Here is a 55904-nt window from a genome sequence, read left to right as displayed (position 1 = left end):
ACCACCCACCCTCTCGATGCGTTTCCGGCGCCGCGTCCTGGCTCGAGCCGTAGCCGCTCACCTGAGGAAGGCGCCGATGGCCAGCGAGAAGACGGGTCGCGTCGCACTCGCGCTCCAACGGGCGCAGGCAGCCGTCGCCGCCGCGGAGGCGACGAGGGAGCGCAGCGAACAGATCAAGCTCGAGATGCAGCTGCGGCGGCGACGGTCCGAGCCGGCTGTCATCACGCCCGGGACCGAGGCCGCGCTGCGCGCACGACTCGCCGGCCCCTGACGGCAATCCGGCCGCAGTGCATCCGACAGGCGGACTCCCGGCGGGTTTTGTCCACCGAGCGCACGGGAAGTCCGCCCGACGAAGCTTGCCGGTGATTCGCCGGGGAGAGCCGACACCGCACCTCGCCCTGTGGACCCGCAGGACGGAGGAATCGGGACCTGATGGATACCAGCCACGACCTGACCACCGCACTGCGCCGCGCGGCGCATGACCTGACCGCCAAGCGCAGCATCCGCGACCTGGACCAGACGCTCAGCAACATCGTCGCAGCGGCCGTGAGCACGGTGCCGGCCGCCGACGCGGGCGGGATCTCCATGACCGACAGCGGCCAGGTCGTCTCCCGCAACCCCACCAGCGACGCGGTCACCAAGCTCGACCAGCTGCAGGGCGAGCTCCAGGAGGGGCCCTGCGTCACCGCGATCGTGGATCCGCCGGAGGACGGCAGCGTGCTGGTGCGCGATCTCGCCGGCGAGGACGCGGCGCGCTGGCCCCGGTTCGCCCCGCACGCCACGGAGTCCGGCTACCGCTCGATGCTCTCCAGCGAGCTGCACACCGGCGGCGGGATGCGCGCCGCGCTCAACCTGTACGCCGCCGGGCCCGATGCCTTCGACGCCGAGTCGCGGCTGACCGCCGGGCTGTTCGCCCTGCAGGCCGCGATGCTCCTCTACGGCAGCGAACAGACGCAGTCGCTGCAGCGTGCGGTCGACAGCCGGGATCTGATCGGGCAGGCCAAGGGCATCCTCATGGAGCGTTTCCGGGTCGACGACGACGCCGCGTTCCAGATGTTGGTCAGATCCTCGCAGGAGACGAACATGAAGCTCGCCGAGGTGGCGCGGTGGGTCCACGACGAGACAGTGCGGCGAAGTGGCGGGCACGTGGTCGACGACGCGGACATCCCGGGCATCGGCCGTTGACTACTTCTTGGCATACCACATCACTGTACGTAGAGCGCAAGATATATCCGCTGAGCGCTAGGAATGCTCCGGATCGGGGGATATGCTCATCCGGTCTGCTGGACGAGCGGTCGGCTGTTCCGCAGTCATTCGCCAATGTTGCGGGGACGGTCCGACGGCGGCCGCTGAGACCCGCTGGGAGAGCAACGCTCCCGGGCGCCATGTGTGCGCCCCCGAGTCCCGGGTGTGCGCCGCGGCCTCCAATCCCCCTGTGGTGTCGCGACACTGCGTGCCCCGGCCCGGGTGCCCCCGCTCCCGCGGCCCCCCAGCGGGAGCGGGGACACCCTCAGCCTCTTCCGATCGGACGTCACATGCCAGCCCCGTGGGAACCCTTCAACCCGACCGTCTGCCAGGCCGAGGGAGTGCTCAGCGCGCGTTTCGAGGTGCCGATACACCTCGCGCCGATGCTGTTGGCCCGGCACGCCCAGCACGCGGGACTGAGCGTGGCGGCGATGGCCGAGCAGATCGTGAGCGAGGTGAACGGACGCGCGGACCCGGAGACCGCCGCGGCGCGGCCGGACGGACCCCGCTCCACGTCCTGCGCCTCACCCCGTCGGCTCGCCGCCCGCCGGTGGCGCTGACCCCGCCGACACACCCGACGGCGAGAAGCCCGGAGATTGCTCCGGGTCGGCTCGACCGGTCCTACGGAGAACCCATGACACCCGGCACCGACCTGAGCGTCCTCGACGACCCGCCGCTCACGGACACCACGCTGTCCGACTGGCTCCGTGACCACGACGTCACCGCGCTCGCGGAGGTGGCCCGCAGCGCGCGCCTGGCCGGCGGGTCCTTCGGGCGGCATCTCCGTGCGCTCGCCTGAGGTCTGAGCTGACCGAGGCGGTGCCCGGGAGGCGGCCGAGCCCGACCGGTACCGTCGTCAACGATCCGGGGGGACAGCCGTTTGCCGTGCCGCGTGGCCTGGCACCCACGCCGATCTCGATCGGAGCCCCGATGGTCGATCCACCGGAACCCGTCCTCGCCAACGAGGCGCGGGTCGCCGCCGCGGCGGGTGTGGTGATGGACGCGCTCGGACTGCCCGCGGGCCGGGCGTTCGAGTGGATCATGGACGGGTCCAGCCTGACCGGTATCCCGGTGCTCGAGCTGGCTGACCTGGTCGTCCTCGAGGCCGGGCGGACCGGGGCCTGAGAGCACCCTGCGCGTCGGCTCTCACCGGACTGCGAGCCTCGCTCCGAGGGTGGATCCCGGCGCCCGGCCGGAGGACCATCCCGGTGAGCAGTGACGGCCCGGACCCTGTCGTCGCTTCGCCCGAGAAGCGCGAGAGGCCGGACCCGGGAGGTCCGATGGCCGAGGGACTGAACCCGCGCGACTGGCGCGACATCCAGATCCTGCGCGCCCAGGGGGTGCTCGCCGAGGTCCTCACCGTGGACGTCGGCGAGGCCGACCGGGGGCTGCGCACCTACGCCGCCATGACCGGCACCGCGCTGCACGAGGTCGCTCAGCAGGTCATCTACGGCGAGCTCTCGCTGACCCGCGAGCTGTGCGTGACCGAGGAACTGTCCCGGCTCCCGGGCCGACGCGTCCTCGGGCGCGATCGGGCGGAGGGCTGCTGACGTCGTTTCCGGCCGCCGTGACGCAGATCGCGTCCGGAGCGGGGATTCTTCGTCCCGAGTTCATCGTCTCCAGCCGTCCGCGCGTCCACCCTGGATGCGGTGAGCCTCCAGCACCCGGGCGTGACGCCGAACCAGATGGTGAACCTGCGCGACGTCGGCGCGCCGGGCTCCGCGATGAGCCGCTGGGTCCGCCCGGGCGTGCTGTGGCGATCGGACGCTCCGCACCCGGGCGACGCGGAGGAGCCCGTCGTCGAGACCCTCGGTGACGGCAGCTGGCCGCCGCGGGTCGTCATCGACCTCCGGGACCCGAAGGAGCTCCGCGACCAGCCCCACCCGTTGACGGGGCGCGGGGTGGAGATCGTGGCGCTCCCGCTGGCCGGTTCGCTCGCCCCCGCGGAGCAGCTGCGGATGCGGGAGGGTCGGACCAGCCTCGGCGAGCTCTACCTGCAGCTGTTGGGGACGGCCCCGAGGTGGCTGCCGGTCCTCGTCGCCCGCGCCGCGCAGGCCGACGGGCCCACGCTGGTGCACTGCGCCGCGGGTAAGGACCGCACCGGCGTTGCCGTCGCGCTGTTGCTCACCCTGGCCGGCGTGCCGCGGTCGGAGATCGTCGCCGACTACCTCGCCACCCGCGACGCCCTGCCGAACCTGCGGCCGAGGCTCGGGCTCGACGGGACCGACCTGGCCGCGATCGAGCATCTGCTCGATGTGTCCATCCCGGCGATGACGGCCGTGCTCGACCACGTCGGGCCGGACCCGGTGGCCTTCCACCGCGAGAACGGCGTCGCGCCGGAGGACATCGAGCGCTGGCAGCAGCGCCTGCGCCGCTGACCCGTCGTCGCCGAGCGCGGCCCGCGCCCGCCGGGGATCGTGGCCGGGTGCCGACCCCACGCTTCCCCGAGCCCGACGTTCCCGCCGGCGCCACCTCGCTCCCGGCCCGGCTGCGGGCGCTCGCGCAGGCCGCACCCGACGCCCCCGCGGTGTCCGACGGCGACGTCGTCCTGACCCGCGCCGAGATGGACGCCCGCACCGACCGGCTCGCGCGGGCGTTCGCGGCGCGCGGGGTCGGGCGCGGCGACCTGGTGTCGATCGCGCTGCCGAACGTCGTCGAGCACGTCGCGTGCTCGGTGGCCGCGTGGAAGCTCGGAGCCGTCCCGCAGCCGCTCTCGGCCCGGCTGCCCGACGGCGAGCTCGAGGCGGTCCTCGCCGTCGCCGAGCCCGCTCTGACGGTGGGCCTGCGGCCCGCCGACCGGCCGTGGCTCGACCTCGCGGACCTGCAACTCCCCGAGGCCGACGACGACGGCGGCCCGTTGCCGGACGTCGTCGGGCCGTCGTGGAAGGCGCCGACGTCCGGAGGCAGCACCGGCCGGCCGAAGGTGATCGTCGCCGGGCAGGCGGCGTGCACCGAGCACGTGCTGGCGCGCGCCGACGGCCTCCGGATCGACCGGGACGGCGTCTTCCTGGCGACCGCGCCGCTGCACCACAACGCGCCGTACATGTTCTCGCTGATGGCGTTGCTACAGGGACACCACGTGGTGCTGATGCAGCGGTTCGACGCGGCCCGCGCGCTGGCGCTGGTGGGGGAGTGCGGCGTCACCTGGCTCTACCTGGTGCCGACGATGATGGGCCGGATGCTGCGCCTGCCCCAGGAGGCGTGGCGCGACGCGGACCTGTCGAGCCTGCGCACCGCCCTGCACGTCGGCGCCCCGTGCCCGCCCGAGGTCAAGCGCGGCTGGCTCGAGCGGCTGCCCGCGCCGGAGGTCCTCGTCGAGCTGTACGCCGGGACCGAGTCGCAGGCGAGCGCCATGATCGACGGGCGGGAGTGGCTGGCCCATCCCGGGTCGGTCGGGCGGGTCACCCGCGGGCTGATGTCGGTCCGGGACGACGACGGCGGCGAGTGCCCGCCCGGCGTCGTCGGGGAGATCTGGATGCGGCCCGAGGCCTCGCCGACCTACCACTACCTGGGGGCGCGGGCGCGCGCCGTCGACGGATGGGAGTCGCTGGGCGACATGGGCTCGTTCGACGACGAGGGCTACCTGTATCTCGCCGACCGTCGCGCGGACATGATCCTCGTCGGCGGCGCGAACGTGTACCCGGCGGAGGTGGAGGCGGCGCTCCTCGCGCATCCCGAGGTGGCCGACGCCGTCGTCGTGGGCGTGCCGGACCCCGACCTCGGGCGGGTGGTGCACGCCGTCGTGCAGCCGGCACCGGACGCTGGGCCTGACCTGGCCGAGCGGCTGCCGACCGACCTCGCGGGGCGGCTCGCCCGGCACAAGATCCCGCGCGCGGTGGAGCTGGTCGACCACCCGCTGCGCGACGACGCGGGGAAGGTGCGCCGAGGTGCGCTACGCGCTCGTGAGCAGTAAGTGATGCCCTGGCGTCACTTACTGCTCACGAGCGCGGAAGCGCACCGACTTACCGCATCCGGCCGTAGCTCGCGTCGCCGAAGATGTTGCCGAGCTTGACCGACTGGCCGGGCTCCGGCGCGGTCCAGATCTTGTTGTTCCCGGCGTAGATCGCGACGTGGTAGATGTCGCCCGGGCTCCCGATGAACACCAGGTCGCCGGGCTGCGCCTGGCTCTTGCTGATGTGGTCCGCGGCGTCGTACTGCTGCTGCGCGGTACGCGGGAGGCTGATGCCCATCTTCTTGAACACGTACTGGGTGAACCCGGAGCAGTCGAACGAGTCCGGCCCGGTGGCGCCCCAGACGTAGGGCGTGCCGGCGAACCCGGAGGCGGTGTTGACGATCCGGTCGCCCATCGCGCCGAGGCTCGCCGCGGCCGACGCCTGCTTCGCGCTGGCGGCCTTCTGGGCGGCGGCCTTCTGCGCGGCGGCCTTGGCCGCGGAGGCCTGGTCGGCGGCGGCCTTCTTCGCGGTCTCGGCCGCGGGCGAGGTGTGCTTGACGGCGGGGGCCGCGGACGGCGCGCTGGCGGCGATCGGGGTCACCGAAGCGTGCTGCGTCGGCAGCGAGGTGTGCGCCGCCGCGGGGGCGTACGACATGTTCGTCGCGGCATGCGAGACGTCGGCGTTGCCGACCGCGGCGAAGGCCCCGGTGGAGCCGGCGACGGCCGCGGCGCTCGCGGTGACGAGGGCGGCGGCGATCCCGGCCCGGGTCAGCGTGCCGTCGGTGAGGGAGCTGGGGAGGGACACCGGCAGCGACGCTGGACCAGCGGCGGCGACATGACGTCCGGGCATGGCGGCACTTTCTCGGTCGTCCACGGCGCCTCGGGGTGACGCCGCTCCCGTCCTCGACCGCGCAACTCGCACGTGGCCCGGTCCGCACCCTGGGGAGCGGGTCGCCGGACGGGCACGGCGACCCGGGTACAGGAACCGGGTCGGCCCACCGGGAGGCGAGCCGGTCGAGACCGTACCGAGACCTTTTCGTGACCGACAGGACGTGCTCCGGGGCGTGGGACGGCGGACGGTCGCCTGGCCCGCGCCGTCCTATGGGACCGCCCGTCGTGGTGTGTCCCGCGCCGATCGCGGTGAACGCCCTGCTGTACGGCCTGACGGAGCAGTGATCGTCCGCCAGGGGCAGGGCCACGCGCCGCGGAGCGTGGGCGATTCGTCCAGGTTCGACCCGCCGATCGTCGCGATGGCCGCGCGGTGAGCCGTCCGTGTGACGCGGTGGGCGGTTGTCCGTGTCGGGACGGCCCGCCGTTCCGACCGAAGGGCCCCGTCGGTCGGTCTACCCGGCCGGGGGCGCCCTTCGCCGGAATCCCGGGCCGACCACGTTTCGAGCGGGGGGCGCCTTCGCTCGAGTAGATCGACCGAAGGGGCCCTTCGCTCAGAACGGGGTGCTCAGAACGGGGTGCTCAGAACGGGGTGACGGCAGAGCGCGGTGACGGCCGAGATAGGCAGTCTGAGTTGAACAGTTTGGACTGTGCTTCTAGGCTGGCCACCATGACCACCGCTGAGCCGACCGCCACGGCCGTCGAGGCCGCGCGCGCCGTCCGCGTCGGGCTCGGCCGGTTGCGGCGCCGCTTCCGCGAGAACTACGACCGCGCGGAGCTGACCGCCTCGCAGACGGGGCTGCTGAGCCGGCTCGGGCGCGAGGGACCGGCCAGCGCGAGCGAGCTCGCCGCCGCCGAGGGGGTCCGGCCGCAGTCGGTGGCGATGTCGGTCGCGGCGCTCGACGAGCGCGGGCTGGTGACGCGGACGAAGGACCCGCACGACGGCCGCCGCCAGGTCGTCACCGTCAGTCCGGCCGGCCGCGACTTCCTGGAGAGCTCCCGGACGGCGGGTGAGGGCTGGCTGGCCGCGGCGCTCACCGAGCGGCTGACCGAGGCCGAGTGCGCCACCGTCGTCGAGGCGATGGCACTGCTGGAACGGGTGGTGCAGCGATGACGGCGCTGCTCGCGCGGCTGCGGCCCTCGGGCGACGCGAACGCCTTCGACCGCCGCCTGATCGCCCCGATGATCCTCGGGTCGATCCTCAACCCGGTCAACTCGTCGCTGATCGCGGTCGCCCTGGTCCCGATCGGCATCGCCCTCGGCGCCCCGGCCTCGGAGACGGCGTGGCTGGTGGCCGGGCTCTACATCGCGACGGCGGTCGGCCAGCCGGTGACCGGGCGCCTCGTCGACCTCTACGGACCGCGCCCGCTCTACCTCGTCGGCACCGCGCTCGTCGGGATCGGCGGCCTGCTCGGGGCGCTCGCGCCGGACATCTGGACGCTGGTCGGGGCCCGGGTGCTGCTCGGGCTCGGGACCTGCGCCGGTTACCCCGCGGCGATGTCGATGATCCGCGGCGAGGCACGGCGCACCGGCCGGGACAGCCCCGAGGGCATCCTGACGCTGCTCTCCATCTCGACCCAGACCATCGCCGTCATCGGCCCGACGCTCGGCGGCCTGCTCATCGGCCTGGGCGGCTGGCGGACCACGTTCACCGTCAACGTCCCGCTCGCGCTGGCCTGTCTGGTCCTCGGCGCCCGCCGGCTCCCGCGGGGGACACGGCGCGACCGCACCACTGGCCTCGCCGCCACCCTCGACCCGGCGGGCATCGTCCTCTTCGCGGTCACGCTGGTCGCCCTGCTGCTCGTGCTCCTGCACCCGGCCTGGTGGCCGCTGCTCGCCGTCGTCGTCGCGGCCGGGACGGCGCTGGCGGTGTGGGAGCTGCGCGCGGCCCACCCGTTCCTCGACCTGCGCGTGCTCGGCGGCAACGTCCCGCTGCTCGTGACGTTCCTGCGGGCGCTGCTGGCCGCCACCGTCACCTACTGCCTGCTCTACGGCTTCACCCAGTGGCTCGAGCAGGGCCGCGGGCTCTCCCCGTCCGTGGCCGGCCTGGTGCTGCTGCCGATCTTCATCACGGGGATCGGGGTGGCGGCGATCAGCGGACGTCGCCGCGAGCTCCGGGGCAAGCTGCTGGTGGGGGCGGCCGGCCAGGTGATCGTCTCGGTCCTGCTGTTCTTCCTGGGCGACACCAGCGCGATCTGGTTCATCGTCGTGGTCACCCTGATCGCCGGGGTGCCGCAGGGCCTCAACACCCTCGCCGTGCAGAACGCCACCTACCGCCAGAGCGACCCGGCCCGCGTCGCGTCCTCCGCCGGACTGATGCGCACCTTCTTCTACCTCGGCGCGATCGCCGCCTCGACCACCGGCGGCATCGCCTTCGCCCACGGCGCGACGACCCCGGGCCTGCACGACCTCGCGCTGGTCATGCTCGTCGCGAGCGCCCTCTTCCTCGTCATCACCGTCGCCGACCGCTCCCTCGGCCGGCTCACCGCGACCCAGGACCGCGCAACCCAGGAGGACCCCGCGTGACGCTCTCCACCCTCGACCCGGTCCCGGCGCTCGTCGCCATCGACCTGCAGCGCGGCATCGCATCCGGCCGGGAGACGACCCCGCACCCCCTCGCCGACGTGATCGCCCGCTCGGCCGAGCTCGCCGACGCGTTCCGGGCGCGCGGCCTGCCGGTGATCCTGGTGCGGGTGACCCTCGACGGGGCCGGGTTCAGCCCCGGACGGTCCGACCGGCCCCGCGCCGGCGGGACCCCGCCCGAGGGCTGGGACGAGATCGTCGACGAGCTCGCCGGGCACCCGACCGACGTCGTCGTCACCAAGCGCAACGTCGGGGGCTTCGTCGGGACCGACCTCGACCTGCAGCTGCGCCGCCGCGGCGTCACCCAGGTGCTGTTCACCGGGGTCGCGACCTCGATGGGCGTCGAGGGCACCGCCCGCGCCGCGCACGACCACGGCTACCACGTCGTGCTCGTCACCGACGCCATGGCCGACACCGACGAGGCCACCCACCACCACAGCGTCGGCGCGATCTTCCCGAAGATCGGCGAGACCACGACGACGGCCGAGGTGCTCGCGACGCTCGGCGCGCCTGCGGCGGTGTGAGCCCCGGCCGCTACCGTGGCCGCGTGGCCGAGGGCAACGACGCGGAAGTCACGATCGACATCGTGGACGTGCTCGACGACGGCGTCCGCGCCGCCGTCGAACGCCTCCTGCCGCAGCTCTCGCGCAGCGCGGCCTTCGACGGGCAGACGCTCGCCTGGGTGGTGGCGCACGAGGCGACGACGCTGTTCGTCGCCCGGCTCGGCGACGCCGTCGTCGGGGCCCTGACGCTGGTGATGTACCCGCTCCCGACGGGCCTGCGGGCCCACATCGACGACGTCGTGGTCGACGACGACGTCCGGGGCCGTGGGGTGGGCGAGGCGCTGGTGCGCGCCGCGCTGGAGCGTGCGGTCGAGGTCGGGGCGCGCACCGTCGACCTCACCTCGCGCCCGTCACGGGAGGCCGCCATCCGGCTCTACGAGCGGGTCGGGTTCCGCCGCCGCGACTCGACGCTCTTCCGCTGGGAGCCGCCGCGCGACGACGGGTGATCGCGTCTAGCGTCCGCCGCATGACCTCCCATCCCGCGGCGGACGCGAAGAACTGGGGCGGACGCCTCCCGCGCAACGAGACGCTGGAGCTCGACGACGACCAGCGTGCGGCGTCCGATCAGGTCCGCGGCCGGACCGCCCGCTGGGCCGAGCACTCCGGCTTCGCGCCGACGGACGACCAGGGTGGGCTCATCGGCCCGTTCAACGCCTTCGTGCTGCGCCCCGGACAGGCGCAGGGCTTCAACCAGTGGGTGCAGCACGACCAGCGGCACTCGTCGTTGTCGGCGACGATCCGCGAGGTCGTCATCCTGTCCGTCGGTCTCGCCTGGGACGCGGACTACGAGATCTACGCCCATGTCGCGGTGGGGCGGACGGTGGGGCTCTCCGAGACGGTGCTCGAGGGCCTGCGGACGGGGTCGACCGAGGGCTTCACCCACGACGAGGCCGCCGCGTACCGGTTCACCGACCAGCTGGTGCGCACGCACCGAGTTGACGACGCCGTGTACGCGACGGCGGAGGAGGCGTTCGGGCGCGACGGCGTGCTCGACATGGTCCACCTGATCGGCATGTACCTCGCGACGTCGGCGCTGCTGAACGCGTTCGAGATCCCTGCGCCATAGGTGCGCCTCCGGCGCTCGTGAGCACTAAGTGACGCCATAGCGTCAATTAGTGCTCACAAGCGCGTCAGCGCACCTACCCCTCGGCGCGCGCCTTGAGCGCGGCGGCCTCGGTGTCGACGAACCGGACGACGGTGCGCCGGGAGAGCGGCCCGACGACGGGTCCGAGCGTCCCGTCGATGCCGAAGGCCAGTTCGACGCGGCAGCGGTCGCGTCCGAGGCCCTCGACGCGGTGGTCGGCCCACTGCCGGAACCCGGTCTTGCGGGCGGCCCAGAGGAAGCGCCGGTCGTCGACCGCGAGGACGGTGTAGACGTCGGGCTTCCGTCCCGGCTGGCTGACGCGGACCGTGGCGCCGGGCTCGAACGCCGAGTCCTGCAGCTCGACGGTGCTCATGGTCGGGGTCCAGGACGGCCAGGTCTCGACGTCGCGCACGATCGCCCACACCGCGGCCGCGGGGGCGTCGACGTCGACGGTCGTGCGGTAGAGCATGACGGCTCCTGGGGTCGGTCTGCCCGGTGTGACGATCGTGGACCGCCGCCGCGTCCGGGTCCAGCACCCCGCGGACGCCGGCGGAGATCCCGCGGCCGGAGCCGGCCCGCCCCGAGCGCGCTCCCCGACCCGGCGGCTCAGCGTGGGAGCAGCCGCGCGTGGGACGCGTCGAGGTCGTCGACCCGCTCGACACCGATCAGCTGCAGCGTGCGCACCGCCTCCGCGCGCAGGATGTCCAGGGCGCGGGTGACCCCGTCCTCACCGCCGGCCATCAGCCCGTACAGATAGGCGCGGCCGACGAGCGCCGCGCGGGCCCCGAGCGCGCGGGCGGCGATCAGGTCGGCGCCGGTGGTGATCCCGGTGTCGACGAACACCTCGGCACGCTCCCCGACGGCGGCGGCGGCGTCCGGCAGCAGCTCCAACGGAGTCGGCGCCCGGTCGAGCTGACGCCCGCCGTGGTTGGACACGACGATCCCGTCGGCGCCCAGGTCCACGACCGCGCGGGCGTCGTCGACGTGCTGGATGCCCTTCACGACGAGGTGCCCGGGCCACTGCTCACGCAGCCAGGTCAGGTCGGCCGCGACCGCGGTGGGGTCGAACATGTGCCCCACGAGCTCGGCGACGGTGCCGCTCCAGGAGTTCAGCGCCGCGAAGGTCAACGGCTCGGTGGTGAGCACGTTGACCCACCAGGCCGGGTGCCGCGCCATGTCCGAGAGCGTCCGGACGGTCAGCGACGGCGGGATCGTCAGCCCGTTGTGGGAGTCGCGCAGCCGCACCCCGGCGACGGGGGTGTCGACGGTGAGCACGAGGGTGTCGTAGCCGGCCTTGCGGGCGCGGTCGACGAGGTCGCTCGAGGCGTCGCGGTCGCGCCACAGGTACAGCTGGAACCAGTGCCGGCCCAGCGGTGCCTCGGCGGCGAGCTCCTCCGGCGACGTCGTGCCCATCGTCGACAGCGCGTAGGGCAGCGAAGCGGCCTCGGCCGCGCGGCCGACCGCCCGCTCGCCCTCGTGGTGCATCATCCGCGTGAACCCGGTCGGCGCGAGGACCATCGGCAACGACGCCGACCCGCCCAGGACCGTCGTCGCGGTGTCCACCGACCCGACGTCGCGCAGGATCCGCGGCGAGAACTCGACGCGGGCGTACGCGTCCCGGGCCCGCTGCAGGCTGATCTCCTGCTCGGCGGCCCCGTCGACGTAGTCGAACACCGCCCGCGGCACCCGGCGCCGGGCGATCGCACGCAGGTCGGCGATCGTGAACGCCGACTCCAGCCGGCGGCGCGTGGCGTCCAGCCGGGGCGGGCGCATCCGCACCAGCGGCGCGAGGTCGCGGGGGCGGGGGAGCTGGCGGCGCACGCGACGGGTCGACATCGGCGGTCCCTCCTCGACGACGGGACGGCGCGGGCCGTCCGTCGAGGTGACGGTAACCCGCCGACGGCCTCAGCCGGTTGCCCGATCCGTCGGGAACACCTGCCTCGCGGGATTGCCCGCCCACGTCTCGCCGGCGCCGACCGACCGGGTCACGACGGCGTTCGCCCCGATCACGGCGCCCGCCCCGATGGTGAGGGTCTGGCCGCTGCGGGCGAGGACGACCGCGCCCGTGCCGATCACCGCCCCGTCCTCGACGACGAGGTCCATCGGGCCGCGGTGCAGCGGGACCCACGGGTCGGCCCGGCCGAGCGTGACGCCGTGCAGGATCGTCACGTCGCGGCCGATGCGGGTGTCCGGGTGCACCACCAGACCGGCGGTGGCGTGCACCAGCGTGAGCCCGGGCCCGATCGGCACGCCGCGGGGGATGTCGATGCCGAGCACGAAGAGCAGGAGCCGGACCGCCCGGCCGAGCAGGCCACGGGTGCGCAGGTAGACCAGGCGGATCACGACGTCGTCCATGCGGGTGCGGTGCATCCGGTGCAGGGTGGCCACGCGCCCGATGATCCCCACGACCTCGTCGCTCGTCGGAAGGCCCCTCCCGGGCGTCGCGGGCACGGGCCGGTGGCGCGCACACTCGGCGTCGTGAGCACGAGGATCTGTGGTGCCCGGGTGTTCGACGGCGAGCGTCCGGTGGGGGTGGCGACCGTCGTCGTCGACGGCGACGTGATCACGGCCGTCGAGCCGGGGGAGCACGAGCCCGCGGCCGACGACGTCGACGCGCGCGGCGCGACCCTGCTCCCCGGACTCGTCGACGGCCACGTGCACCTGCGTGGGGCCGGCAACCTCGGTCAGGACCTGCGCCACGGCGTGACGACCGTCCTCGACATGTTCTCCGCGCCGCCGCAGTTCACCGCGATGCTGCGTCGGCGGGCAGCGAACCGGCACGACGAGGCCGACCTGCGCAGCTCCGGGCTGATGGCGGGCGCCGTGGACGGCTGGCCCGCCGTCATGCTGCCGCCCGATCCCGGCGGCTGGCGGATGCCGGGGCTGTCCGGTCCCGAGGACGCCGAGCGCTACGTCGCCGACCGGGTCCGCGAGGGCTCCGACTACCTGAAGGTCTTCGTCGAGAACGCCGCCGACGTCACCCGGCCCACGCTCTCCCCGGAGACCGTGACCGCGGTGTGCGCGGCCGCCCGGGCACACGGGCTGGCGACGGTGGCACACGCGCCGACCCGCTGGGCGTTCACCACCGCGCGCGACGCGGGCGTCGACGTCCTCACCCACCTGCCCCTCGACGGACCGCTGGACGACGACGGCCTCGCGGGTCTCACCGTGGTCCCGACGATGACGATGATGGCCGCGCTGACCGACGCCGCGTCGCAGCGGGCGCTGCTCGCCGACCCGCGGCTGATCGCACGCCTGCCCGACGACGTCGTGCGGGGGCTGCGGGCGGGCGACCGGGGCGGGCTGCCGACCAGCTCCGCGTCCGGCGCCGCCTACGAGCACGCGGCGGACAACCTGCGCCGGCTCCTGGCGGCCGGCGCGACGGTGGTCGCGGGCACCGACGCCAACGACGTACCGGGCCGGCCCGCGGCGGTGATGCACGGGGCCTCGCTGCACCTCGAGCTGGAGCTGCTCGCGGGGTGCGGGATGTCGCCGGCCGACGTCCTGGCGGCCGCCACCTCCCGCGCCGCCGACGTGTTCGCGCTGCCCGACCGTGGACGGATCGCGGCCGGGAAGCGCGCGGACCTGCTGCTCGTCGACGGCGACCCGACCGTCGACGTCACCGCGACCCGCGCGCTGCGCACGGTCTGGCGCGCGGGCGTCGCTCACGACCTCTCGCACCCCGCCCACGCGGCGTGCTCCGACGACGTCGGGCCGGTGCGCGCCGGCCACTGAGCCGGGCTCCCCATCGAGCCGGCCCGGCCGTCGTCAGGACGCGCGGCGGGCGATCCCGGCGACGTACGCGGCCTGACCGGCGTGCTGGATGTCGTCGTCGACGACGCTGATGATCCGCACCCCGCGCGTCACCGGCGGGTCCCAGGCGTCGTCGATGACCTCGTCGAGGTCGTCGTCGGAGAGGGTGCGCAGGTAGGCGAGGGTCCGCTCGTGCACGGCGTCGTAGTAGCCGGTGAGCAACGCCGGGTCGGTGACGTGCACCGCCGCGACCTGCGCGGAGGTGTGCGCGTAGCCCATGGACCGCGGGTCCAGATCGAAGCCGAACCGGTCGGCCCAGCGGCGTCCGTTTTCTCCCGGGCTAGCGGTGTAGGCCTGCTCCGTCCCGGCGAGGTCGGCGAGGTGGTCGTCCTGCACCCGCGTCAGGTGCCAGACCAGCCAGCCGACCGGGTTGGCCTCGGCGTCGAGACGCAGGTTCAGCGCCTTCTCGTCGAGACCCTCGACGGCGCGGTGGACGTCGCTGCGGACCCGGCCGAAGGCGTCGACGAGCACGTCGATGCTGTTCACGCGGAGCTCCCGTTCATCGAGGGGCGAGCACGGTTCGCCCCCGGTGTACCCGCGCGGTGGTCGGTCAGGCCACCTGGACGTCGAGCGTCGCCTGGCCGAATCCGAGCAGGTGCTGGAAGTGCCGCAGCCCCGGAGCCAGCGTCAGGGCCCCGTCGACGGCGAGCAGGCGGGTCCCGGCGGCGGCGAGCTCGGTGACGACGTGGGCCGAGAGCAGGTAGCGGGAGTCGCCGTCCCGGTCGGGGGCGGTGAGCATGAGGTCCAGTCGCGCGAGCGGGCCCGCGCCGCTGGTGAGCGCGAGGACCTCCGTCGCGCCGTCGGCGGCCTCGGCGATCCAGCCGGTGCACAGCCCGGCCTCGAGGTCCGCGCGGGCGCCGGGCACGATGTCGTCCCACCAGCGCTCGGGGACGACCTTCGCGAGCCGGGCGACCGACTCGACGGGATCCACGGCGCGGCACGTGACGCCCTGCTCGCGGGCCCGGCGGCTGTTGGTCCGCAGCGCCTGCTTGGAGCGCCCGCGCAGGTAGTCCTCCGGCTTCTCGGGCAGCCGCAGGACCGACACCGCGAGGTCGCGGGGCACGCCCTGGTTCCGGCCGGCGTACTTCGCGGCGAGGCGTCGGCCGCCCTCGGTGTCGGGCACGGTCACCGGGACGTGGGGGAGGTCCGCGAGGGCGGGGACCACGCGCGAGGCGAGGGCGGTCCGGGCGGCACCGACCCGGGCCCGGGCGACCAGCCGCGCCGCCCGTCCCCGGAGCCCACCGCGGTGCTGCAGGTCGTCGGCGAGCGCGACGAAGCCGTCGTCGTGCAGCAGCGACGTGACGGGCACGTCCGGCTCGGCGGGGATGGTGGGCTCCAGTGCGGTCATCGACGACCCCTTCTCGGGACGCGTGGTCGGCACCCGGGGCGGGTACGGACCGACAGTGCCATCACAAGTCGGTAACGGCATGATCGGGGGCCTTGACGAGGATCACCACCGTGGTGGGTGACACGTTCACCATGGGCGGGTCAAGGCCGGGCTATCGGTAGGTCCGCTTCCTGATGGACCTGAAGGACTTCACGAGTACTTCACGCGGCCGCCGCCGACACTTGATCGCGTGCCCGCCGCCCCGCCGCTCGACGAGCGTGCCGCCGTCCGGCGGCTCCTCGACCGGCTCGGGACCGGGGCCCGTCGCCCGGATGTGGACGCCGGGGCGACCGCGGGATTCGACGCCACCCTCGACGCGCTGCTGACCCGCGACGAGCCGCTGCCGACCGACCTGCCGTCGTTCCCGCCGCTGCCCGCCGTGAAGGCCGACGACCCGCGCAAGGACGCCGTCGAGGCCGCTCGTCGGGACCAGGAACAGGCGTCGGTGACGTGGTGGCTGGACCGGATGGCGACCGTCGCCGCACCCCGGGCGGAGAAGCTGACGTGGTTCTGGCACGGCCACTTCGCGACCAGCAACCAGAAGGTCCGCGACCCGCAGAACATGATCGTCCAGAACCAGACGTTCCGGACTCTGGGGCAGGACTCGTTCGAGACGCTCGCCCACGCGATGGTCGTCGACCCGGCGCTGACGCTCTGGTTGGACAACCAGACCAACCGCAAGGGCATCCCGAACGAGAACCTCGGCCGTGAGCTGATGGAGCTGTTCACGCTCGGGGTCGGGCACTACGCCGAGACCGACGTCCGGGAGGCGGCCCGGGCGCTCACCGGCTGGACGTACGAGGACCGGGCGGTGACCTTCGCGCCGACCAAGTTCGACGACGCGCCGAAGACCGTGCTCGGGACGACCGCCGACTACGACGCCGAGGGGCTCGTCTCGATGCTCGCGGCCCGGCCGGAGTCGGCGCGGTTCGTCGCGAGCCGGCTGTGGTTCCGGCTGGTGTCGGCGACCCCGCCGTCGGAGGCCGACCTCGACGCGCTCGTCGCCGCCTACGGGTCGGGCACGGCCGTGCGGCCACTGTTGCGGGCCATTGCGACTACGCCCGCCTTCCGGGACCCGACGACGGCGCTGGTGAAGCAGCCGGTGGAGTGGGCGGTCGGGTTGTCGCGGGCGCTCGGGCGGCCACTCGGGGCGCTGCCGGCGGCCGATCAGAGCAAGGCCCTGAACCAGCTCAAGGGACTCGGACAGGTCCCGTTCGACCCGCCGAACGTGGGCGGCTGGCCCGCGGGCGCGCCCTACCTGACGGCGAGCGCGACGGTGGTGCGGCTCGGGTTCGCGCAGACGTTGCTGAAGGCGGCGCCGCTGTCCGGGCCGGTCGAGCCCCCGCCGTCGGGGAGCAACGCGCGCGTCGAGTGGGCGCGCGCCACCCTCGCCGTCGACGGCTGGAGCGGTCGGACCCGGACGGCGCTGCAGTCGCTCGCCGGCGGCGATCCCCGGCAGCTGCTCGCCGCGGCCGCGGTGAGCCCGGAGTACGTGGTGAGCGTCTGATGCGCACGACCGTCCCGGCCCTGACCCGTCGTCGCTTCCTGACGGCGACCGCGGTGACGGGGGCCGCCGCCCTCGCCGTCGTGGGGGCCACGACGGTGCCGTGGGAGGACCTCTTCGCCTCGGCGGGTGACCTCGACCCGAACGCGGGCGTGCTCGTCGTCGTCACCCTCTACGGCGGCAACGACGGGCTGAACACCGTGGTCCCGGCGTCGGACCCGGCGTACCAGAAGGCGCGGCCGGAGCTCGCCTACCGCGCCCAGGACGTCCTGGACGTCGGTGAGGGAATCGGGCTCAACCCGGCGATGACCGGGCTGAAGGGGCTCTGGGACAGCGGCGAATCGCTGACGATCGTGCGTGGGGTCGGCTACCCGGAGCCCGACCACAGCCACTTCCGCTCGATGGCGATCTGGCAGACCGCGTCCCCGACGAGCCCGAACGGCGCCGGCTGGCTGGGGCGCTGGCTGGACGCGGTGAGCGACGGGTCGGCGGCGGACCCGCTGCGGGCGCTCTCGACGGAGACGGTGCTGCCGCCCTTGCTGGTCGGCGCCGACCGGGCGGGGTCGACGGTCGCGCCCGGCACGCTCGACCTGCCCCGCGGGGCGCTCGGCCGGGCGGTGGCCGGGTTCGCGGCGCCCGACCCGACCGACGACCCGTGGCGGGCGAAGGCCGCGGCCTCGATCGGGCACCTGGGCACGCTGCGCGCGGCGGTCGACCCGGCGATCGAGGGCGGCACGGTGAAGCCCGCCGTCGCGAAGACCGGTGGGAAGGGCGGCGACCTCGGGCACCAGCTCGATCTGATCGCCGGGCTGGTCGAGGCGCGGGTGCCGACGCGGGTGTACTCGGCCTCGCTCGGCGGGTTCGACACCCACGCCGACGAGCGCGGCACCCAGGAACGTCTCCTCGGGCAGCTGGACGCCGCGCTCACCGGGTTCGTGCAGCGGCTCGGCGGATCGGACGCGGGCCGTCAGGTGACGGTGCTCGTGTACTCCGAGTTCGGACGGCGGGTCCAGGCCAACGCCTCGGAGGGCACCGACCACGGCACCGCGAGCCCGGTGCTGCTGCTCGGCGCGGGGATGCGCGGCGGGTTCACGGGCCAGCAGCCCAGCCTGACCGATCTGTACGCGGGGGACCTGCGCGCGCACGTCGACTTCCGCGACGTCTACGCGTCACTGGTCGACAAGGTGCTCGGCGCCGACCCCGACCGCGTGGTGCCGGGGCATCCCGGCGGGACGTTCGCCTTGTAGGTGCGCTGACGCGCTCGTGAGCAGTAATTGACGCCAGGGCGTCAATTACTGCTCACAAGCGCGTCAGCGCACCTGGCGGCGACGTGCGAAGCCGATCCCGCCGATCACCGCGAGCCCGATCTCGGCCACCACCATCAGGACCAGGCCCGCGCCGGGCGCCGCGACCCCCGTCGAGAGCTCGGGGTGCAGCGCACCCGCGCCCCGCGCCGCGGCGACGACGGCCAGCGCGATGGTCACCTGGACGCCGAGCGCGGCCGGGAACGCGAGCCACGGGGTGACACGCTCGTGGCCGAGGACGAGGTCGACCACCGGCAGCAGGGTCAGGACGACGAAGAGCCCCAGCGCGACGAGGGTCGGACCCTTGGCCAGCTCGACCGCGGTCCAGCCGTGCCCGCCCACGCCGATCAGCAGCGGCAGGAACAGTCCGACCACCCCGGTCAGGCAGAGCGCGACAGCAGCCCACGGGCGCGATGTCGGGCTGCAGGTCGCGATCAGGAACCGCGACCGCAGCCGCAGGCCGCCCATCCCGGGGACGTCGAAGCGCCCGCGCGGAACGGACTCGAGGGGGAGCTGCGGGCGGAGAGGGTCGTACTGGTCGGGACGACCGCTCCTGTCCGGGGTGGAATCGTCCCGGGCGAACTCTCCGGCCGGCATGGGGCACTCCTCCCACCACGGTCCCGGGCGTGACGCCGTCGGGACCGGCTCTCTCTCGCGCTGTCTCGAACGGCGTCATACCCGGGCGCCGGAGAGATCACGCAGAACACACGCCACGTCACAGTCCGCTGCGCCCGGCGGGAGGAACCGGGCGTCGGACGTGACTGGTCCGTTCGTGGGCGGGACGAGCCTCCGGTGGTCCGAGCGGCCCGACCGGCCGCCGCAACCGCCGGTGCGCGAGCCACCGTCGCGTTACCCGGCGCCACTGTGACCATCACCGGACGGCGCAGCCATCGGAGATCCGGCCACGCTCCGCTACCGTCTCGGGGTATGGGCGAGCTGGATCGTTCCGCGCGGATTCTCGTCGCGGGCTCGGGGGGACTGGTGGGGTCCGCGGTGGTGCGGGCGCTGCGGGGCGCGGGTTTCACCGATGTGGTGGGGGCCCGGTCGGCGCAGGTGGATCTGCGGGATGCGTCCGCGGCGCGGGAGTTCGTGGCCGGGGTCGATCCGGTGGCGGTGGTGGACGCGGCGGCGCGGGTCGGGGGGATCGCGGCGAACGCGGCGCGGCCGGTGGAGTTCCTGCACGACAATCTGCGGATTCAGGCGAATCTGTTGGATGCGGCGGCCGGGGCGGGGGCCGGGCGGTTCCTGTTCTTGGGGTCGTCGTGTATCTATCCGAAGTTCGCGGAGCAGCCGATCCGGGAGGACTCGTTGTTGACGGGTCCGTTGGAGGCGACGAACGACGCGTACGCGGTCGCGAAGATCGCGGGGATCATGGGTGTGCAGTCGTATCGGCGGGAGTACGGCCTGCCGTGGGTGTCGGCGATGCCGACGAATCTGTACGGGCCGGGGGACAATTTCGATCTGGAGTCCTCGCACGTGCTGCCGGCGTTGATGCGGAAGTTCCACGAGGCGACGGTGCGCGGTGATGCGCGGGTGACGGTGTGGGGGACGGGGACGCCGCGCCGGGAGTTCCTGCATGTGGATGATCTGGCGGCGGCGTGTGTGCATCTGCTGGACGTCTATGACGATCCGTCGCCGATCAACGTGGGTACCGGTGAGGACGTGACGATCGCGGAGCTGGCGGCGTTGGTCGCGCGGACGGTCGGGTTCACCGGCGAGATCGTGTACGACACGTCGCGCCCGGACGGCACGCCGCGCAAGGTGCTGGACGTCTCGCGGATCACCGCGACGGGCTGGAAGCCGCGGATCGGGCTGGCCGAGGGTCTGGCCTCGACGTACCGCTGGTATCTCGACAACTACGTCTCTGGCGAAGGAGCGACGGCGTGAAGCGCGCGCTGATCACCGGGATCACCGGGCAGGACGGTTCGTATCTGACCGAGTTGTTGTTGGCCAAGGGTTACGAGGTGCACGGGATCATCCGGCGTTCCTCGACGTTCAACACCGGTCGGATCGAGCACCTGTATCAGGATCCGCACGACCCGGAGCAGCGCCTCGTTCTCCACTACGGCGACCTGACCGATTCGAGCCGGCTGGTGACGTTGATCGAGAAGGTGCGCCCGGACGAGGTGTATCACCTGGCGGCGCAGTCGCACGTGCGCGTGAGCTTCGACGAGCCGGAGTTCACCGGCAACACCACCGGGCTCGGCACTGCCCGGTTGCTCGAGGCGATCCGGATGGTCGGGATCGACACCCGCTACTACCAGGCCTCGAGCTCGGAGATGTTCGGCGCGACCCCGCCGCCGCAGTCCGAGGTGACCCCGTTCTACCCGCGCTCGCCGTACGGGGCGGCGAAGCTCTACGGCTATTGGATGGCCCGGAACTACCGCGAGGCGCACGGCCTGTTCGCGGTCAACGGGATCCTGTTCAACCACGAGTCCCCGCGCCGCGGCGAGACCTTCGTGACCCGCAAGATCGCTCGCGCCGCCGCCCGGATCGCGCAGGGCAAGGAGGAGTTCGTCTACCTGGGCAATCTGGATGCGGTCCGCGACTGGGGGTATGCGCCGGAGTACGTGGAGGGCATGTGGCGGATGCTGCAGGCCGACCAGGGCGACGACTACGTGCTGGCCACCGGCACGGCGACCACGGTGCGCCAGTGGGTGCAGTACTGCTTCGAGCACGTGGGCGCGGACTGGGAGCGCCACGTGCGGTTCGACGAGGGTTATCTGCGTCCGACCGAGGTGGACTCGCTGATCGGGGACTCCTCGAAGGCCGAGCGGGTGCTGGGCTGGACCGCGCAGACCATGCCCGAGCAGCTCGCCCACATCATGGTCGACGCCGAGCTCCAGGACGCCGGCGTCTCCCGATGAGCCTCATGCCGTGACCGACGCCGGACCGGGCTCGCCGTCCGGGACCGGCTCGCCGTCCGGAACCGGCCCGCCGGCCGGGACCGGCCGTCGGTCCGCCGGCGGCACCCTGTCGCTCTTCCTCGGGCGGATCGGCGGGGTGGCCGGCGCGCTCGTCGTCGGGCAGATCGTTCTCGGCGTCACCTACGTCGTCGGCGCCCGCTCGATCTCGCCGGCCACGCTCGGCCTCGTCGCCACCTGCGCCGCGATCGGGCAGGTCGCGGCCACCGTCGTCGACCTCGGGCTGGTCAACTACCTCGTCCGCGAGGCCGCCGCCGGACGCCTCGACGAGGACCGCGCCCGCGCCGTCGTCGCCGCCAAGCGGCCGTGGGCGCTCGCGGTGCTGCTCGTCGTCGGGCTGGCACCGAGTCTCGTCATCGCGCCGAGCGTGCCGAGCGCGGTCCTGCTCGCGTTCGTCGGGCTCGGGGTGTGGGAGGCCCAGAACGCGAACGGGCTGCTGCGGGCCCGCGAGCAGTTCGCGCGCGCGTCGACCGGGCAGCTCGCGGGGCGGGTCGCGGGCCTCGTCGTCGCCGCGGTCCTGGCCGTGGCCGGGGCCGGGGAGCTCGCGCTGGCCGCCGCGCTGCCGCTGTCGTTCCTGTTCGAGGCCGCGCTCGACCGGGTCTTCCTCGGCGCGGCGGGGGAGCGGCGGCGTCCCGCGCGCGAGCTCGCCGGGCACCACCGGGAGTCGCTGGGCTTCGGGCTCGCGAACCTCGCCGCGTCCGCCCAGCAGCTCGACACCCCGCTGGTGACGGTGGGTGCGGGTGCCTTCCAGGCCGGTCTCTACGCCGCGGGCGGGCGCCTGCTCGGACCGCTCACGTTCCTCGCCAACTCCCTCGGCCTCGTCGCCTCGCCCTGGCTCGCACGAGCCGGTGCCGACGAGGCCGCGCTGCGCGGCGAGGAGCGCCGGGTCCTGCGCGTCGGCGCCGCGCTGTGCCTCGCGCCGCTGGTGGCCGCCGTCGCGGGGCCGCCGCTGATCCCGCTGCTCCTCGGCCCCGAGTACGCCAGCTCCGGCACGGTGTTCGCGATCCTGGCGATCGGCGCCGCCGTCGTCACCCTCAACCAGCCGTTCGCGGTGATCGCCCAGAACCGTGGCCGGCAGCACGCGGTCGCGGTGGGCATCGCGGTCGGGCTGACCGTCGGCCTGCTCGCGACGCTGGTCCTCTCCTGGTGGGGCGGCGCGGTCTGGGCGGCCGTCGGCTACGTGATCAGCCAGATCGTCATCTTCGTGCTGCTCGGCCTGGCGGCGCGCCGGGCGCGACGTGACGGGGTGGTCGGCGTCGCGCCCGCCGTGCCGGAGGGGCCCGAGATCAGCTGAGCCTCACACGTGCGCCGGCATGCGCTTGACGACGTGGAAGAAGTTGCCGGGCATCAGCTCCGGCTCGCCCGCGGTGACGTGCGGGACGCGGGTGAGCAGCTCGGTGAACAGCGCGCGCAGCTGGAAGCGGGCGAGCTGGTTGCCCAGGCAGTGGTGGATGCCGCCGCCGCCGAAGCTGATGTGCGGGTTCGGGTGCCGGGAGAGGTCGAGCTCGTGGGCGCGGTCGATCCGGGTCTCGTCGCGGTTGGCCGAGCTGTAGAACATGACGACCTTGTCGCCCTCGGTGATCTGCTGGCCGCGGAACTCCACGTCGTGCGACGCGGTCCGGCGGAACGTCATGATCGGGGTCGCCCAGCGCACGATCTCCTCGACCGCGGTCTGGATACGGCCCTCGAGGTCCCCGAGGAGCCACTCGCGCTGGTCGGGGTGATCGGTCAGGGCCCGCAGGCCGTGGCTGGTCGACTGCCGCGTCGTGTCGGTGCCCGCGATGGTGAGCAGGCAGAAGAACGCGGCGATGTCGGAGTCGGAGAGCCGCTCGCCGTCGACCTCGGCCTGCACCAGCGCCGTGATGAGGTCGTCCTGCGGGTCGGTCCGGCGCTCGTCGGCCAGGCGGATGCAGAGCTGGTGGGTGGAGACGATCGCCTGGAACATCCGGGTCAGGCGCTCCTCCTGGGTGTGCCCGACGAGCTCCGGGTCGTGCCACCCGACGAGGACCTTCATCTCGCGGTTGGCCTCCTGCCGGTCGCCCTCCGGCACGCCCATCATGTCGTTGATGTTGTGCATCGGGAGCAGCTCGGCGCACTCCGCGACGAACTCGGCGGTGCCGCCACCGGCCTCGGCCTTCTCGACGAGGTTGTCGACGACCTTGCGGGCGTTGGCCTCGATGCGGTCGTTGATCCGGCGCATCTGCTTGGGCGTGAACGCCGCCGAGACCAGCTTGCGCATCTTCGAGTGCCGGGGCGGGTCCATCGCGATGATCGACTGGGCGGCCTCGACGAGCTCCGACGGGGCGCTCTCCATGAGGATCCCGGGCCCGGAGAGGAAGTCGTCGTTGCGCTTGGTGACCTCGACGAGGTCGTCGTACGTCGTCACCGCCCAGAAGCCGAAGTCCTCGGGGTCGTCGAGCAGCGAGTCCTCCATCGGCGGGTGCCACGTGATCGTGCCGCGCTCACGCAGCCGGGCGAACGTCTTCTCCCGCTCGTCGCCGGTCGTCGACCAGAAGGCCCGGGACGAGATGTCCTCGTCGTCGTAGGGCCGGTCCGGGTTGCCGCTGGCGCTGCTGGTGGCGTGCTCGCTCATGTCGCGACCTCCATGTCGTGGCGGTGGTCACGATGGTGGACACATCGGCGGTTTGTGTCAAGACACGATGAGGACTTGTGTCCACGATGTGGATGCTGGTGCCTGTTGTGTCTAAGGTTGGCGTTCGTGACGAACCCGTACCGCGACTCCGCGCGCCGGCTCATGCGGGACGCCGCGCTGGACGTCGCCGCCGACGAGGTCCTCGCGCACGGCTGGGACGGGCTGCAGATGCGCGCGGTCGCGACCCGGATCGGCGTGAGCCGCCAGACCCTCTACAACGCCTTCGGGGACAAGCACGGCCTCGCCCACGCGCTGATCATGCGGCTGCTCGACCGGTTCCTCGACGGCGTCGACGCCGCGATCGCGCGGGAGAGCTCACTGCGCGACCGGTGGGAGGCGACGGTGCGCTTCGTGCTCGAGGCGGCCGTCTCCGAGCCACTGCTGCGTGCGGTGCTCACCGGCACCAGCAGCGATGAGTTCCTGCCGCTGCTCACCAGCGACGGCGGGCCGCTCGTCACCCGCGCCCGCGACCACGTGGTCGCGTCGATGATCACGCACCACCCGGATCTCGACCCGGCGCCGCTCGCCGAGGTCGCCGAGTCGATCACCCGTCTCGTGATCAGCCACGTGGTGCTGCCGTTGCACGCGCCGCAGGAGGTCGCCGGGCACCTGGCGGATCTCGCGGTCGCGGACACCCGGGTGCGGAGCCACTAGGGCGCGGTGTTCCGCACTCGCGATACCAGGCAGTTGATCTTGGCGAGCGCGGCCCGGCGGGCGCCGCGCTCGCCAAGATCAATTGCCTGGCGCGCCGGCCGGGGTCAGGACCCGGAGGTGGGCGTGTTCGTCGTGGACGGGCGCGGGGAACGGGTGCGAGCCGGTCGGGTGCCGTTCTCGGTCGACTCAGGCCCGTGACCGTTGCCGGTGGTCCGCGTCGTGCGGCTCCCGGGTGGCGCGCGCCCGGGCCGGCTTCTCGGCTAAGTCGCGCCCTCGACGGTCGTGGTCGCGCCCTCGGGAACAGCGTGCGGGTGGTCGCACGGATCGCCCGGCGCGGGCGGGTGCCGTTGGTGCTCCACGACGATGTTCCCTCGCCGGGGGCCGGGCCTTGCTCGACGGAGCGCTCGACGCGTTATCAAGGCGTCGGCGGACGTCGCCGCGGACGGCGTCGGCTCCGTCGCCTCGCCGCCGGATCGTCGTGGACGCCGCCTTCACCGCACACGCCGCGCTGGTCGGTGGCCCGCGACCCGACGTCGTCGTCGCCGTGAGCCCGGTCCTCCTGACGGTGCTCGCCGAGCTCCGGTGGCGCCGCGAGGGGCGGACCGCGCTCGGCGTCGTCATCCAGGACCTCTACAGCCGGGCGCTGGCCGAGACCCGCATGACCTCCTCGCGCCTCCCCGGCTGGGGCGCGAAGCTCGAGGGTGCGCTGCTCTCCCGCGCCGACCGGGTCGCCGTCGTGCACCCGCAGTTCGGCGGGCCGCTCGCCGACCTCGGCGTCGATCCCGCTGCGACTGGGTCGAGGGGTTGGCCGCAGGACGCCGGGTGTCGGGTGTGAGGTCCCGGGCGGTGGCGTGATCGGGGCGCTCGGCCGGACGCTCCCTCGTGACTAGGCAATTGATCTTGCCGAGCGCGCCAGCGCGCGGGTCCGGTGATCAGGGAGTCGCTGCGCGGCGAGAAGGAGATCCGCTCGACCTGTAGTGACTCCCTCGGCCGACCGGCGGCTCCCTCGCCCGGCGGGCCGAGCGAGCGCTCACGGGGTGCAGCGGGGGAGCCCCCGCCCGCCGCGATCACCCCGCACCACGTACACCTCCGAGAGGTAGCCGGTCCGGCCGTCCGGGAACGAGGCGCGGTACCAGAGGTCGGAGCGGGCGTTGTCGGGATTGGACTGCGCGGTCGGGTCGGAGAGGTCCCAGTTCCACATGAGCTGACCCTGGGTCCAGCAGTTGGCGACGACGGCCGCCCCCGACGCCATCTCGGTGCCGGGCACCTTGCAGGACCGGTCGGGGGAGGCGCAGTAGGCGAGCGCCTGGGTCGACAGGTAGGCGGGCGTGCGGTCCTCGACCAGCCGGTCCGGGCCGAGCGCCACCTTGTTCTGCACCTCGATCGCCTCGACGGTCTGGGGCACGATCGGCGGCCCCGGGACTGTGACCCGGCCCAGCACGAACCCGAGCGCCCCGATCACCAGCACCCCGACGACGGCCGCGGCGAGGACCGCCCGACGACGGGATCGGGCCGGCTCCGGCGCGGGCGGTGCACCAAGCGCAACAGGCGAGGCGGGCGGGGCCGCGGGGCGGTCGTCGACACCCGGCGCGCCGGCGCCCCGCTCACCCGGACCCGGCGTCGAGCCCGCACCCGTCGTCGGGCCCTCACCCGTCGTCGGGCCCGCACCCGGCACGCCGGCACCCGGGGCGCCGGCACCCGGCGTCGAGCGAGCATCCGACGTCCCCGCACCCGACGTCCCCGCACCCGACGTCCCCGCACCCGACGTCCCCGCACCCGACGTCCCCGCACCCGCCGTCCCCACCCCGGGACGCAGCGCGAGCCAGCGCTCGTACCAGTCGGCGGGGTCGCCGTCGCAGGCGCGGACGAAGTCCTCGACGGTCTCCCAGCGGGGCAGGTGCTGGCCGGCCGACGCGTCGGCGAGGGCGGTCTTCGAGCGCCCGGTGCGGCGGGCCATCGTCGCGAACTTCGGGGTCCCGGCGCGGGTGCGCAGCGCACGCAGGTCCCGGGCGAACTCGACGAGCGGGCCACCGTCGGGATCCAGCTCGCGCTGCGGTCGTGGCATCGGCGACTTCCCCCCGGAGTTCGGCCGCACCAGAGATTATCGAAAGTCGAACGATCTCGTGGGGCCACTCCCGCGCTCCACCGCACGGTCCGGGGCTCCCCCCGCGTGCCGGGCCGTGCGTCCCCCCGTGGCACCGGCGATCCTCTCCGGTGGGAGCGCGGGAGTGGCACCGGAGGAATACGTCGCCGGGCAGCGGGCCGACAGTGATCCGGACAACGGGCGACGGCGGTCTATCCGCGTCCCTGACGGTCTATCCAGGGGTTGACGCCGTGACGGTCCGACGACCCCCGGCGCACCCGAACCCGACCCCGAGGAGGTCCGAGAGCGATGCCGAAGCCGCCGCTGCCCGACGAGGTCCAGCAGTTGCTCGCCCGCCCCAACCCGAGCGTCATCACGTCCCTACGTCCGGACGGGTCCCCGGTGTCGGTGGCGACCTGGTACTTCTGGGAGAACGGCCGGGTCCTGGTCAACATGGACGACGCCCGGACCCGGGTGCGCTACCTGCGCGACGACCCGCGCACCACGATCACCGTGCTCGCCGACGACGACTGGTACACCCACGTCTCGATGCAGGGCCGCGTCGTGGAGTGGGCGGCCGACGAGGGGCTCGTCGACATCGACCGGATTTCGCGCCACTACACCGGCGAGCCCTACCCGGTCCGGGACCGGACCCGGGTCAGCGCCTGGATCGAGGTCGACCGCTGGCACGGCTGGGGCAGCGCGAAGGCGAGCGACAACCCCGCGAACTGAGCGTCAGGCCCCGTCGAGGGGCTCCGGCGCGCCCGGGCCGTCGATCCGGGCGACCGTGTCGGCGGTCCAGGGCGCGTCGAGCAGCATCCGCGGGGTGACGAGGGCGGACGGCAGCAGCCGACCGGTCAGCTCCCACCCCTTCTGCGGTGTGCGGCGGCCGGCGTAGCGCGCGGTGAGCGTGCGCCGGTCGTCCGCGCGGCGGGCGCTCGCGAGGATGTCGCGCGCGACGGTGTCGAGGAACGCCGGCGCCTCGATGTCGAGCGCGTCGACGAGGCGGTCGAGCGAGTCCTGGCACTCGTCGCCGGTCGCCGCGTCCAAGTAGAGCTCCATCATCGAGCCGAGCAGCCCGTCCCGGGCCGGCGGCGCCGGGGCGGGGCGGACACCGCCCGGGGGCTCGAGTGCGGAGAGTGGAAACCGCTCGCCGAAGGCGCGGGCGACCACCTCCGCGCAGTAGAAGGTCCGCTCACCCGGTGCGCCCTCCCAGGCGCGGGCCGCGTCGATCGCCAGCTCGCGGATCGTCGTGCCCGCCTCGTGGTCGAACAGCGACCGGTCGAACGACGCGAGCGCGATCGCCACGATGAGGATCTTCGGGACGCAGAAGGACCCGTCGTCGGGCAGCCGGAGCCGGTGCACCGCCGCGACGGCCTTGGCTCGCGCCGTCGGCGAGGGCACCGCGAGCCGGTACACCGACTGGCCCTTGTCCCAGAAGTGCTCGAACTTCTCGGCCCGCAGCCCCGACAGATCCCACGGCTCGGACGGCACGAACGACTGGTGCGCCGACGCGATCACGCCGTCCCCGAGGGCGAGACCGCTGTGCGAAAATGCCGACCCGTCGAGGCGGGTGATCATCCGACCGAGTGGCTCGTCGGGCATCGGGGTCACCAGCAGTATGTCGCCGGGCTCGACCTGTTCTGGCCGGATGACGGCGTCCGTCGTACTGTGATGGGTGATAGTCACTGTGAGTCACGCCTTGGGGGGCCGGTGACGGAGATTCGTCTTCTCGGCACGGTCGAGGTCACCGGTGCTGATGTGCCGCGCAGCGCGCTGCTGCGCACGCTGCTCGCCCTGCTCGCGCTGGACCCGGGCCGGCCGGTCCCGACGTCCACGCTCATCGACGAGCTCTACGGGGAGTCGCTGCCCCAGCACCCCGCCGCCGCCCTGCACGTGCAGGTCACCCGCCTGCGCAAGCTGGTCGCGCCCGCGAAGGTCGCGAGCACCGGCGGCGGGTACGCCCTCGAGGTCTCCCGCGCCGAGGTGGACCTCTGCCGCTTCCACGACGCCGAGCCCGACGTCGCGCTGCGCAGCATCGACGGCGAGCCGTTCCCCGGCTGCCGTCCCGCGCCCCGGCTGGAGACCGAGCGTCGTCGGGTCGAGGTCCGCTGGCTCGAGCTCGTCGAGGACAAGGCCCGCCGCCTGCTCGACGACGACCAGCCCGGCGTCGCCCTCTCCGTCGCCTCGCCCGCGCTGGCCGGCCATCTCGACCGCGAGCACCTCGCCGCCCTCGTCGCGACGTCCCTGCACCGGCTCGGGCGTTCCGGGGAGGCGCTGCGCACCATCGCCGCCACCCGCCGGGAGCTCAAGATCGAGCACGGGCTCGACCCGGGCTCCGAACTGCGCGCCGTCGAGCGCACCGTCCTCGAGGCCCGGGACCGCAGTTCCACGGCCGGACGGGTCGTCGTCGGCCGTGAAGGGCCGCTCGCGACGATCCGGGAGGGGCTGGACGACCCCGAGGCCGGGCGCATCGTGCTCGTCGCCGGGGAGGCGGGGATCGGGAAGTCGACCCTGCTCGGGGCGGCCGCCGGGGAGGCCCGCAGTCGGGGCGCCCGCGTCGGGCGCGGGCTCTGGGAGCACGACCAGGCGCCGTTCGCGGCGTGGGTCGAGGCCCTGCACGGCGTCGGGGTGGAGCCGCCCGCGCTGCGCGACCCCGCGCCGGGCCGCACGCTGCGGCGCCGTCTCGCCCTCGTCGCCGGCGACGCCCAGGTCCTGGTCACGCTCGACGACGGGCACCGCGCGGACCCCGCGTCGCTCGACGTGCTGCGGGCCCTCGGCCGGGCGGGGGTGCCGCCGGGCGTCGTCGTGCTCGTCGCGGCCCGGGAGCCCGACGCCGTCACGCACCCGGCGTGGAGCGACGCGGCGGCCGACCTCGCCCCGCTCGACGGGGTCGAGCGCCTCGTCCTGGGCGAGCTGGACGAGGCGGGCACGCGCGCGCTGGTCGGCACGGAGCTGGGGGAGACCCTCGCGGGGGCGCTCTGGGCGCGTACCGGCGGCCATCCGCTGCACCTGTCGGCACTGCTCGCCGAGATCCGGGATCTGCCCGACGACGAGGCCCGGGTCGCGGCCACCGCGCAGGTCCCGGAGCGGCTGCGCCCACTGCTCGCCCATCAGCTGGAGCAGCTGCCCGAGCCCTGCCGGGCCGGCCTGGAGGCCCTGGCCGTCCTGGGCTCGATCCCGCTGACCGACCTGGCCGGCGCGGTCGGGATCCCGGCGCGCCGGCTCGCCGCCGACCTGCGGCCCGCCCTCGCCCTGACCCTCGTCGAGCCGACCCCGGACGGCTTCGCGTTCCGCCACGAGCTCACCGCGGCCGCCGTCCTGGACACCGTGCCCCCGGTGGTCGCCGCCCAGCTGCACCTGGCCCGGTACGAGGTGCTGCCCGCCGAGGCGTCGCCGTTCACCGTGCTGCGCCACGCCGTCGGGGCGGCCGCCCTGCTGCCCGCGGCCACCGTCGCCGACGCGCACCTGCCCGCGATCCTCGTGGCCTACCGCGACGGCGCCCTCGCCGAGGCGGAGAGCCTGCTCGAGGCCGCCCGGGAGCACACCTCCCGGCCCTGCCGGGTCGCGCTGCTGCGGGGGCTGGTGCTCGAGGCCCGCGGACGGGTCGACGAGGCCGCCGAGGAGTTCGACGCGGTGGTCGCGGACCCGGGCGCGGACGTCGCCGACGCCGTCGCCGCCGCGATGGGCGACGACGCCCAGGGGCCCTCCGTCGCCGGCCGGCCGCGGCGTCTGGAGCGGCTGCGCGGGGTGCGGGAGCTGCCCCTCGACGACCGGCAGCGGGCCCGGGTGCTGCGCGGGATGATCACCGAGGAGCAGCAGCTCGTCGGTGTCACCGAGACGCCCTCGCTGGTCGCCGAGCTGATGGCGCTCGGGGAAGGCGGGGCCGACCCGCACGTGGCCGCCGAGGTCGCCGTCGCCACCGCCTTCCTCCAGCTCGACGCGGCGGTGCCCGCGGCCGAGCGCGTCGAGACCTGCCTGCGGGCCCGGGATCTGGCCGAGGCGGCGGGCGAGGTGACGCTGCGCTTCGAGGCCGACGAGCTGCTCGTCGCGGCGCTCGTGGCCGCGGGCCGGCTCTCGGACGCCCTCGCCCGGCACGACGCGCTCGCGCCCGAGGCGGAGCGGCGTCACCGGCCCCGCACGATGTGGGCGACCCGGCTGCTGGACGCCTCGATGGCCCTCGCGGTCGGCAAGGTCGCGGACGCCGACGAGATCGCGCAGGAGGCGTTCAGTCGCGGTCAGGAACTCGGGATCCCGGACGCACTCGGCGGCTACTTCGTGCACCTGGTCGCCCGCCACCTGCTCGGCGGCGACATGCCGGTCCTCGGTGGCCTGCCCGCCACCGCGGCCGGCATGTACCCGCGGGTCTCGGCCTGGCGCGCCTGCGCCGCCGTCGACGCCGTGCACGCCGGCGACGCGTCCACCGCCCGGACCCGCCTGACCGAGTTCCACGAGCAGCGGGAAGGGCGCGAGGGCGGGCTGTTCGACCGCAGCGGGCTCTGCCTCGCCGCGTGTGCCGCCTACGCGGTCGGTGACGGGGTTACGGCCGCTCTCGTCCTCGACGCCATGCCCGCCGACCCGGGGGCCACCGTCGTCGTCGGGATCGGGGCCGCGGTGTTCGGCCCGCTCGATCTCTACCGGGGCCTCGCCATGTCGGCGCTCGGGGACACCGCGGGAGCCCTCGAGCTCTTCCGCTGCGCCGCGGCGACGGCCGGCGGTCTCGGATGGACCCCGTGGGTCGACGCCGCCGAGATTCTCGTCGCCGAGCACGGGCACGACGGAGGACCGGTCCCGGCGTCGCCCCCCGCCACGCCGGTACCGGCCCTGCCTCTGGGACTCCGACCGGTGCGCTGAGCGCGACCCCGCCCCGCCGTCGTCCACGACGTGATCGAACCGGATGGGCCTTTCCACATCCTTTCGCGTGCACGTGACGTGGCCTTCGCGACGACAGGAGCATGATCGTGGAGGAGGTGCGGCATGCGGGCTGGGCTCGTGCGGGCGGGAGCCACGGTCTTCTCGACGGCGGGTGCGGTCGCCGTGCTGCTGCCGGAGGCCCTCGGGCTCGACCGCAGGCCGCCCTGGCCGATCGTCACCGCCTTCCGGCCCCGTCTCGCCGTCGGGACCGGGGTCCTGGGGCTGGCCGTCGGGGCCCGTCCGGGGCCGTGGCGTCCGGCCGCGGTCGGGGTGTCGACGGTGGCCGCGGCTGCGCTGGGCCTCTCCGCGTGGCGCCACCGGCGGCGTCCCGAGCCGGCTCCGGTCGGCTCCGAGCCGTTGTCGGTGCTCGGTGCGAACGTGTGGCTCGGGCGGGCCGACCCGGCGGCGCTGGGCGCGACGATCGCGGCCGAGCGGCCCGACGTCGTCGTGCTGCCAGAGGCGGGCGACCCGTTCCGCAAGCGCCTGCTCGACGACCTCGAGGGGTACCGGGCGTGGTCCTGTGCCCCGGGTCGGCGCGCCGTGGAGGCCACGGGCGCCGACGACGGGCCGTGCCTGACGCTGCTCACGGCCGAGCGGCTGGGCGAGGTGGACGTGACCGTGGGGTCGACGGACACCCGGTCGGGCTGGGTGGTGGTGAGCGGGGGCGGTCTCGGCCCGGTCCGGGTGCTCGGCGTGCACCCCGCGGTCCTGCTGCCCGACACGACCCCGGACTGGGCGCGCGAGCTCGCCCTGCTGCGTCCGTGGCTCGCGGACCCGGCGCGGCCCACGATCGTGGTCGGGGACCTGAACGCGACGCTCGAGCACGGGCCGCTGCACGACGCGCTCGGCCCGGCGCGTCCGGTGACCCGGCGGGTGGCGGCCACCTGGCCGTCACGGTGGCGGCGGGCGTTCGGCGTGACGATCGACCACGTGCTGGTCACGGGGCCGGTCCGCGCCCGGTCGGTCGAGGTCCTCGACGTGCCCGGTAGCGACCATCGTGCGGTGCTTGCCCGATTCATGTGGTGAGGTTTCGGCAGATACCCGACGGTGCAGAGCGCGAAACGTGTTTCTCCGTGACGGCTCCGAGATCGAAAATTTGAGACCGATCTGCCGGTACTTCTCCTACTCAGCGGCCCGGTTGCGTGTTACGGAACGATAATCGAGAAATCGTCGTGATCTCCCCGTGACCATCCTGCGGATCACCTCGTTACGGGATTCAGGCAACGGTCCGCGACCGACGCCATGCCGGTTCGGGGGATGTCGCCACGGGTGCTCCCTGCCGATCGAGAGACGTTCCGACAGCGGAGGAGACTTCCCATGGGTGCTCACGCCATGCAGCAGGACAACGACCGACTCACCGGCCGCGGCCTCGTCGGCCGCGGTGCGATGACGGGCCTCGCGGCCCTCGCGCTCATCGGCGGCGGCGCGGGTGTCGCCATGGCCGACGAGGCGCCGGCCGACAGCGGCCACGACGCGACCCAGTCGCAGTCGCACGACAGCGGCAAGAGCTCGGACGACTCGTCGAAGAGCTCGGATTCCTCGAAGAGCTCCGACGAGGGTAAGAGCTCGGACGACTCGTCCAAGGGCTCGGACTCCTCCAAGGGCTCCGACGAGGGCTCCTCGGACCAGGGCGGCGACTCGCCGCTGTCCGCCCTCCCGCTCTCGTCGCTGCCGACGTCGCTCCCGGGTGCCGACTCGCTGTCGTCGCTCCCGACGTCGCTGCCGACGTCGCTCCCCGCCTCGGCCAGCTCGCTGCCGAGCCTCTCCGGCATGAACGTCGGCCAGACCAGCGGCGCGAGCCAGGCCCCGACCAGCGCGCTGTCGAGCCTGCCGATCGGCGCGGGCATCCTGGGCTGAGTCGCAGCACCAGCACGACTCTCGGCGGGCGGAGCCTCATGGCTCCGCCCGCCGACGTGTGTCCGGGGTCGCTCGGAAGACCCGACGATATTCCGCAGAGTAATAGCCCGGGAAAAACGTCGTGATATTTCTGTGACTCGCTTCCCGACCCTCTCGTTGCCGTAGTGGGGGCCACGGTCCGCGATCGTCGACCACCGGTTCGGGGGACATCGGTCTCCTCGAGGAGCAAGGAATTCCGATGCAGGGGGGAAGACACTGATGGGTGTTCACAGCGCGACCCGGCGACACGATCGACTCGCAGGCCTCGTCGGCCGCGGGGCCCTGACCGCCGCGGCCGCGGTCGCACTCGCCGGCGGTGGCGCGGGGGTCGCGCTCGCCGGGGACGCACCGGCCGACAGCGGACACGACAGCTCGCAGAGCGGGGAGCACGGGCACGACTGCTCGTGCGGCGGGCACTCGAAGGACGGCCACGGCAAGCACGGTCACGGGAAGCACGGTCACGGCGGCAAGGACGGCCACGACGGGTCCGACGGCCCCAAGGGCGACGACTCGAAGGACGGCGACTCCGGCTCGTCGCCGGGCAGCGGCTCGACCATCACCGATCCGCTCGGTGGGGATGAGGGCTCCACGCCGGGCGGGGACGACGGCTCGTCGCCGGGCAGCGGCTTCGGCGGCGGCTTCGTCGACGGTTCGAACCCGGATTCGGGGTCGGGGAGCGACGAGGGCGGCTCGGGCTCGACGACCCAGCCCGCCGGGGACGACTCGACCGATGACCAGTCCTCCGACGATCCGGCACCGTCGGGCTCGGACGACTCGGGCGGTGGCGACTCGTCCTCGAACGGTGAGGGGGATGGCCTGCCGAGCATCCCGGGCGACACCGATCCGTCCGCGGACGGCGGCCAGGGCAGCAGTGACGACGACGGCGGCGCCGACGCGACCCAGGCGGCCGACGACACCTCGGGCCAGGGCGACGGCTCGACGACCGCCCCGATCATGGCGGTCATGCCCACGTAGGTGCGCTTCGCGCTCGTGAGCACTAATTGATGCTCTGGCGTCAATTAGTGCTCACGAGCCGCAGGCACCTAGGCACCTACGCACCCACGCGCTCGTACTGAGCCGGCGGACCCGGCGTCGTCTGCACCCACACCGACGGCGTGGCGCCGGTGACGACGTCCGGCACCGGCGAGGACAGCAGGATGCCCTGCGCCGCTTCCCCGGGAGCGAGCGTCGGGCTCGCCGCGCCCGACGGCGCCGCCCGCCCGTCGAGCACGCACGCCCCCGGCTCGAGACCGCGGAAGATCGGCGACGGCGGCGCGAGCGGTGACGCCGCCGGGGTGTTGCGGCAGAGCAGCGCGGACGGACCGGTCAGCACCGACGGCGGCAGCGAGTGCAACCCGACCGCGACCAGCAGGCCCGCGGACCCGGACAGCGGATTCGGCACCGGTCCCGACCCGGCGTTGCGCACCACCAGCGACGCCAGCAGCAGGTGCGACCCGCTCGGCGCCGCCCGCGTGCTCGGGGTGAACGCCCCGACCCCGACGTCGTAGGGAACCCCGGCCAGGGTCACCCGCGTCCCCGGCTGCAGCCCCTCGCTCGCGAGCACCGGCGGGGGAGGGCCGCTGACCGCGGCGGAGCCCGAGTCGGACTCGCCGCCGCTCAGGAACGTCACCGCGAGCACCACAACGACCACCACCGCCAGCCCGCCGAGCACCAGCAGCACCGACGTCCGCCCGCGCCCGCCCCACGGACCGTCGGCGGGCCACCACGGCGCCTCGTCCGGGCCGTTGCCCTCCGGCAGCTGTCCGCGCGAGCTCATGCGACCACCCGACCACGGTCGACGCCCCGCGACCAGCCGGGCACGCGGTGCCTCCCCCGAATCGCCCCGCTCGCCCGACGTCGCTCGCTCGCCCGACATCGACCCGCTCACCCGACGTCGATCACGACCTTCCCCGTCGCATGCCCCTGCTCGACGAGGGCCAGCGCGGCCGGGGCGTCGTCGAAGGAGCGGACGTTGGTGACGTGCGGGTTCAGCGAACCGTCGGCGACGAGGCCCGCGAGCTCGGTGAGCACCGCGGTGCTGCGGTCGCGGACGAGCTGTTGTCCGCCGAGCTCGGTCGAGAGCCCGTAGTCGGCGATGGAGATCAGACGGTGCCGGTCGGTCAGCAGCTCGGCGACGGTGCGCAGCGGGTCGCCGCCGACGAGGTCGAACACCGCGTCGATCCCGTCGGGCGCCGCGTCGCGGACCCGCTCGACCACGCCGTCCCCGTAGGCGACCGGCGTGGCGCCGAGCCGGGCGAGCAGGGCGTGCTTGGCGGGGCTCGCCGTCGCGACGACGCGGATTCCCCGCGCCGCGGCGAGCTGCACGAGGACCACGCCGACCCCACCGCCCGCGCCGTTGACCAGCAGCGTCGCGCCCGCGGCGAGATCGAGCTGGTGCAGTGCGTCGAGCGCCGTGCCCGCCGCGACCGGGAGCACGCACGCCTGCTCCGGGCTCACCGCCGCCGGACGGTGCGCGGCGAAGCCCGCGGTAACGATCGCCTGCTCGGCCCAGCCGCCGACCATCCCGGGGCAGCCGCCGAACACCTCGTCGTCGACGGCGAACCCCTCGACGTCGGGTCCGACCGCGACCACGCGGCCCGCCACCTCCCGGCCCAGGACGGCGGGTCCGGCGATGCCGTACGCCCCGTCGCGGACCTTCCAGTCGCCGGGGTTCACCCCGGAGGACCGGACGGCGACGAGCAGTTCGCCCGGGCCGGGCTCAGGGACCTCGACGTCCAGGAACGCCTCGTGGTCGGGCCCGCCGACCGTCGTGAACCCGTACGCCCGCATGACCGCTCCCTCGCCGTCGTCCGATCGCTTCGGCACCGGATCGTCGCACCGGACCGGGTCAGGCGCTCCCGGGCTCCGGTCCGGTGAGCAGTTCCTGCGCGCAGCGGCGGAACTCCGCGACGAGCCGGTTGCGGTCGCCGGCCCGGGTCGCGACGACGACGTGGCTCGGCTCGACGTCGGCGATCTTCACCGTCGTGAGGTCCGGACGGAGGTGCTGCACCCCGATGTCCGGCATCACGACGACGGCCTCGCCGGCGGCGATCACCTCGAACTTGTCCTCCATGGCCTCGATGACGGGACCGTCCGGCGCCGGACGACCGTCGGGTCGCGGTTCGAGGCGCCAGTAGGCCGCCCACGCCGGGTCGGTGCCGCGCAGGTGCGGCAGCGGCTCGTCGGCGATGTCGTCGAACGTCACCGACTCCTTGCCGGCGAACCGGTGGTTAAGCGGCACGACGAGGACCCGCGGCTCGTCGTACAGCACCGTCACGGTGAGTCCGTCGCTGGCGAACGGGAGCCGGGTGACGACGGCGTCGACCTCGCCGTCGAGCAGGTCGGTCCGGGCGGTCGGGAGGTCGAGGTGGCGGATGGTGACCTCGGCGTCGGGGTGCCGGCGACGCATCGCGAGCACGGCCGGCGTCGCGATCACCCCGGTCGTGTACCCGACGGTGACCCGGCGCGGCTGAGCCGCAGCCCGCGTCCGTGACACCGACGACCGGGCGGCCCGCAGCAGCGCCTTCGCGTCGGCGAGGAACACCTCGCCGGCCTCGGTGAGTCGGGTGCCCTGCGGCGTCCGGTCGAGCAGTCCTGCCCCGACCTGCTGCTCGAGGCGACGGATCTGGCGGCTCAACGACGGCTGCGTGATCACCAGTTCCGCCGCCGCCCGACCGAAGTGCCGGTGCTCGGCGACCGCGACGAAGTAGCGCACCAGGCGCAGGTCCAGGTCGGCGGCGGTCGACGACTCGCTCATGTCCTCACGGTATCGCGCCCCGGGTCGGATATCCGGGCCGTTTCAGTGCTGTGAGCTGCGGTGATGCCTCGACCGTATCGCTATTCTTCGCCTGAGGCATGTGCGTGCGTTTCCGTGCTCCAGCACGGAAACGCACGCACGAGGCGTCAGCCGACCTGCGTGAAGTCGAACGAGACGACGCCGCCGTCGACCGAGGTCACCGTCGCCTTCAGCTGGCTCGGCGCTCCGTCGACCGTGCCGGAGCAGGTCAACTCGGCTCCGACCTGAGCGGGCAGCGAGCCGGGGCAGCTGACGTCGGTGACGCGGCCGCCGGACTGGGCGGTGATCTGCGCCGCGACGGCGGTGTTGTTCACCGAGCTGACCAGGGTCGCGGCCATCACGGTGACGAGGACCGCCGTGGCGATGCCGATCACGAGGAACACGATCGACAGGACCAGGCCGGCGGTGGCCAGCCCACGGCCGCCTTCCCCGGTGCGGGCGGTCTGCTTGCGCCCGATGATCCCGAAGACGATGCCGAGCGGGGAGAACACGAACGCGAAGACGAGGGCGAGGATCGCCATCGTGTTCGTGCCCCGGGCGGGCGCCGGCGTCTGCGGAGCCGCTCCGTACGACGGCGGGAGGGGCTGCTCGGGGGAGGCGGGCATCTGCTGAGTCATCGGGGTGTCCTCACCGGACGTCGGGCCGGACCGCCGCGGGGCCGGGCGGCCGTGTGAGGAGCATGAAGTCACGGTCAGTCATGTCGAAGCCAGAGTATTCACTCTGACGGTCTAATATCTGGGAGATTGCTCCGGTTTGCGCTCGGAGAGCGTGTGCGGCGCGCACACGGCTGGAGCCGGCTGACGTCCGCCCGAGCGCATGATCACCAGGACGACGAGGATCTGGACGCCCAGGCATCACAAGCTCGTCATCCCGGTGATCATGGTCGACGACCGTGGACCGGTGCCGCGTCGGCCGCTCTGGTCAGAGCCGAGCGGTCGCTAGAGCGATCGGGGCCGTCACCGGGTCCTCGTCCGCCACGGCGTGCCGGCCGCCGGTACGGGGTGCCGGCACCGACGTGCTGGGTGCGACGGTCCGCGCGGCTGCGGCCGGCGCCGGAGTCGACATCGCCGCCGCCGGCGGACCCCACAGCTGCGGGGCCGCAGGGATGGCGGGCCGGGGCGTGCGCGGTGCCGCGACGAGCCCGATCCGGGCGTACGCGAGGAACAGCAGCGCGCTGACGACGTCGACCAGAACCCAGAGGACGTTGACACCGAGCCAGTCGTTGACGCCGTGGAGGACCGCGGCCACGGCGAGGCCGAGAGCGACCAGCGCGCAGGCCCTTCCGGGAGTCCGGAACTGGATGGCGAGTCCGACGAAGTAGCCGCCGATCCCGGCCCACAACGCGTGCACCACGGGGTCCGTGACGAAGCGCCACACCGTCAGGATCGCCCCGCCGACACCGAGCAGGCCAGCCTCCGGCATGTACTGGGTGACGTAGGTGACCGCTTCGCCGGCCCCGAAGACCAGACCGCTCACAGCGCCGAGGAAGAGGGCGTCGCGCGGCACGAGGCCGCTCCGTCGGTGGAACAGGGCGAGTGCAAGGACCGGAAGCAGCTTGGCGAGCTCTTCGGGGACTCCGACGGCGAACACGCTCGACGCGAGGGAATCGGTGTTCGCTCCGAGAGCTCTCTCGAGCCAGACGGCGAGAGGTGCCTCGACGAGCAGCGCGACGATCACCACCTGAGCGAGGAGTCCGCCGCTCACAGCCCTCGGTCGGACGAGCGCGCGAAGAAGGAGGAACCAGGCGGCCGCGAAGTAGGCCGCGAACACCGTCGCGATGCCGTTGAAGCTGTCGGCGCCGGAGAACAGGACCAGCGCAGCCGGCGGCACCGCGACGAGCGCGACGAACAACCACGTCGTCCACGCCCGCAGCGCGGGGTGGCGCAGCCAGGCGCGGAACGGGAACAGGACCGCGAGGTCGGGCAGGCGCTCGGCCGGGGGAGTGGTCATCGTCGGGCTCCGGGCGATGGTGGGTGAACCGTTCGCGAGGGAGCGGCCCCCGCGAGCTCGATCCCCTCATCGCCGCGGCCCGAACGGCGTTACCGCTGATCAGAGTGCTGGCGACGAACCCACCCGAACGAGCGACACCGCCGTAACGCCGGACCGGGCGGCGTCGAGAAGCCCGCCGACGGCCCGCGGTGGTGCGGCGCCGACCACGCCATCGGGGAGCCGAGATGACCAAGACCCAGCCGCAGTCGGGCGTCGACAGCGGTGCGACAGCATCGCCTGTCGGCCCGTGGGTGTCGACCCAGCGCGGCGTGCACTGGGGCGAGGTGCCGTCGCAGTCGGGAGGCGGTCCGGTTCCGCCGGCCGGCCTGCCGCCGATGGGCTGGCAGGGCTACGGCGCGCCCACTCCGCAGCGACGCTCGGGCATGCGCTGGGGCTGGATCGTCCTCGGCGTCGTTCTCGCGATCGTGGCCGTGGCGATCATCGGGACGGTCGCCCAGAAGACCTCGAAGATGACGATCAACGGCTCCGTGACCGTCTACGGCATGAACGGAGTGGTGATGCCGGGCTCGGCCTGCGAGAACCCGTCGATGAGGGGCAAGCCCGTCTCGATCTTCGGGTCGAACGGCGACCTGGTCGGGACGAGTTCCCTGACCGGCTCCGGGACCGCCCTCGATCAGTGGAACACCTACTCGTCCGGATACGCGGACGCTTGCCAGTACTCGTTCACGTTCACCAACGTCAGCGGCGCCGACGACTTCTACACCGTCGCCGTGGGGACCAGCGCCGGCCAGGGCGTCGGCTTCAGCAAGGAGCAGCTGCAGACCTCGGGCGCCCAAGTCACCTACGGCCACGCCTGATCAGGGAGCCGCCGTACGGGTAGACGGAGATCCGCTCGACCCGCAGCGGCTCCCTCGACCTCACCGCGCACCCGGGCCTCCTCCAACCTGCCGCTCTGCCGAAGGATCATCAGGGGCAGCGCCCGACCCCGGTCACCAGGCATGCTGCGGGAGGCAGCGCGGATGACCGGGGAGGTGGCACGGAGATGGCGACGCTGTACCGCAGTATCTGGGCCTCCGACGACCCGGACGCGGTCGACGCGGCCGACCGCGCCGTCGTCGCGTGGGCCGAGGGCATCGCGCTGCGCCACCACCGGCCGCTCCCGTCCGGCAGCGCCCGCACCCGCGCGAGCGACCAGTACCGGTACGTCCTGCGCCGCGACGCCCACGACGACCCGGGCGACACCAAGATCGAGAAGGCCGTCCGGCTGGTGTTCGTCGAGTCCCACCGCGACGGGAGCCGGTGGACGACGACGGTGCGGGCCTGGTCGGGCGGGAGCTGCACCGGCGAGGGGGCGAAGGCCTGGACGTGGATCGACGTCGACGCCGACTCCCGGGACCTCACCGAACCGCTCTTCGCGAAGCCGCCCGGCTTCATCGCCGACCTGCTCACGACGACGGCGGCCGCCCTCGGCGGGGTGTCGCTGCTGCCCCGGACCGTGCGCTATCACGGCGAGGACGGGGCCGAGGACCTCGCCGGGCTGCTGACGCTGGCCGACCGGGACGTCCCCGTCGTCGTCTTCGGCGGGCTCGAGCCGGACGCCGAGGAGCGGGCGGCCCAGGTCTTCGACGCCGCGGTGCAGCGCACGACTCGGGACGTCGCGGGCCTCGCGACGGTCGCCGTCGTCGACACCGACGGCCTCGACACGCTCGACGGCGCCCTCGGCGACGGGTTCGGGGTGCACCCGGGCGCGATGCGCGTCTACCTCCCGGCCCTCGACCCCGCCGGCGACGCCACGACCCGGCACCTCGAGATCCGCGCCGAACGCTTCAAGGACCGCCCCGCCCTGGCCGGACGGATCGCGGTCAACCAGCTCGCCCCGACGTCGGGCATGCGCCGCGCCCCGGACAGCTGGGACCGCGCGGCCGAGCGGCTCGACGACCAGACGCCGGGCGGCATGGTCGAGAAGGTCGCCCGCGAGTCGGCCCGCGTCACCGACCTCGAGACCGAGCTCGTCGGGGAACGGCGCACCGCGGAGGAGGTGATCGAGGAGTTCGGCGACCTGCAGCACGAGGTCACCGACCTGCGCGACCAGCTCGCCGCGGCCGCCGCCGAGCTCGCCCGCCTGCGCGGGGAACGCAGCGAGGAGGGCCTCGAGGGCATCGACCTCGCGCCCTCGCACGCCCGCGACTGCAGCGACGCCGCCGCCCTCGCCCGCAAGCACCTGTCGACCTATCTGGACTTCCCGACGGAGGCCGGGGTCGACCTGGAGCTGCTCGACCGGCAGGCGGCGGGGCCGGCCTGGGGCGAACAGTCCTGGCGGGCGCTGCGGGCGCTGGCCTTCTACTCGCGCGCACGGTCCCGCGACGGGTACGACGGCGACTTCTTCCAGTGGTGCTGGAACTCCCGCCACCCCATGGCCTGGCCGGCGAACCCCCGCAAGCTCGCCATGCGCGAGTCGAAGACCGTGATGGAGCGCTGGCCGGAGTCCCGGACGTTCCCGGTGGACGGCGAGGACGCCATGGTCCAGTCGCACATCAAGATCTCGTCGGCGGGGATGGCGCCCCGGATCTACTTCACGTGGGTGGAGCGCACCCGCACCGTCCACGTCGCCTACTTCGGACGCCACTTGCGCAACACCCGCACCTGAGGTGTGGTCTGATCATCGATCTGAGCACACGGCTGGCTCACGTGGCCTAGTCTCTACCGACGTTCGGGGGAGGTTCGGGAGATGAGCACGACGGAGCCCGAGGTCGGTACGGACGGCGGTATCCCCGCGGTCCCGTCCGTCCCGTATCCCCGCGAACCCGAGCCGGACGCGCTCGCGCCGTGGTCGCCCCAGCTCGCCATCCCGGCGCCGCGCGGCGTGCGCTGGCTGGACGCGCCGCCCGCCCCGGACCCCGTCACCGAACCGGCCACTCGACCCGCTCCCACCGCCCGGCAGCGTCGCGCCCGTGCCCTCGTGGGCCTCGGGCTGGTGCTCGCGACCGGGGCCGGCGTCGCGGGCGTGTTCGCGGTATCGCCCCCGACGATGTCCGTGCCCGGCTCGATCGCGGTCAGCGGCGAGGACCTCCCCGCCCCGGGCGGCAGCTGCTTCCCCGAGATGTCGGCCAGCTCGGTCACGATCTTCAGTACCGACGGCACCGTCATCGGCTCCGCGCCCCTGGCGAGCACGGGCACCGCGGTCGACCGCTGGCACACCCGCTCCCCGGGCGCGGACGCCTGCCGGGTCACGTTCACCGTCACCGACGTGCCCTCCGACCACGCCCACTACCGGGTCGGGCTCGACGGGAACTTCTCCGACACGGTCGCCTTCAGCCGCGAGGAGTTCACGACGACGGGTGCGCAGATCACCTACGGGCGCTAGCCCGGACGACCTCGTCCGCTCACCGTCGGGGCCCTCCGCTACCTTCCTGCCACGCAGCCGGTGATCGGCGCAGGGGGAGGTCGCGATGGACGACGTCGACTGGAGCACGGAATGGCTCACCAGTCTGCTGTGGATCCTCGGCGTCTTCGTCGCCGCGCTGATCGTGCTCGGGATCGTCGCGGTACTGATCGCCCGCCTGACGACGTGGGGCCGACAGTTCTGGCGGTTGGCCGGCCCGTTCGTCCGCCCGACCCGGGGTGAACGCCGGACCTGGCGCCCGACGCTGTTCATCCTGCTGTTGCTGCTGCTCGTCGTGCTGTCGGTGCGCCTGAATCTGCTCCTCTCCTACAACACCAACGAGCTCTACACCGCGCTGCAGAACCTCGACGCGGCGGCGTTCTGGCGCGCCATCGGGATCTTCGCGGTGATCGCGGCGCTCTACGTCGCGCAGGCGCTGGTGACCTATTACGTCGGCCAGTCGTTCCTGATCCGGCTCTGGGAGAACCTCAACGACCGGTTCCTCGGCGACTGGCTCGGCGACCGCGTCTATCACCGCTCCCGCTTCTCGCCGACGTCGGTCGACAACCCCGACCAGCGGATCCAGGAGGACATCCGGACCTTCGCGGAGGACTCCTACACGCTCTCCTTCGGCCCGAACGGCGCGGTGAGCGCCCTGATCACGATCCCGTCGTTCACGGTCGTGCTCTGGCAGCTCTCCGGCCCGCTCTCGCTGTTCGGGCTCGAGATTCCCCGCGCGATGACGTTCATCGCGTTCCTTTACGTCATCGTCGCCTCGGTGTTCGCGTTCCGGATCGGCCGGCCGCTGGTCCGGCTGAACTTCCTCAACGAGGGACTGGGCGCGTTCTACCGTTATGCGCTCGTGCGGGTCCGCGACAACGCCGAGAACATCGCCTTCTCGCGCGGTGAGCCGGTGGAGCGGCGCACGCTCGACGGCCGGTTCTCCGACATCATCGCGAACTACTGGCGCATCGTGATCCGGACGCTGAAGTTCCAGGGCTTCAACCTGGGCATCACCCAGATCTCGGTGGTCTTCCCGATCATCATCCAGGCGCCCCGGTTCTTCTCGCGGGCGATCAGCCTCGGCGACGTGCAGCAGACCGCGCAGGCGTTCGGCCAGGTCCACGACGCGCTCTCGTTCTTCCGCAACGCCTACGACCAGTTCGCCGCCTACCGCGCCGTGCTCGACCGCCTCACCGGGCTGCTCGACGCCGACGAGCAGGCGCGGGAACTGCCGGTGCTCGAGGTCGGGGACCGTCCCGGCGCCGCGGTCGTCGTCCGGGATCTCACGGTGCGCAAGCCCGACGGCGAGGTGCTCGTCGACGACGTGTCGCTCGAGCTCGCCCGCGCCGAGTCGCTGCTGGTGACGGGGCGCTCCGGCACGGGCAAGACCACGCTGCTGCGCAGCCTCGCCGACCTGTGGCCCTACGCGGACGGCACCGTCGAACGGCCGGTCAGCTCCGGGTCGGTCTTCCTCGCCCAGCAGCCCTATCTGCCTCTGGGCACCTTGCGCACGGCGCTCGCCTATCCCGGCCCGGCGGAGTCGGTGTCCGACGACGAGGCGGCGCGGGTGCTGCGGGCGACGTCGATGGGGCACCTCGTGGACCGCGTCGACGACGACGAGCTCTGGTACCGCACGCTCTCCCCGGGCGAGCAGCAGCGGGTCGGGTTCGCGCGGCTGCTGATCGCGCGGCCCGACGTCGTGTTCCTCGACGAGGCGACGGCGGCGCTCGACGAGGGCCTCGAGCACGAGCTCTACACGCTGCTGCGCCAGGAACTGCCCGACCTCGTGCTGATCAGCGTCGGGCACCGCAGCAGCCTGGAGGCGTTCCACTCGCGGCGGCTGGACCTCGAGGGCGACGGGCGCTGGACCGCGGCGGCCCTGTGACCTACAGGTACTGACCCGTCGAGCTCCCGGCCGGCTCGGGGGAGCGGACGCGGATCGCGACGACGTTGGCCGGGTTGACCATGATCGTCGTGCCGCCCGGGTCGCCGCCGAGCTCGTGCTCGCGGATCCGGAACGGGGTCCCGCGGGCGAAGCTCTCGGTCACGGCCTCGACGGCGGCCTCCTCGGAGTCGAAGTCCAGGGTGCTGACGGTGATGGGCTCGCCGAGCGTCGGATAGATCCAGACGGTGAACAGACTGCCGGGCATGAGGCTCGTCCTCCCGTTCTCGAGATCGGTGGTTCGCTCTCGATGGTGCTCGCCGATCGCCCCGGCCCGCAGCCGCCCGCGTGGTGAGGACCCGCCCGTCGGGCCATGATCGGGGGCATGGCGAGCGTGGTGGTCATCGGTCCCGGCGCGATCGGCGGCGTGCTCGCCGCCCTGGCCCACGAACGCGGGCACGACGTCACCCTCGCCGTCCGTACCCCGTTCGACGTGCTGCGCGTGCGCTCGGGGGCCGACGGCGAGGAGCGGTCGGTGCCCGCGGCGATCCGGACCGACCCGGCGTCGGTCGGTCCGGCGGACTGGGTCATCCTCACGACGAAGGCCCAGGACACCGCCTCCGCGGCCGGATGGCTGAAGGCGACGACCGGACCCGGCACCGTCGTCGTGGTCGCTCAGAACGGCGTCGACCAGGACCGTCGGGTGGAGGGTCTGGTGCACCCGGACGCGACCGCGGTGCCCGCCGTCGTCGTGCTCGGCGCCGAGGCGGTCGAGCCGGGCCGGATCGTGCACCACGGCTACGGGCGGCTCACCGTCCCGGACGGCGCGTGGGTCTCGGGGCTGAGTGCGCTGGTCTCCGGTGGGGACGACGGCGTCGAGGTCGTCGGCTCGCCCGACTACCGGACCGACGCGTGGCGCAAGCTGATCAGCAACGCCGTCGCGAACCCGATCACCGCGCTCACGATGCGCCGCAACGACGTGCTCGCGGAACCGCAGACCGCCGACCTCGTCCTCGGCCTGTCCCGGGAGGTCGTCGCGGTGGCCCGCGCCGAGGGCGCCGACCTGAGCGAGGACGACGTCACGACGCTGCGGAACCACTACGCGACGATGCCCGCCGGGACCGGCACCTCGATGCTCTACGACCGCCTCGCCGGGCGCCCGACCGAGCACGAGTACCTCACCGGCGCGGTCGTGGCCGCCGGCCAGCGCCACGGTGTCCCGACGCCGCTGAACGCGACGATGCTGGCGCTGCTGCGCAGCATGTGAACGAATGTGGTCGTTCCGGCGACCACATCCGTTCACATAGGCTCCGCCTGTGGTGGCCCGGGCGAGCAGCGTGATGACGCGGGGCGTCGTCACCGTCTCGCCGGGCGCGCCGCTCGAGGACGCCCGCGCGCTGCTGACCGGCAACCGGTTCAGCGCGCTCCCCGTCGTCGACGGCGGGCACCGGCTGGTCGGGATCCTCACGACGCTCGACGTGCTGCGCGCCGAGGTCGACGGCCACGCCGGCGCCCAGGTCGGCGAGATCATGACCCGCGAGCCCATGACGATGAGCCCCGACGCTCCCCTGACGATCCTGGCGCACCGGCTGCGGCACTACGGCGAGAAGCGGGTGATGCCGATCGTCGAGCGCGGGCTGCTCGTCGGCATCGTCACCCGCGGCGACCTGCTGCGCCCGTCCGACGACCGCTCGTTCCTCGACCGGCTCCTCGGCTCGGACCCGGTCGACCTCGACGTGCCCCCGCCCGACGAGTCCCGGGTGGGCACGACGGCGGGCGAGGTGATGACCCCGGTGGCCGACCTCGTCGTCGCGACCCCCGCCACCCCGGTCCGGTCCGCGGCCACGTGGCTCTCGGTGAACCGCCTGAGCTGCCTCCCGGTGCTCGACGACGACAACCACCTGCTCGGCGTGATCAGTGAGGCCGACCTGATGCCCGACCGGCTCTCCGGGCGCCGCGGCCCGCCACCCACGCGCGTCGGGGACGCCATGACGACGGGTCCGACCGCCGTCCGGCACGACGTCCCGATCGTCAAGGTGGCCCGGGCGATGATCAACCACCGCTTCCGGTCGCTGCCGGTGCTCGACGACGACGGACACGTGGTCGGCATGGTCAGCCGCGGCGACCTGCTGCGGGCCGAGTCCCCGCCGCCGAAGGAGTAGCCGGGTGCCGCCGGATCAGGGGCGGCGCGACCGGTCCAGGAGTGACAGGAAGCGCTCGGCCCGCCGCGGCAGGCGCTCGAGCCCGTGCTCCCACGGTTCGGGCCGCACCCGCACGGCGACGGGTCCGTCGTCGGCCGATTCCCGGGGCTCCGGAATCCGCGCGGCCGGCTCGGTCCGGCGATGCCTCTGCTCGGTCATGAGCCCTCCGCTCGTCGGGTCGCCGGGGCTGCGGCGTGGCAGTGGGCGCCCCCCGCCCCCACTGCCACGCCGTCCACCCGATGCTGCTCGGGGTCGCATCCGAACAGCTGGTACCCAGAGTCCTCAGTACGGGATCGTCACCGCCATCAGCAGAACTGACTAGTGACAACGCTGCCGCCCCCGGACGTCTGGACCATCCCCCGCGACGCCCTCTAACGTCCATATCGTGGCTGGTCAGAGCGCTGTGGATACAGATCCGTGGCGTCGCGCCGAATTCGACGCCATCGTCGATTCGTGGCGTTCCGTCCGCGCCGGCCGCCCGGCCACCGTGCTGCTGCGCGCCGAGGCCGGAGCCGGGAAGAGCCGGCTGGTCCGGCGGCTCGTCGATCACGCCGAGGCCGAGGGCGCGTTCGTGCTCACCGGCGCGTCGATCGACGTGGGGGACCAGCTGCCGTTCTGGCCGCTGATCTCCGCGCTGCGCGGCCTGCTCGCCCCGGCCTCGGCCGCCGCCGAGGACGCCCGCGCCGCACTCGCCCCGATCGCCGCGGAGCTGCCCGCCCTGCTCGACCCGGCGCCCGGACAGGTTGTCGATCCGGGCGCGCACGGGCTGGAGCTGATCCGCCGGGTCCTGACGACGCTCGCCGACGCGGCCCCGGTGCTGCTCGCCGTCGAGGACCTGCACTGGGCGGACCCCGGGACCCGCGACGCCGTCGTCACCCTCGCCGCACACCTGCACCACGAGCCGGTGTTCGTCGTGGTGACCCTGCGACCCGAGGCGTTCACGAACCGGCATCCGCTGCAGACGATGGTCGCCGAGCTCCGTCGCCACCCGCGGGCCGTCGTCCGCGACCTCGAGCCGCTCGACCGGGGCACCGTCGGCCGGTTGGTGAGCGCCGCGGTCGGCGACGCCCCCGAGCTCGTCGACCGGGTGTGGGAGCGCTCCGGCGGCAACGCGTTCATCGTCGCCGAGACGCTGCGCGCGATCGCGGCCGGCGAGCACGGGACGCTCCCCGGCCCGCTGCGCGACCTCGTCCTCGGCCGCGTCGCCCCGATGGGCCCGATCGCCACCGCCGTCGTGCAGGCCCTGGCCCTCGGGGAGGAACCGGTGCCGCACCGTCTGCTGTCCGACGTCGTGCAGCTCTCCGAGCCCGCGCTGGTGTCGGCGCTGCGGGACGCGGTGTCCGCGGCGCTCGTCGTCGTCGACCCCGCCACCGACGGCTACGCCCTGCGCCATGGCCTGATCCGCGAGGTGATCTCCGAGGAGCTGATGCCGGGGGAGCGCCGCGAGCTGCACCGTCGCTACGCGCTCGCGCTCGACCGCCTGCTCGACGAGCTCCCGGCGGACGGGACCGCGACGGGCGGGGTCGGCGTGGTGGACGTCCGCACGGACCTGGTGCTGCGCCGCGCCCACCACTGGTACGCCGCCGGGGACGTGGCCTCCGCGGTGCACGCCGTCGCGGCCGCCGCCCGCGTGACCGAACGCCTCCGCGACTACGGCGGCGCCCACCGGCAGTGGACCCGGGTCCTCGAGCTCACCGACCGGCGGGCGCTGCGGGCCGGGCCGATCCGGCGGGCGCTGACGGTGGGCGACGTCGTCGGCGGGACCTCCGGAGAGGCCGGCGACGACAGCCGGGACCGCGCGGTGCTGATCAGCCGGGCGGCCGAGGTCGCCCATCTCGCGGGGGAGCACGAGCGGGCCGTGGAGCTGCTGGAGAACCTCGAACCCCGCACGGACATCACGCTGGCGACGAGGCTGGGGCGCTACCTGCTCGACGCCGGCCGCCCCGCCGACGCCGTCAAGGCGCTCGACGACGCGCCGGTGCGGGAGGTCGAGGCCACCGTCGCCGACCGGGTGGCGGCCGGGCCCGGGGCGGCGATCGCGCCGTCGCGGCAGTTGGCGGCGCTGCACGCGGTCCGCGCCGACGCGCTGCTGGCCGACGGCGACGTGCGGGAGGCCCAGGAGCAGGCGCAACGGGCCCTCACGCTCTCGCGGGCGGGCGGGGACGACGTCGAGCAGGTCTCGATGCTGGTCACCCTGGGGTTCGCGCTGGCCTACCGGGAGAACGCGGAGGCCGGGCTGGCCGCGGTGGCGGAGGGACTCGCCGTCGCGGAGCGGGTCGTCGACGCGGTGGGGGTCGGCCGTGCCTATCAGCACTGGTCGGAGCTGCTGGTGGGCCCGCTGGGCGAGATCGCCGAGGGGGTGGAGCTCGCGCGCCAGGGCGTCGCGCGGATGCGCGAGCTGGGGCTGGCGCGCACCTTCGGGGTCGGCCTGCTGGCGTTGGTCGCGAACGGGCTGTTCCGGCTCGGGCGGTGGGCCGAGGCCCAGGAGGCGATCGACGAGGCGTGGGCGCTGCGGCCGATGGGCGCCGAGGCCCTGGAGATCCGGCTCGCGCGGGTCCGGCTGCTCGTGGGGCGCGGTGAGTTCGGCGCCGCCGACCAGGACCTCGGGGCGGTCGAGCTGCTGTCCTCGACGGCGGGGGAACGACGACAGGTGCCGCTGCTGACGCTGCGCTCCGGCATGAAGATGTGGGAGGGGCGGCCGGGCGAGGCCCGGGAGTTCGTGACGGCGGGCCTCGACGTCGTCGACCGGCACCCCGACGACGTCTTCATCGTCGCGCCGCTGCTCTGGCACGGGTTGCGGGCCGAGGCGGAGGCCGCGGCGCACGGCGATCGCGACGCCGAGGCCGTCCGGCGTCTGGTGGACCGGCTCCACGACCTCGAGGGGCGCATCCCCTCGATCGTCCCGGCGCTGCGGCGCACGATGATCGCGTACTCGCGGATGTGCCGGGCCGAGCTGAAGCGCGCGCAGGGCGCCGCGGATCCGGAGGCCTGGCGCGACGTCGCCGAGCGGTGGAGCGCCCTGCTCAACCCCTACCCGGCCGCGTACGCGCAGCTGCGCCGGGCGGACGCGCTGCTCGGGGCGGGCCGCAAGCCCTCCAGCGAGGTCCGGGCGTGCCTGCGCGCGGCGGCCGACACCGCCCGGGAGATGGGGGCCGCCCCGTTCCTGCGCGAGATCGAGGCGATCGCCGCCCGCGCCGGCCTGTCCAGCGGCGCGCTGGCCGACGAGGCGGCCGACGGGTCCGCGGCGCCGTCGTCGCCGTCGCGCGCCCCGGAGCTCTCCGCCCTGACACCCCGCGAGCACGAGGTGCTGGCCGCGGTGGCCGAGGGCCTGACGAACCGTCAGGTCGGGCGCCGGCTCGGGCTGCAGGAACGGACGGTCGCGGTGCACGTGTCGAACGTGCTCCGCAAGACGAACACGCGCTCGCGCACTCAGGCGGCGGCGCTGTTGCAACGGGTGCGGGCGCGGTAGGCGCCCACCGACAGGGGGATGACATGGGAGTCAACGACGCACTGGGCACGGCGGTGAGTACCGATCCGACGGACGTCCCGGCGGTGATCGAGACGCTGGATGCGGTCAAGAAGGCCGCGCAGCTGGTGGTCCCGCGCGGTGAGGAGGACGGGATCGCGGCCTTCACCACGCTCTACCACCAGATCACCTGCGGGGTGCAGGACGCGGTGAATGCCGGGTCCTTCGAGGCCGGGACCTTCATCATCGACCTCGACGTGGCCTTCGCGTGCCGGTACCTCGCGGCGATCAAGGCCCTCACGAACGGCGTCGGGCGCGTGCCGAAGTGCTGGGAGGTGCTGTTCTCCTGCCGTTCCGACGACTCGGTGCCCACGCTCGAGTACGCGGCGGCCGGCGTGAACGCCCACGTCAACTTCGACCTGGCGTTCGCGCTGCTCACCACCTGGGAGACGCACTCCAGCCCGGCCGAGCGGGACGCCCAGCACCGCGACTACAACCGGATCAACGACATCTTCTACGCGAACATGAACATGCTGCGCCACCAGTTCCACTCGCCGTTCTCGGACGACGGGCCGTTGCTCGACCGGCTCGGCAACTGGTTCGGCGACCTGCTCGTCCGCGACACCCGGGACTTCGCCTGGGACGCGGCGATGTCGATGTGGGCGCACCACGACGACCCCGACTGGGAGGAGTACCGCGCCGCGCAGGAGGAGCGACGCGATCACATCGCCGCGGTCTGGGGGCTGGGGATCCTGCACGCCCACCTGTAGGTGCGCCTCCGGCGCTCGTGAGCAGTAATTGAGGCTCTGGCGTCAATTTCTGCTCACAAGCTCACGGAGCGCCCAGCAGATTCGTCCGGACGTCGACGAGGTGTCCGCGCATGTGCTCGCGGGCCGCGTCCGGATCGCGTTCGACGAGCGCCGCGACGATCTCGCCGTGGCAGCGCTCGTACTCGCGACGCCGCTCGGCGGTCGCGGTGCGGCGCTTGAGGCTGCCCCAGACCGGGAGGTCGCGCGCGGCGTTCATGGTGTCGAAGAGCCGGAGCAGCAGCCCGTTGTGCGCCGCGGCCGCGATCGCGCGGTGCAGTGCGGAGTCCCAGGCCTCGAACTCGTCGTAGGTGGTCGTCGCGTCGCCGCGGCGCAGGCAGTGCCGGATGTGGTCGATGTCGGCCTGGGTGGCGTGGCGGGCGGCGAGCGCGGCGACCTCGGGCTCGAGCAGCAGCCGGGTCGCCATGATCTCGGCGGGGCTGGTCTGCACGGCTCCGCGCGCGACGGCGGGCAGCCCCGGATCGGCCTCGAGCTCGGCGAGGAACGTCCCCCGCCCGACGTGCCGGGTGATCCGGCCCTCGCGCTCCAGCTCGGCCAGCGCCGAGCGCACCGCGGTCCGGGAGGCCTGCAGCGTCTCGCACAGCGCCCGCTCCGTCGGGATCTTCGCGCCCGTCCCGAGCGTCCCGGCGGCGACCGCCTCGTCGAGCAGTGCCTTCAGGCGGGCGACGACGGGGCCTGCCGTCTCACGGCTGACTGGTGCGGCCATGCGACCAATATTAGACCAATGACGCGGTTGTCGTGCTATTGGCACGCGAATCGCGGCGTCGTACGGTCGGGACAACGCCGCGATGTGAAGCACCACACGCCGTCAATGGTCCTGATTGGTCTCGATCGGTGCGCTCCGCGCCTGTGAGTAGCGCACCCAGGGAGGTCCCGTGAAGCTGGTGACGTTCGCGGTCGGGGATCGCGAGGCCGTCGGGCTGATCGACCCGACCGACGAGGTGACCGTGTTCGACCTCGGCCCGGTGCTGGGGGAGCGGTCGCTGCTCGAGGTCATCGAGGACTGGGACCGTCTGGCGCCGCGGATCGCCGCCGTGCACGACCTGCCGCGCATCGCACGCCCCACCCTGCGCGCCCCGATGCCCATGCCCCGGCGCGACCTGTTCGCCGTCGGGAAGAACTACCGCGAGCACGTCGCCGAGTTCGGCCGCTCCGGCTACGACACCCCGCAGCGCTCCGAGGACCTGCCGGCCAAGCCGATCGTCTTCTCCAAGGCGACGACGAGCGTCACCGGCCCGTACGACGACGTCGAGGCCCACCCGTCGGTCACGGCCGAGCTCGACTACGAGGCCGAGCTCGCCGTCATCATCGGCCGGGGTGGTCGGGGCATCTCCTACGACCAGGCCCCGGAACACGTCTGGGGCTACACGATCGTCAATGACGTCACCGCTCGCGACGTGCAGCGCGACCACAAGCAGTGGCTGCTGGGCAAGTCGCTCGACACCCACGCGCCGATGGGCCCGTGGGCGGTGACCGCCGACGAGGTCGGTGACGTGACCGCGCTCGAGGTGTCCAGCACCGTCAACGGGGAGCCGCGCCAGAAGGCCCCCGTCGCGGACCTGATCTTCGACATTCCCGAGCTGATCCGCGTGATCTCCGCCGGGATGACGCTGCTTCCGGGGGACGTCATCGCCACCGGGACCCCGGCCGGCGTCGGGATCGGGTTCGAGCCACCGCGCTTCCTGCAGCCCGGCGACGTCGTCGAGTGCGCGATCACCGGCCTCGGCGCCATCCGCAACACCGTCCGCTGAACCCCGCACAACCCCGTAGGAGGACGAGCACGTGAAGGTCAACGGCAAGGAACTGGCGGTCGAGATCACCGGCGACGGCCCGGTGGTCCTGCTGGTCCACGGCCTCGGCGGCACGTCGAACTTCTATCAACCGCAGGTAGCGGCCCTGGCCGAGCGGTTCACCGTCGTCCGCCCGGACATGGAGGGCTCCGGCCGCTCCCCGGTGACCGGGACGCTGTCCATCCAGGGCTTCGCCGACGACCTCGCGGCCCTGCTCGAGCAGGTCGGCACCGGCCCGGCCCGCGTCGTCGGGCACTCGATGGCCACGATCACGGTCCGGCTCCTCGCCGCGACCCGACCCGACCTGGTCTCCCACCTCGCGCTGCTCGGCGCCGTCCCCGCGCCGCTGCCCGAGGCGGGGCAGCAGGGGCAGCACGACCGGGCGGCCAAGGCGCGCGCGGGGGAGATGCCGGCGATCGCCGACGCCGTCATGGGCAACGCGACCGCCGAGGCGACCCGCCGCGACCGTCCGGGCACGGCTGCCGCCGTGCGCGAGCTCGTGCTGCGCCAGGACCCGGAGGGCTACGCCCGCTCCTGCGAGGCGCTCGCCGGCGCCCCCGACCCCGGCCCGGTCGACCGGAGCCTCCCGCTGCTGCTCGTCACCGGGTCCGACGACGGCGTCGGTCGCCCGGAGATCAGCCGGTCCCTCGCCGACGCGCACGGCGCCGCGACCCTCGACGTCCTCGACGACTGCGGCCACTGGACGGCGCTCGAGCGCCCGGTCGAGGTGACCGAGCACCTCATCAAGTTCTTCTGACCCGACCCACAACCGAATCCCCTCGATGGCGAGGAGTCCCTCATGAGCAAGGTCCTGTTCCGCGACGTCTCGATCCTCGACTCCACCGGTGCTGATCCGTACCCCGGCGACGTGCTCGTCGAGGACGACCGCATCGCCGGCGTCGGCACCGTCGAACCGAACAGGGCCGACGGGGCCCGTGTCGTCGAGGGGCGCGGCCGGACGCTGATGTCCGGGCTGTGCGACGCGCACACGCACTTCACCTGGAACAACTCCGCGGATCTCGACGGGCTGGGCCACATGCCCGTCGAGGAGCACCTGCTCTTCGCGGTGGAGTCGGCCAAGAAGTACCTCGACTCCGGTTACACGATGTGTCTGGGGGCGGCGTCGGCGAAGGAGCGCCTCGACGTCGTGTGCCGTGACGCGATCAACGCCGGGCGCATCCCGGGCCCGCACTACCTCGCGAACGGGCCCGAGATCGCGACGACGGGCGGCGCGATCATCAAGTCGATCACCAAGTTCGCCGACGGTCCCGAGGGCATGCGGGTGGCCGTCCGCGAGCTCATCGACATCGGCGTCGACCAGATCAAGCTGTCGATGACCGGTGAGGAGATCACCGGCACGATGCGCGCCGAGGACACCTACTTCTCCGACGAGGAGGTGGCCGCCGCCGTCGCCGAGGCCCATCGGCGCGGGAAGCGCGTCTGTGCCCACGCCCGCTCCGGCCTGAGCGTCAAGATGTGCGTGCGCAACGGCGTCGACATCATCTACCACGCCTCCTTCACCGACGAAGAAGGCATGGACATGCTCGAGGCCAACAAGGACTGGGTCTGGGTCGGGCCGGGCATCAACTGGCTCATCGCCACCCTGTACGAGGCGGAGGCCTTCGGGTTCCCGCAGGAGGCCGCCGAGGCGGTCGGCTACAAGCGCGAGCTCGAGATCGCCGTCGAGGGCCTGCGGGAGATGCACCGTCGTGGCATCCGGATCGTTCCCGGCGGCGACTACGGCTTCGCCTGGACCCCGCACGGCACCTACGCGCGGGACCTGCAGCACTTCGTCGAGTACCTCGGGTTCACGCCGATGGAGGCGATCCTGTCGGCGACCAAGCTCGGCGGCGAGATCATGATGCGGCCCGACGAGCTCGGCCAGGTCCAGCCCGGCTACCTCGCCGACCTCATCCTCGTCGACGGCGACCCGCTGGCCGACATCACGATCCTCCAGGACCACGACCGGATCCAGGCGATCATGAAGGAGGGGCGGTTCCACAAGGAATAGGTGCGCTGACGCGCCTGTGAGCAGTAATTGACGCCAGAGCATCAATTACTGCTCACGAGCGCGAAGCGCACCTACGCGGCGGCCTTCGGTACACCCATACCGGGGTTGATCTTCGCCGGCCCGTTCTTCCCGGGCTTGACGTCGAAGTCGAAGATGCCGGTCGGGATGTAGACCGTCGAGCACGAGTTCGGGATGTCGACGACCCCGGACAGGCGGCCCTCGATCGGCGCGGCGCCCAGGATCATGTAGGCCTGGATGTCGGTGTAGCCGAACGTCATCAGGTAGTCGATGGCGTGCAGGCAGGCCCGCTGGTACGAGAGGTGGGAGTCGAGGTAGCGCTGCTCCCCGGTGAGCGTCACCGACGTGCCGGAGAACGCGATCCACTCGCTGTACTGCGGGTCGGTGTTCCCGGGGATGAAGATGGCGTTCTCGGTGACCCCGTAGGTGGCCATCCCGCCCTTGATGACGTCGACGTGCAGGTCGATGAACCCGCCCATCTCGATCGCGCCGCAGAACGTGATCTCGCCGTCGCCCTGCGAGAAGTGCAGGTCGCCCATCGAGAGGTTCCCGCCCTCGACGAAGACCGGGTAGAAGACCCGGCTGCCCTTCGTGAAGTTCTTGATGTCCTGGTTGCCGCCGTTCTCCCGGGGCGGCGCGGTGCGGGCGGCCTCGTTGCGGGCGCGTTCGAAGTCGGAGCCCGACAGCGACCCGAGGATCGCCGAGTCCGGGTTGGGCGGCAGCGCCAGCGCCGGGACCCGCGTCGGGTTGGTGTCGATGAGCGCCTGCTCGCGGGCGTTCCACTTGCGCAGCAGGTCGTGCGAGGGCGCGGTCCCCATCAGTCCGGGGTGGACGATCCCGGTGAACGACACGTTCGGGACGTGCCGCGACGTGGCCTGTCCGCCCCGGAAGTCCCAGATCACCTTGTACGCGTCCGGGAACTGCTCGGTGAGGAAGCCGCCGCCGTTGCGGGTGGCGAACACGCCGGTGTAGCCCCAGCCCTGGCCGGCCAGCGGGCCGGTGTCCTCCTGCGGGATCGGCCCGACGTCGAGGATGTCGACGATGAGCAGGTCGCCCGGCTGGACGCCCTCGACCGCGATCGGGCCGGAGAGCACGTGGACCCCGGCGAGCGGCGCGTTGAGGACGTCGTCGGCGGAGTCGTCGTTGACGATCGCGCCGTCGAACCACTCCCGGCAGTCCACCCGGAACGTG

56 protein-coding genes (1 of these 56 only partly in view) are annotated in these 55904 nt (G+C 73.5%); 37 read left to right on the top strand and 19 right to left on the bottom strand.

What is annotated here, in order from left to right; all coding sequences use genetic code 11:
- Window positions 1-76 precede the first annotated feature (76 nt).
- From LQ327_RS23085 to LQ327_RS23050, 8 genes are all read left to right on the top strand, one after another.
- Window positions 77-271 carry a hypothetical protein gene (locus tag LQ327_RS23085; protein ID WP_230738117.1) on the top strand — a complete coding sequence of 65 codons (195 nt, stop codon included), beginning with the start codon at window positions 77-79 and terminating at the stop codon, window positions 269-271.
- A 161-nt stretch (window positions 272-432) separates the two neighbouring features.
- On the top strand, window positions 433-1185 hold the full coding sequence (locus LQ327_RS23080) for a GAF and ANTAR domain-containing protein (protein WP_230738116.1): 753 nt from the start codon (window positions 433-435) through the stop codon (window positions 1183-1185).
- Window positions 1186-1535: 350 nt separating this feature from the next.
- Window positions 1536-1805, top strand: a complete 270-nt coding sequence (locus tag LQ327_RS23075) for a hypothetical protein (protein ID WP_230738115.1) — start codon at window positions 1536-1538, stop codon at window positions 1803-1805.
- A gap of 74 nt (window positions 1806-1879) precedes the next feature.
- The gene (locus tag LQ327_RS23070; RefSeq protein ID WP_230738114.1) at window positions 1880-2044 is read left to right on the top strand and encodes a hypothetical protein; all 165 of its coding nucleotides are present in this window, start codon (window positions 1880-1882) and stop codon (window positions 2042-2044) included.
- Window positions 2045-2175: 131 nt separating this feature from the next.
- On the top strand, window positions 2176-2370 hold the full coding sequence (locus tag LQ327_RS23065) for an ANTAR domain-containing protein (RefSeq protein WP_230738113.1): 195 nt from the start codon (window positions 2176-2178) through the stop codon (window positions 2368-2370).
- 155 nt (window positions 2371-2525) lie between these two features.
- Entirely contained in the window at window positions 2526-2795 is a 270-nt protein-coding gene (locus LQ327_RS23060; RefSeq protein ID WP_230738112.1) for an ANTAR domain-containing protein, read from the top strand.
- A gap of 99 nt (window positions 2796-2894) precedes the next feature.
- On the top strand, window positions 2895-3623 hold the full coding sequence (locus tag LQ327_RS23055) for a tyrosine-protein phosphatase (RefSeq protein ID WP_230738111.1): 729 nt from the start codon (window positions 2895-2897) through the stop codon (window positions 3621-3623).
- Between the two features lie 47 nt (window positions 3624-3670).
- Entirely contained in the window at window positions 3671-5158 is a 1488-nt protein-coding gene (locus LQ327_RS23050; protein ID WP_230738110.1) for an AMP-binding protein, read from the top strand.
- A 49-nt stretch (window positions 5159-5207) separates the two neighbouring features.
- On the opposite strand, the gene LQ327_RS34970 is transcribed toward LQ327_RS23050, so the two are convergent.
- On the bottom strand, window positions 5208-5942 hold the full coding sequence (locus LQ327_RS34970; protein ID WP_230738109.1) for a C40 family peptidase: 735 nt from the start codon (window positions 5940-5942) through the stop codon (window positions 5208-5210).
- 753 nt (window positions 5943-6695) lie between these two features.
- Here LQ327_RS34970 and LQ327_RS23040 point away from each other — a divergent pair.
- From LQ327_RS23040 to LQ327_RS23020, 5 genes are read left to right on the top strand one after another with little or no spacing between them, the layout of a single operon-like run.
- On the top strand, window positions 6696-7139 hold the full coding sequence (locus LQ327_RS23040; protein WP_230738108.1) for a MarR family winged helix-turn-helix transcriptional regulator: 444 nt from the start codon (window positions 6696-6698) through the stop codon (window positions 7137-7139).
- Window positions 7136-8551 (top strand): MFS transporter, encoded by a 1416-nt coding sequence (locus LQ327_RS23035; RefSeq protein WP_230738107.1) that lies wholly within the window; start codon window positions 7136-7138, stop codon window positions 8549-8551. The genes LQ327_RS23040 and LQ327_RS23035 overlap by 4 nt, the downstream gene beginning before the upstream one ends.
- The gene (locus LQ327_RS23030) at window positions 8548-9132 is read left to right on the top strand and encodes an isochorismatase family protein (protein ID WP_230738106.1); all 585 of its coding nucleotides are present in this window, start codon (window positions 8548-8550) and stop codon (window positions 9130-9132) included. The genes LQ327_RS23035 and LQ327_RS23030 overlap by 4 nt, the downstream gene beginning before the upstream one ends.
- A gap of 23 nt (window positions 9133-9155) precedes the next feature.
- Complete coding sequence (locus LQ327_RS23025) at window positions 9156-9617, top strand: GNAT family N-acetyltransferase (protein WP_230738105.1); 462 nt, start codon at window positions 9156-9158, stop codon at window positions 9615-9617.
- A 20-nt stretch (window positions 9618-9637) separates the two neighbouring features.
- The gene (locus LQ327_RS23020; protein ID WP_230738104.1) at window positions 9638-10237 is read left to right on the top strand and encodes a carboxymuconolactone decarboxylase family protein; all 600 of its coding nucleotides are present in this window, start codon (window positions 9638-9640) and stop codon (window positions 10235-10237) included.
- A gap of 73 nt (window positions 10238-10310) precedes the next feature.
- Here the strand turns inward: LQ327_RS23020 and LQ327_RS23015 are convergent, their stop codons facing one another.
- From LQ327_RS23015 to LQ327_RS23005, 3 genes are all read right to left on the bottom strand, one after another.
- Window positions 10311-10724, bottom strand: a complete 414-nt coding sequence (locus LQ327_RS23015; RefSeq protein WP_230738103.1) for an SRPBCC family protein — start codon at window positions 10722-10724, stop codon at window positions 10311-10313.
- A 137-nt stretch (window positions 10725-10861) separates the two neighbouring features.
- Entirely contained in the window at window positions 10862-12091 is a 1230-nt protein-coding gene (locus tag LQ327_RS23010) for an alpha-hydroxy acid oxidase (RefSeq protein ID WP_230738102.1), read from the bottom strand.
- Window positions 12092-12160: 69 nt separating this feature from the next.
- Window positions 12161-12643, bottom strand: coding sequence for a serine O-acetyltransferase (locus LQ327_RS23005; RefSeq protein ID WP_230738101.1), 483 nt, complete (start codon window positions 12641-12643; stop codon window positions 12161-12163).
- Window positions 12644-12733: 90 nt separating this feature from the next.
- Between LQ327_RS23005 and LQ327_RS23000 the strand changes: the two genes are divergently transcribed.
- Window positions 12734-13990, top strand: a complete 1257-nt coding sequence (locus LQ327_RS23000; RefSeq protein WP_230738100.1) for an amidohydrolase family protein — start codon at window positions 12734-12736, stop codon at window positions 13988-13990.
- Window positions 13991-14023: 33 nt separating this feature from the next.
- On the opposite strand, the gene LQ327_RS22995 is transcribed toward LQ327_RS23000, so the two are convergent.
- Window positions 14024-14554, bottom strand: coding sequence for a mycothiol transferase (locus LQ327_RS22995; RefSeq protein WP_230738099.1), 531 nt, complete (start codon window positions 14552-14554; stop codon window positions 14024-14026).
- 64 nt (window positions 14555-14618) lie between these two features.
- Window positions 14619-15416: a hypothetical protein gene (locus tag LQ327_RS22990; RefSeq protein WP_230738098.1), complete on the bottom strand. Its 798-nt coding sequence runs from the start codon at window positions 15414-15416 to the stop codon at window positions 14619-14621.
- A 229-nt stretch (window positions 15417-15645) separates the two neighbouring features.
- On the opposite strand from LQ327_RS22990, the gene LQ327_RS22985 reads away from it, so the two are divergent.
- Entirely contained in the window at window positions 15646-16962 is a 1317-nt protein-coding gene (locus tag LQ327_RS22985) for a DUF1800 domain-containing protein (protein ID WP_230738097.1), read from the top strand.
- The gene (locus LQ327_RS22980) at window positions 16962-18206 is read left to right on the top strand and encodes a DUF1501 domain-containing protein (RefSeq protein WP_230738096.1); all 1245 of its coding nucleotides are present in this window, start codon (window positions 16962-16964) and stop codon (window positions 18204-18206) included. Before LQ327_RS22985 ends, LQ327_RS22980 begins: the two co-directional genes overlap by 1 nt.
- A 63-nt stretch (window positions 18207-18269) precedes the next feature.
- Here the strand turns inward: LQ327_RS22980 and LQ327_RS22975 are convergent, their stop codons facing one another.
- Window positions 18270-18860 carry a hypothetical protein gene (locus LQ327_RS22975; protein WP_230738095.1) on the bottom strand — a complete coding sequence of 197 codons (591 nt, stop codon included), beginning with the start codon at window positions 18858-18860 and terminating at the stop codon, window positions 18270-18272.
- Between the two features lie 330 nt (window positions 18861-19190).
- Here LQ327_RS22975 and LQ327_RS22970 point away from each other — a divergent pair, with 330 nt between their 5' ends.
- From LQ327_RS22970 to LQ327_RS22960, 3 genes are read left to right on the top strand one after another with little or no spacing between them, the layout of a single operon-like run.
- On the top strand, window positions 19191-20150 hold the full coding sequence (locus LQ327_RS22970) for a GDP-L-fucose synthase family protein (RefSeq protein ID WP_230738094.1): 960 nt from the start codon (window positions 19191-19193) through the stop codon (window positions 20148-20150).
- Complete coding sequence (gene gmd / locus LQ327_RS22965) at window positions 20147-21130, top strand: GDP-mannose 4,6-dehydratase (RefSeq protein ID WP_230738093.1); 984 nt, start codon at window positions 20147-20149, stop codon at window positions 21128-21130. The genes LQ327_RS22970 and gmd overlap by 4 nt, the downstream gene beginning before the upstream one ends.
- A 10-nt stretch (window positions 21131-21140) precedes the next feature.
- The gene (locus tag LQ327_RS22960; RefSeq protein ID WP_230738092.1) at window positions 21141-22481 is read left to right on the top strand and encodes a lipopolysaccharide biosynthesis protein; all 1341 of its coding nucleotides are present in this window, start codon (window positions 21141-21143) and stop codon (window positions 22479-22481) included.
- Between the two features lie 3 nt (window positions 22482-22484).
- On the opposite strand, the gene LQ327_RS22955 is transcribed toward LQ327_RS22960, so the two are convergent.
- The gene (locus tag LQ327_RS22955) at window positions 22485-23780 is read right to left on the bottom strand and encodes a cytochrome P450 (protein WP_230738091.1); all 1296 of its coding nucleotides are present in this window, start codon (window positions 23778-23780) and stop codon (window positions 22485-22487) included.
- A gap of 126 nt (window positions 23781-23906) precedes the next feature.
- Here LQ327_RS22955 and LQ327_RS22950 point away from each other — a divergent pair, with 126 nt between their 5' ends.
- Together LQ327_RS22950 and LQ327_RS22945 are read left to right on the top strand one after the other, a co-directional pair.
- Window positions 23907-24494 (top strand): TetR/AcrR family transcriptional regulator, encoded by a 588-nt coding sequence (locus LQ327_RS22950; protein ID WP_230738090.1) that lies wholly within the window; start codon window positions 23907-23909, stop codon window positions 24492-24494.
- A gap of 478 nt (window positions 24495-24972) precedes the next feature.
- A complete protein-coding gene (locus LQ327_RS22945; protein ID WP_230738089.1) occupies window positions 24973-25329 on the top strand; it encodes a glycosyltransferase in 357 nt (118 codons plus the stop codon).
- 195 nt (window positions 25330-25524) lie between these two features.
- Here LQ327_RS22945 and LQ327_RS22940 read toward each other — a convergent pair whose 3' ends face one another.
- Entirely contained in the window at window positions 25525-26559 is a 1035-nt protein-coding gene (locus LQ327_RS22940) for a transcriptional regulator (protein WP_230738088.1), read from the bottom strand.
- Window positions 26560-26886: 327 nt separating this feature from the next.
- Between LQ327_RS22940 and LQ327_RS22935 the strand changes: the two genes are divergently transcribed.
- Window positions 26887-27309, top strand: a complete 423-nt coding sequence (locus tag LQ327_RS22935; protein WP_230738087.1) for a pyridoxamine 5'-phosphate oxidase family protein — start codon at window positions 26887-26889, stop codon at window positions 27307-27309.
- Window positions 27310-27312: 3 nt separating this feature from the next.
- Here LQ327_RS22935 and LQ327_RS22930 read toward each other — a convergent pair whose 3' ends face one another.
- On the bottom strand, window positions 27313-28182 hold the full coding sequence (locus LQ327_RS22930) for a hypothetical protein (protein ID WP_230738086.1): 870 nt from the start codon (window positions 28180-28182) through the stop codon (window positions 27313-27315).
- A 108-nt stretch (window positions 28183-28290) separates the two neighbouring features.
- Between LQ327_RS22930 and LQ327_RS22925 the strand changes: the two genes are divergently transcribed.
- From LQ327_RS22925 to LQ327_RS22910, 4 genes are all read left to right on the top strand, one after another.
- Complete coding sequence (locus tag LQ327_RS22925) at window positions 28291-31431, top strand: ATP-binding protein (RefSeq protein WP_230738085.1); 3141 nt, start codon at window positions 28291-28293, stop codon at window positions 31429-31431.
- 123 nt (window positions 31432-31554) lie between these two features.
- On the top strand, window positions 31555-32517 hold the full coding sequence (locus tag LQ327_RS22920) for an endonuclease/exonuclease/phosphatase family protein (protein ID WP_230738084.1): 963 nt from the start codon (window positions 31555-31557) through the stop codon (window positions 32515-32517).
- Window positions 32518-32808: 291 nt separating this feature from the next.
- Window positions 32809-33348: a hypothetical protein gene (locus tag LQ327_RS22915; RefSeq protein WP_230738083.1), complete on the top strand. Its 540-nt coding sequence runs from the start codon at window positions 32809-32811 to the stop codon at window positions 33346-33348.
- Between the two features lie 258 nt (window positions 33349-33606).
- Window positions 33607-34362, top strand: coding sequence for a hypothetical protein (locus tag LQ327_RS22910; protein ID WP_230738082.1), 756 nt, complete (start codon window positions 33607-33609; stop codon window positions 34360-34362).
- Window positions 34363-34438: 76 nt separating this feature from the next.
- On the opposite strand, the gene LQ327_RS22905 is transcribed toward LQ327_RS22910, so the two are convergent.
- From LQ327_RS22905 to LQ327_RS22885, 5 genes are all read right to left on the bottom strand, one after another.
- Entirely contained in the window at window positions 34439-35164 is a 726-nt protein-coding gene (locus tag LQ327_RS22905) for a hypothetical protein (protein WP_230738081.1), read from the bottom strand.
- 107 nt (window positions 35165-35271) lie between these two features.
- Window positions 35272-36177, bottom strand: a complete 906-nt coding sequence (locus tag LQ327_RS22900) for an NADP-dependent oxidoreductase (protein WP_230738080.1) — start codon at window positions 36175-36177, stop codon at window positions 35272-35274.
- Window positions 36178-36235: 58 nt separating this feature from the next.
- Complete coding sequence (locus LQ327_RS22895) at window positions 36236-37144, bottom strand: LysR family transcriptional regulator (protein WP_230738079.1); 909 nt, start codon at window positions 37142-37144, stop codon at window positions 36236-36238.
- A 146-nt stretch (window positions 37145-37290) separates the two neighbouring features.
- Window positions 37291-37800 (bottom strand): DUF4333 domain-containing protein, encoded by a 510-nt coding sequence (locus tag LQ327_RS22890; RefSeq protein ID WP_230738078.1) that lies wholly within the window; start codon window positions 37798-37800, stop codon window positions 37291-37293.
- A gap of 304 nt (window positions 37801-38104) precedes the next feature.
- On the bottom strand, window positions 38105-39133 hold the full coding sequence (locus LQ327_RS22885) for a PrsW family glutamic-type intramembrane protease (protein WP_230738077.1): 1029 nt from the start codon (window positions 39131-39133) through the stop codon (window positions 38105-38107).
- 224 nt (window positions 39134-39357) lie between these two features.
- Between LQ327_RS22885 and LQ327_RS22880 the strand changes: the two genes are divergently transcribed.
- From LQ327_RS22880 to LQ327_RS22865, 4 genes are all read left to right on the top strand, one after another.
- Entirely contained in the window at window positions 39358-39990 is a 633-nt protein-coding gene (locus tag LQ327_RS22880; RefSeq protein ID WP_230738076.1) for a hypothetical protein, read from the top strand.
- A 185-nt stretch (window positions 39991-40175) separates the two neighbouring features.
- A complete protein-coding gene (locus LQ327_RS22875) occupies window positions 40176-41780 on the top strand; it encodes a hypothetical protein (RefSeq protein WP_230738075.1) in 1605 nt (534 codons plus the stop codon).
- 81 nt (window positions 41781-41861) lie between these two features.
- On the top strand, window positions 41862-42497 hold the full coding sequence (locus LQ327_RS22870) for a hypothetical protein (RefSeq protein ID WP_230738074.1): 636 nt from the start codon (window positions 41862-41864) through the stop codon (window positions 42495-42497).
- A gap of 85 nt (window positions 42498-42582) precedes the next feature.
- Window positions 42583-44403, top strand: a complete 1821-nt coding sequence (locus LQ327_RS22865) for an ABC transporter ATP-binding protein/permease (RefSeq protein WP_230738073.1) — start codon at window positions 42583-42585, stop codon at window positions 44401-44403.
- A gap of 1 nt (window position 44404) precedes the next feature.
- Here LQ327_RS22865 and LQ327_RS22860 read toward each other — a convergent pair whose 3' ends face one another.
- Window positions 44405-44668, bottom strand: a complete 264-nt coding sequence (locus tag LQ327_RS22860) for a hypothetical protein (RefSeq protein ID WP_230738072.1) — start codon at window positions 44666-44668, stop codon at window positions 44405-44407.
- A 117-nt stretch (window positions 44669-44785) separates the two neighbouring features.
- Between LQ327_RS22860 and LQ327_RS22855 the strand changes: the two genes are divergently transcribed.
- Together LQ327_RS22855 and LQ327_RS22850 are read left to right on the top strand one after the other, a co-directional pair.
- Complete coding sequence (locus LQ327_RS22855; RefSeq protein ID WP_230738071.1) at window positions 44786-45667, top strand: 2-dehydropantoate 2-reductase; 882 nt, start codon at window positions 44786-44788, stop codon at window positions 45665-45667.
- Between the two features lie 52 nt (window positions 45668-45719).
- Complete coding sequence (locus tag LQ327_RS22850; RefSeq protein WP_230738070.1) at window positions 45720-46562, top strand: CBS domain-containing protein; 843 nt, start codon at window positions 45720-45722, stop codon at window positions 46560-46562.
- 15 nt (window positions 46563-46577) lie between these two features.
- On the opposite strand, the gene LQ327_RS22845 is transcribed toward LQ327_RS22850, so the two are convergent.
- Window positions 46578-46760: a hypothetical protein gene (locus LQ327_RS22845; protein WP_230738069.1), complete on the bottom strand. Its 183-nt coding sequence runs from the start codon at window positions 46758-46760 to the stop codon at window positions 46578-46580.
- A 244-nt stretch (window positions 46761-47004) separates the two neighbouring features.
- On the opposite strand from LQ327_RS22845, the gene LQ327_RS34965 reads away from it, so the two are divergent.
- Both LQ327_RS34965 and LQ327_RS22835 read left to right on the top strand, forming a co-directional pair.
- Complete coding sequence (locus LQ327_RS34965) at window positions 47005-50070, top strand: ATP-binding protein (protein ID WP_230738068.1); 3066 nt, start codon at window positions 47005-47007, stop codon at window positions 50068-50070.
- A gap of 23 nt (window positions 50071-50093) precedes the next feature.
- A complete protein-coding gene (locus LQ327_RS22835; RefSeq protein WP_230738067.1) occupies window positions 50094-50837 on the top strand; it encodes a DUF5995 family protein in 744 nt (247 codons plus the stop codon).
- Between the two features lie 61 nt (window positions 50838-50898).
- On the opposite strand, the gene LQ327_RS22830 is transcribed toward LQ327_RS22835, so the two are convergent.
- On the bottom strand, window positions 50899-51600 hold the full coding sequence (locus LQ327_RS22830; RefSeq protein ID WP_230738066.1) for a FadR/GntR family transcriptional regulator: 702 nt from the start codon (window positions 51598-51600) through the stop codon (window positions 50899-50901).
- Window positions 51601-51769: 169 nt separating this feature from the next.
- Here LQ327_RS22830 and LQ327_RS22825 point away from each other — a divergent pair, with 169 nt between their 5' ends.
- Genes LQ327_RS22825 through LQ327_RS22815 form a run of 3 tightly spaced genes read left to right on the top strand, consistent with a single transcriptional unit; the run spans window position 51770 to window position 54695 of the window.
- Entirely contained in the window at window positions 51770-52645 is an 876-nt protein-coding gene (locus LQ327_RS22825) for a fumarylacetoacetate hydrolase family protein (protein WP_230738065.1), read from the top strand.
- 31 nt (window positions 52646-52676) lie between these two features.
- Window positions 52677-53441: an alpha/beta fold hydrolase gene (locus tag LQ327_RS22820; protein WP_230738064.1), complete on the top strand. Its 765-nt coding sequence runs from the start codon at window positions 52677-52679 to the stop codon at window positions 53439-53441.
- 42 nt (window positions 53442-53483) lie between these two features.
- On the top strand, window positions 53484-54695 hold the full coding sequence (locus tag LQ327_RS22815; RefSeq protein WP_230738063.1) for a metal-dependent hydrolase family protein: 1212 nt from the start codon (window positions 53484-53486) through the stop codon (window positions 54693-54695).
- Window positions 54696-54766: 71 nt separating this feature from the next.
- Here the strand turns inward: LQ327_RS22815 and fmdA are convergent, their stop codons facing one another.
- Window positions 54767-55904, bottom strand: partial view of a formamidase gene (gene fmdA, locus LQ327_RS22810; protein ID WP_230738062.1) — the 3' portion only. The gene runs 116 nt beyond the window's last position; only the last 1138 of its 1254 coding nucleotides appear in the window; its start codon lies off the right edge, out of view; its stop codon occupies window positions 54767-54769.

The organism is Actinomycetospora endophytica, from assembly GCF_021026375.1.
Classification (GTDB): Bacteria; Actinomycetota; Actinomycetes; order Mycobacteriales; family Pseudonocardiaceae; genus Actinomycetospora; species Actinomycetospora endophytica.
Note: the sequence above shows the minus strand (reverse complement) of the source record. Positions and strands in the feature narration are given on the sequence as shown.

Coding starts and splice junctions, on each gene's coding strand:
- LQ327_RS23085 (WP_230738117.1), top strand. CDS start 77: ATGGCCAGCGAGAAGACGGGTCGCGTCGCACTCGCGCTCCAACGGGCG.
- LQ327_RS23080 (WP_230738116.1), top strand. CDS start 433: ATGGATACCAGCCACGACCTGACCACCGCACTGCGCCGCGCGGCGCAT.
- LQ327_RS23075 (WP_230738115.1), top strand. CDS start 1,536: ATGCCAGCCCCGTGGGAACCCTTCAACCCGACCGTCTGCCAGGCCGAG.
- LQ327_RS23070 (WP_230738114.1), top strand. CDS start 1,880: ATGACACCCGGCACCGACCTGAGCGTCCTCGACGACCCGCCGCTCACG.
- LQ327_RS23065 (WP_230738113.1), top strand. CDS start 2,176: ATGGTCGATCCACCGGAACCCGTCCTCGCCAACGAGGCGCGGGTCGCC.
- LQ327_RS23060 (WP_230738112.1), top strand. CDS start 2,526: ATGGCCGAGGGACTGAACCCGCGCGACTGGCGCGACATCCAGATCCTG.
- LQ327_RS23040 (WP_230738108.1), top strand. CDS start 6,696: ATGACCACCGCTGAGCCGACCGCCACGGCCGTCGAGGCCGCGCGCGCC.
- LQ327_RS23035 (WP_230738107.1), top strand. CDS start 7,136: ATGACGGCGCTGCTCGCGCGGCTGCGGCCCTCGGGCGACGCGAACGCC.
- LQ327_RS23020 (WP_230738104.1), top strand. CDS start 9,638: ATGACCTCCCATCCCGCGGCGGACGCGAAGAACTGGGGCGGACGCCTC.
- LQ327_RS23015 (WP_230738103.1), bottom strand. CDS start 10,724: ATGCTCTACCGCACGACCGTCGACGTCGACGCCCCCGCGGCCGCGGTG.
- LQ327_RS23010 (WP_230738102.1), bottom strand. CDS start 12,091: ATGTCGACCCGTCGCGTGCGCCGCCAGCTCCCCCGCCCCCGCGACCTC.
- LQ327_RS22990 (WP_230738098.1), bottom strand. CDS start 15,416: ATGACCGCACTGGAGCCCACCATCCCCGCCGAGCCGGACGTGCCCGTC.
- LQ327_RS22980 (WP_230738096.1), top strand. CDS start 16,962: ATGCGCACGACCGTCCCGGCCCTGACCCGTCGTCGCTTCCTGACGGCG.
- LQ327_RS22975 (WP_230738095.1), bottom strand. CDS start 18,860: ATGCCGGCCGGAGAGTTCGCCCGGGACGATTCCACCCCGGACAGGAGC.
- LQ327_RS22970 (WP_230738094.1), top strand. CDS start 19,191: ATGGGCGAGCTGGATCGTTCCGCGCGGATTCTCGTCGCGGGCTCGGGG.
- LQ327_RS22955 (WP_230738091.1), bottom strand. CDS start 23,780: ATGAGCGAGCACGCCACCAGCAGCGCCAGCGGCAACCCGGACCGGCCC.
- LQ327_RS22940 (WP_230738088.1), bottom strand. CDS start 26,559: ATGCCACGACCGCAGCGCGAGCTGGATCCCGACGGTGGCCCGCTCGTC.
- LQ327_RS22935 (WP_230738087.1), top strand. CDS start 26,887: ATGCCGAAGCCGCCGCTGCCCGACGAGGTCCAGCAGTTGCTCGCCCGC.
- LQ327_RS22930 (WP_230738086.1), bottom strand. CDS start 28,182: ATGCCCGACGAGCCACTCGGTCGGATGATCACCCGCCTCGACGGGTCG.
- LQ327_RS22920 (WP_230738084.1), top strand. CDS start 31,555: ATGCGGGCTGGGCTCGTGCGGGCGGGAGCCACGGTCTTCTCGACGGCG.
- LQ327_RS22915 (WP_230738083.1), top strand. CDS start 32,809: ATGGGTGCTCACGCCATGCAGCAGGACAACGACCGACTCACCGGCCGC.
- LQ327_RS22910 (WP_230738082.1), top strand. CDS start 33,607: ATGGGTGTTCACAGCGCGACCCGGCGACACGATCGACTCGCAGGCCTC.
- LQ327_RS22905 (WP_230738081.1), bottom strand. CDS start 35,164: ATGAGCTCGCGCGGACAGCTGCCGGAGGGCAACGGCCCGGACGAGGCG.
- LQ327_RS22900 (WP_230738080.1), bottom strand. CDS start 36,177: ATGCGGGCGTACGGGTTCACGACGGTCGGCGGGCCCGACCACGAGGCG.
- LQ327_RS22895 (WP_230738079.1), bottom strand. CDS start 37,144: ATGAGCGAGTCGTCGACCGCCGCCGACCTGGACCTGCGCCTGGTGCGC.
- LQ327_RS22890 (WP_230738078.1), bottom strand. CDS start 37,800: ATGACTCAGCAGATGCCCGCCTCCCCCGAGCAGCCCCTCCCGCCGTCG.
- LQ327_RS22885 (WP_230738077.1), bottom strand. CDS start 39,133: ATGACCACTCCCCCGGCCGAGCGCCTGCCCGACCTCGCGGTCCTGTTC.
- LQ327_RS22880 (WP_230738076.1), top strand. CDS start 39,358: ATGACCAAGACCCAGCCGCAGTCGGGCGTCGACAGCGGTGCGACAGCA.
- LQ327_RS22875 (WP_230738075.1), top strand. CDS start 40,176: ATGGCGACGCTGTACCGCAGTATCTGGGCCTCCGACGACCCGGACGCG.
- LQ327_RS22870 (WP_230738074.1), top strand. CDS start 41,862: ATGAGCACGACGGAGCCCGAGGTCGGTACGGACGGCGGTATCCCCGCG.
- LQ327_RS22865 (WP_230738073.1), top strand. CDS start 42,583: ATGGACGACGTCGACTGGAGCACGGAATGGCTCACCAGTCTGCTGTGG.
- LQ327_RS22860 (WP_230738072.1), bottom strand. CDS start 44,668: ATGCCCGGCAGTCTGTTCACCGTCTGGATCTATCCGACGCTCGGCGAG.
- LQ327_RS22855 (WP_230738071.1), top strand. CDS start 44,786: ATGGCGAGCGTGGTGGTCATCGGTCCCGGCGCGATCGGCGGCGTGCTC.
- LQ327_RS22845 (WP_230738069.1), bottom strand. CDS start 46,760: ATGACCGAGCAGAGGCATCGCCGGACCGAGCCGGCCGCGCGGATTCCG.
- LQ327_RS22835 (WP_230738067.1), top strand. CDS start 50,094: ATGGGAGTCAACGACGCACTGGGCACGGCGGTGAGTACCGATCCGACG.
- LQ327_RS22830 (WP_230738066.1), bottom strand. CDS start 51,600: ATGGCCGCACCAGTCAGCCGTGAGACGGCAGGCCCCGTCGTCGCCCGC.
- LQ327_RS22815 (WP_230738063.1), top strand. CDS start 53,484: ATGAGCAAGGTCCTGTTCCGCGACGTCTCGATCCTCGACTCCACCGGT.